The organism is Colwellia sp. MB02u-14 (assembly GCF_014076915.1).
GTDB lineage: Bacteria > Pseudomonadota > Gammaproteobacteria > Enterobacterales > Alteromonadaceae > Colwellia_A.
On sequence record NZ_JACGUX010000072.1, the window covers coordinates 1 to 57,671 of the forward strand.

The following is a 57,671-nucleotide window of genomic DNA, read 5'->3' on the forward strand; positions in this document are numbered from 1 at the left end:
TATTTATAAATTTATTTATTTATTTATTTTAAATAATCCGAATTAATTCGGCGAATCGTTACACAAAAATAACAATTCACAGCATTCTTACCCGAAAAAATTAATTTTTCAAGTTTATTACGAAAAAAACTGTTCCATGCCAATAAAGCATAAGACGCTTTATATATGAGGCATAACCATAATATTCATTATTGGTGTACAGCTTTATTTGCACTAAATTGTAAAATAGCTGTTCAACATTATTAATAACAAGTTACATCAGTAATTCGTCGCAATTATTTAATAAGTAAATAATTCAGCCAGAATAACGGAGAAATAATAGTCTCATTTTAATAGAATATAAGGGAGTAAATAAATAGATCAAGAGATTATTCTAATGAGGTTCATTTAAATTAAAACCAATAATTTCATAGGCTAATATAGAAAAAACCAGTAAAGTCACTAAAAATATATGTAAGTACTTTTGTCGTGACAATAGCTTAAAACTAGCTTGGACCACGTTGTTGATATAAGCATAAAAAGGGTTACTTCTATCAATTAATACAACCGGTATTGAGTGGAGAATGACACTCTAAAAGCACGATGAGTTAAATGATAATATTTATACGATTAAACTGCTTATTAATCATGACTGTTCAATAAACAAGCAACAAATATTCAATAAAAATATATTATTTCTTCACGCATTGACATGTGCATTTCAGAAATCTCCCCATTGTGGTTCACGTTTATCAAAAAAAGCACAAACACATTCCTCTAAAAGCATCGCTGCAACCATGCTGGCCCAGCATGAGCGAAAGCAGTTTCAATTGGTATTTCTAATTGCTGATAAAAGCTTATTTACCCAATTTTATGCAGATGGCTAATTTACTAGCAATTTTTTGTGCCAGCTTTTCTGTTTCTTCCAATAGAAAATCAGTAGGTACTGCACGATTAATTAAACCAAAACGTACCGCGTCTGCTACTAAAAAAAGATCGACTGTTAACGCTAATTCCGTGGCATCTTTGGGTGAATATTTCTTCCAATGCCTACCAAAGATATACTACAAAAAGTACCAAGATTAACGCCTAGGGTATAAAATTTAGCATTTTCACTGCAATCGCTAATTTTCATTACCACCGCCTAAGTAGAATTGTTTTACATCTTCATTATTTAGCAATTGACCTTGCGTGCCATCAAGCACTATTTTTCCTGACTTCATAATGTAGCCATAGTCTGCTGCTTTGATCACGTAATTGGAATTTTGCTCAACCACCAGCATACTAATACCTTGGTCACGATTAATTTTGCCAATAATATCGAACACTTCTTTCACTAAAAGTGGTGACAAGCCCATGGAAGGTTCATCAAAACAGATCATTTTAGGACGCGCTATTAATGCTCGCCCTCTCGCTAACATTTGTTGCTAGCCTCCTGAAAAATAACCTGCTAATCCAGTACGTTCTTTTAAGCGATTAAGATAGTTATAGACCATTTCGATATCTTGATTAATATTTTTGTCATTGCGGGTGTAAGCGCCTAACTTTAGGTTTTCAAATAGCGGTTTAGCTGTTGCTATTTTAGCTGCAGCTTGTGACATAAATACTTCATAAAACTGCATAAAAATTCATAAAAATTCATAAAAACTCATAAAGGCAGGTTCTTAATTATTCCCTGCCTTTATGGGCTAAAATAAATAAAAACGAATGAATATTAGTAACCTAACCAGTCATCACTACGTTCTAAAGTAACCGACATCACTTTTTCAATTTTTGTATCACCGCCGTTATAATTACCTTTATAGATATTTAATTGGTTAACGCCTCGGTGATCTTTATTGGTCTAGTTAGCGGCTAAAAACGCTCTCTAATTGTAATTCCAAAGGATACCGCACAATAATATTCTTATTTATGCTTTTATTTTAAAATAGTCCTATTGCCACTAAATATTGCTACCTTGGTATAATAAAACCTGATTGAACACCTACCGACCATTCGCTATTTATTGACTAAGAATTTGATTTAGCTTAGCATTCGCCGGTCTCTATTTGTAAATTGAAGAATGCAGTAAAAATGAAAAACATTTGGCTTGGCTTTTTAATAGTACTATCGATTGCATTGCAATCGTTTGTTGCTGTGGCTAATTCAGACAATAATCATCAACTTGACGCTCAACATTTGCAAACTAAACATTCTCATGAAGTTGACTATCTCGAATCATTGCAAGAAACGGCTGAAAACCAGCATAACGTCAAAGATTGTCATCACTGTGGGCATTGCCAAGGTTCACATACTCAGTGGTTATTAACCAATAGAACACTCTCTAAAAGCATTAAACTATTAATCCCTAATCAATACTTTTATCTTGTTCATGTAGATAAGAGCTTTACAGAGCAACCTATACGCCCCCCCATCGCTTAATTTAAATGTACTAAATTTTCCGCAACAATTTTTTTTGAACTAAATAATAAATTTAGTTTTGTTGCAACGTTTACTTTTAAATAAAGAGATAATCATGACCAACTCTATTAATAACGTCATAAAGCTCAGCCTGCTGGGCACTGTATTTTATGGCTTGATAACTTTTTCAAACAATGTACTTGCGTTTAATAGCACTAAAGAGGCACATACAGAAGGAGTTAGTTTTAGCATTGAACAGTTAACATTAGCGAATATTAAAGTATCAACCCTAAACCCGAGAATTTTTGCTCGAAGCGTCTATGCACCTGGCGAAGTAAAAGCGAATGGTTACACCAGCTATATTGTATCGCCTCGAACAGAGTCGGTCGTCATAAGTCGTCATGCCATCTTGGGTGAGCATGTTGAAAAAGACCAGCCATTGGTCACTTTATTTAGTGAATCGGTAGCACAAGCGCAAGCAAACTATCGTGTTACCTATAGCGAATGGCAACGTAATAGCAAGTTAGGTAAAGGTACGGTAAGTGAAAGCCTTTTACTGAAAAGTGAAACTGATTACATCGCAGCTTTCGGCCGTTTAACCGCATTTGGGTTAACGAAAACAGCTATTGAAGATATTGCTAAAAATAACTCATCAAATTTGGGTGAATATACCTTAGTGGCAAAGCGTGCTGGCGCCGTATTAAGTGATGATTTTGCACAAGGACAGCGAGTTTCTTCCGGTGAAAAAATTATGATTTTGGCTAACGAAGAAAACTTATGGGTAGAAGCACGTGTTTCGCCAAACAAAAAGCTGAATTTACCCGCAGGAACATCTGCTGAAATAGAGTTTGCTGGCCAAAGTTATGATGCTCGAGTGATCCAAGAAGCTCACACTATCGACCCAAGTACCCGAACCAGAATTGTCAGATTGTCGGTCGAAAATAAAGATGACACTTTGCATTCAGGCATGTTTGTTAATGTTAATTTCCAGTTTGATACGCTAACCCCCGTAATAGCGGTGCCCGAAACCGCATTAATGCGGGGAGCTGATGGCGATTGGACTGTCTTTGTTGAAGACAATCCCGGTGAATTTGAGGCTGTTGAAGTTGAATTAGGTCAACCTTTAGGCAATTACCGTCAAATCATTGGTATTGCCCCCAATACACGAGTGGTTACCCAAGGTGCATTTTTTGTTGCTTCTGAAATAGTAAAAGGCGGATTTGATCCGCATAACCACTAATTAGGGGTATGACCATGTTTAATAAAATAATTGATTGGTCGATAGATAATCGACTACTGGTGATCATCGCGCTCATCACCACGATGGTAGGATCTATTATAGTGATCCCAAACCTAAACCTTGATGCGTTTCCAGAGGTAACCAACGTTCAGGTCGCAGTAAATACCGAGGCTCCAGGCTTAGCCGCAGAAGAAGTGGAGCAGTTAATAACCTACCCTATTGAGGCAGTAATGTATGCACTGCCTGATGTAGAACAAGTAAGATCCATTTCAAAAACAGGTCTTTCTGGCGTTACCGTTGTTTTCAAAGAAGGTACCGATATCTATTTTGCTCGCCAACTCGTCTTTGAACGACTCCAAGCTGCTAAAGCGCTCATACCACAAGGTTTGGGTACTCCTGCAATGGGGCCTAATACTTCAGGCATGGGTCAGGTCTTTCAGTATTTGCTCATTGGAGATAAAGATTCAGGTTACGACTCAATGACCTTAAGAAGTTTAAACGACTGGTTAGTTAAATTATTGGTTATGCCCGTTGACGGTGTTACCGACGTATTATCTTTTGGTGGCAGCGTTAGGCAGTATCAGGTAAATATAGAACCTAGTAAGTTACTTTCTTACCAGTTAACACAAGATGATATTGTCACAGCACTCGATAGAAATAATGCTAATGTTGGGGGTTGGTATATGAACCGAGGGCAAGAGCAGTTAGTTATTCGTGGTACAGGTTGGTTTAATAGTGGTGAAGCCGGTTTAGCTGATATTAAACAAGTTCCAGTTAAAACGGTGTCAGGCACTGTGGTCACTATAGAAGATATTGCTACGGTTTCTTTAGGCAATGAAATTCGTCAAGGCGCTGCCACCATGACGCGAAGAAATAAACAAGGAAATATTGAAAGCTTAGGTGAGGTTGTATCCGGTATTGTATTAAAACGTATTGGCGCAAATACCAAAGCAACGATTGACGGTATTAATGATCACATTCCAATGATCAATCAAGCCCTGCCCAATGGTGTTCGTTTTGAACCTTTCTATGACCAAGCAGATTTAATTACAAAGGCGGTTGATACGGTAGTTGAAGCACTCGCCTTAGCCTTTGTCTTTATTGCGGTGATACTCGCCTTATTTTTAATGAATTTAACTGCAACGTTTTTAGTATTAATGTCAATTCCCATTTCTGTAGGTATCGCGCTTATGGTGATGTCTTGGATGGGATTATCGGCTAATTTAATGTCTCTCGGCGGTATTGCGGTGGCAATAGGTATGTTAGTTGATGGGTCTGTGGTGATGGTTGAAAATATGTTTAAACATTTAAACCGCGCAGATCCCTTACTCAATAAGAATAGTGCAGAACAAGAGGTTCCTCTGCGATTAAAAGAGGCAGGAAAAGAGGTTGCCCGTCCAGTATTTTTTGCTGCTGCTATTATTTTGGTGGTATTTGCCCCCCTCTTTAGCTTTGAAGGTGTTGAAGCTAAGCTTTTTCAGCCTATGGCTATTAGTATTATTTTAGCGGTTATTTCAGCAATTTTGGTGGCGATTTTAGTGGTACCAGCCCTTGCAAGCTTTATGTTTAGAAATGGCATAAAGCAAAGGGAGAGCTTTATTTTAAAACCGATAGACAAAGGGTATCGCCAATGCCTAAAAGTGGCAATGAGACACACTAAAACAGTGGTTGTTACTTCAATACTCTTATTTTTGTGGGCTTTATCAATAGTGCCTCAAATAGGTACCGAGTTTGTACCTGAACTTGAAGAAGGCACCATTAATCTTAGAGTAACACTTGCACCATCTTCAAGTTTAGAAACCGCATTAACCGTTGCGCCTATTCTGGAAAAAAAGCTAATGGAATTTCCTGAGGTAGAATATGCACTAAGTCGTATCGGCCGTGCTGAAATAGGCGGCGATCCCGAGCCGGTCAATAACATCGAAATATATATCGGTTTAAAACCACTATTACAATGGAGCAGTGCTGAAAATCGCTTTGAACTGCAAAATTTAATGGCAGAGAAACTGGCACAATTACCCGGCTTACTGCTTAACTTTTCACAGCCAATAGCAACACGTGTCGACGAACTACTGTCGGGTGTAAAAGCACAATTAGCGATTAAGTTATTTGGCCCTGAATTAGCCACACTTGCTAAAAAAGGGCAAGAAATTGAAGCAGCAATCAAACAGGTTAATGGAGCGAGAGATGTGGCCTTAGAGCAAATTGCTGGTGAAGCCCAATTGGTAATAAAACCCAAAAGACAGCAACTCTCTCGTTTTGGCTTATCTGTTGGCGATGTAATGGATGTCGTTAAAAATGGCATTGGGGGGGTAAGTGCGGGACAAATTATTAATGGTAACGAGCGATATGATATTTACGTGCGACTAGCAGAAAAATATAGAAATAGCCCAGAAGCCATTGCAGATCTTCGTATACAGTCACCTAGTGGAGCTTGGGTGCGCTTGGGAGATATCGCCACTATCGCATTTGAATCAGGCCCTCCACAGGTTCGCAGAGATGATGTTCAACGTCGTGTTGTTATTCAAGCAAATGTACAAGACCGAGATATGGGCAGCGTTGTTGCTGACATTCGTAAAACAATTGCAAACAAAGTGGATTTGCCTGCAGGTTATTCGGTCGTTATTGGTGGTCAGTTTAAGAATCAACAACGAGCACAGCAAAGGCTGTTACTTGTTGTACCTTTATCGCTGGCATTAATTGCTTTATTACTTTATGTTGCTTTTGGCTCAGTTGGTCAAGCGATGCTTATTTTGGTTAATGTCCCCTTAGCTATTATTGGTGGTATTTTCTCACTTTATCTAACTGAGCAATACTTATCTGTACCGAGCTCTGTTGGTTTTATTACTCTATTTGGTGTTGCTGTGCTCAATGGTGTGGTGATGGTCGAAAGTATAAATCAACGTATTAAAGAAGGTCTTACAACGTCAAGTGCGGTCTTTGATGGTGCGGCGTCTCGACTGCGCCCAGTTTTAATGACGGCAATGACTTCTGCATTAGGTTTAATCCCCATAATGATGTCCGATGGGGTTGGCGCAGAAATACAACGCCCACTTGCCAGTGTTATTGTTGGAGGCCTAGTGACAGCGACTTTTTTAACCTTATTTGTTTTGCCTGTTTTATATCGCTTCTTTTCTAAAGCAAAAATAAAACAACTAACAAAAAGTTAATACGCTAAAACAAAGCCTGAATAACCAATGATTCAGGCTTTGTTTATCCTATAAAATTTACGTTTACTTCTCTAAAGTTTTATTCGTCAAAAGTTAATATCATAAAAATTTAGTTCATTATTTTTTGTAAGGTAAATGCACCACGAATATCACCCATCTTAAAGCCTATAGCCTGATCGTTAGGGTATAGCGATTTCACTTTATCAGTAATTTCGTCGCCTAAATTAATTCCATGACAGGTTAGACATGCACCTACAATCGGTATTGGTTTCATATAACGGTAAACTAATTGATCACCCTCTTTTACTGTTTCAGCATATTCCATCGTTTTTAAATTTTCTCCGGCAATTTTACGTTTTTCAAATTGCTGTAAAACTGCCAACTCCCACTCATCTGGTGTGTTCTTTTCGTTTCGAACTCTCATTGAAGTCCGTGCTATGCTCCAACCTGATAAAGACGCATGTTTTGTAGCGATAGGTTCCGCTTCAATATTACAAACCATTAATGCTTTTATGGGTCCTTCTGACTTTATTGCTGTTATTAATACCTGTTTTAAATCAGTACCGAACGCGTTAACTAAAGCACGAGCTTGCTGAATATCTTGATTAGCTACTTTTTCTTGTGCATTCGCAAGTAAAGGTAAAAACGTGAAGATACTCGCAATTAACACATTAATACTTATTGATTTGATAGGTATTTCCATTGTTACAATGTCCTTTAGTGGGTTCATCGAGAGTAAGCACACTCGCTGAGCGAAGTAATCGCTGTGCTATTTGCAATCGTTGCACTTGCCTAACAGTATTATTAGCTTAAACAGGTAAAAAATATATCGCCTTATCTGATATTTAACGAAAAAAATATATCATCGAATTACTTATTCAATATAGTAACCGACCAAAAATACTAGCGGATAGCTTAAAAATAAGTGTGAGAACGTTATATAGAAAATTACAAAAGCATCAATTGAAGAGTAAGGACTTTATGTGAATGAAGGGATTGATCTAATATTTGATTAAAAAACTGCTGATATTATTCTTCTACTCAGGGCATGTCTATTTTGTCGTAAACAGTCCTTCAAAAACAAAAAAAGCCTGAATAACGAATTATTCAGGCTTTTTTTATGCGTATTGCTAAAGCAAAACTTGGTTAAAAAGAGATTATCTTTTTGCCAATTTCTCTTTAATACGTGCTTTACGGCCAGATAGCTCGCGCAAGTAGTAAAGTTTAGCTTGACGTACATCACCGCGGCGTTTGACTTCAATAGAGTCAACAATTGGGCTATGTGTCTGGAATACACGTTCTACACCAACACCGTTCGAGATTTTACGAACAGTGAATGCAGAATTGATGCCACGGCTTTTTATTGCAATAACGACGCCTTCAAATGCTTGAAGACGTGATTTATCACCTTCTGTAACTTTTACTTGTACAACAACAGTGTCGCCTGGTGCGAATGCTGGTAAATCTGTTTTCATCTGCTCTTTTTCGAGCATATCAATAATGTTACTCATAATACCTTCTTCCTAGAGTTCACAGGCATCAACAACGTTATTTGTTATCATCTTTAATAGAAGCTAACATTTTCTGTTGTTCCGCTGTCAGAGCTAGGTTAGTTAATAATTCTGGTCTTCTGGTCCATGTTCTTTCTAGTGACTTAAACATACGCCATTGCTTTATGTGCTCGTGATTACCACTTAATAACACTTTAGGTACCGACATAGCTTCTGTTGAAGTGTCGAGTACTTCTGGCCTTGTGTAATGAGGACAATCTAACAACCCCTCTGAGAAAGAATCTTGCTCAGCAGATTGATTATGTCCTAATACACCCGGCACAAAACGTGCTATAGCATCGATCATATTCATTGCGGGGAGTTCTCCTCCACTCAAAACATAATCACCAACAGACCATTCTTCGTCGATTTCCGACTCAATTAATCGTTCGTCTATGCCTTCATAACGCCCTGCTATAAATAACAGTTTATTATGTTGTGCTAATTCACGTACACCAGCTTGGTCGAGTTTACGTCCCTGCGGCGACAAATATATAACCTTAACTTGTTCTTTATCAGAACTACTATCATCACCTGTTGCAGAATCTGTTGCGATATTCGCAGCAGCTTTTGCGGTTTTAATAGCATCACGTAGCGGTTGCACCATCATTAACATGCCCGGACCACCACCATAAGGACGGTCGTCAACGGTTCTATGCTTATCGTGTGTAAAGTCTCTTGGATTCCACTTATGAAATTCAATTAACCCGTTACGGATCGCTCGGCCTGTCACCCCATACTCTGTAATGGCGTCAAACATCTCAGGGAAAAGGCTTATCACCCCATACCATCGTTTGTTTGTTGAAACGCTATTACTCAAGTTAGAAACCTGGGTCCCAGTCAACACAAATTTGTTTATTTTCAGCACTAATCGATTTTACAACTTGTTCAAAAAGATACGGAATTAAACGCTCTTTTTGACCAAAACCGTCATTACGATTAGCTTTTACAACCAGTACATCGTTAGCGCCAGTTTCTAAAATTTCAGAAACTTGACCAAGGTCGTAACCTTTGTCAGTAACAACAGACATGCCGATTAAATCGCGCCAGTAAAACTCCCCGTCGGGCAATTCTGCTAGTGCGCTTTCGTTAACAAATATTTCTGAACCAACAAGCTTTTGGGCTATATCGCGATCATCAATGCCTGCAACATGAACAACAAGACCGTTATTGTGTTTGCGCCAATCAGATATATCGACTGATTGTATTTTATTCCCTAATTTTAGAGACCAAGGAAAATAGTCTAATATAGCTTCGGTTTCATCAGTGAATGAATGAATTTTCAACCAACCTTTGATACCGTAAACTGCGCCTACTTTACCTAGGATGACTTCTTTATTTATTTCTTCCACAACAACTCCTCAACCTACTAAATTAATTAAGCTGCTACTTGAGCGTCTTTAACTAACTTAGCCACACGATCAGATAAACCAGCACCCTGACCAACCCAATGGTTGATACGGTCTAGGTCTAAGCGTAATTTCTCAGCTTGACCTTCTGCTGTTGGGTTGAAAAAGCCAACTTTCTCGATGAAACGACCATCGCGAGAGTTACGGCTATCTGCAACAACAACCTGATAGAATGGACGCTTTTTGGCGCCGCCACGAGCTAAACGAATGGTTACCATATCGCCCTCTATTATTTAAAGTGTTAAAACGAATTTTCCAGACATTTCCTGACACCCTAGGTGACAGAAAAGCTCGCGTATTTTACGCTTCCTAGGATAAATAGCAAGTATAAAGATCGCCCAGTGCGAATGATAAACCTGAAAGACTAAAGACTAAAAGCAAAAAAGGTAGCGAATGCTACCTTTTGAAATAAAATATTGTTAATCTTAACGGCCGAACATCCCGCCACCTGGTCCACCACCTGCACCGCCTGGGGGCATCATGCCTTTCCATAGGGTATTGCCGCATCATTATTTTTTATAAATGATGTTATCTTAACGGCCGAACATCCCGCCACCTGCACCACCACCGCCTGGAGGCATCATGCCTTTCATGGAACGCATCATTTTTTGCATTCCACCTTTACCCGACATTTTTTTCATCATTTTTTGCATTTGCATAAATTGTTTTAATAAACGATTCACATCTTGAATTTGTGTGCCAGACCCTGCTGCAATTCTCCGCTTTCGAGAACCTTTAATAATATCAGGTCGCGCACGTTCACCTTTTGTCATAGAGCTAATAATCGCTTCCATACGTAAGGTCAATTTATCATCCATCTGATCTTTGATTTTATCAGACATATTGCCCATACCTGGCAATTTGTCCATCATGCTGGTCATGCCACCCATATTTTTCATTTGCACGAGTTGCTCACGAAAGTCTTCTAAGTCAAAGCTTTTACCACTTTTAAACTTTTTAGCGAGTTGTTCAGCTTTTTTCTTATCAACCTTTTGCTCAACTTCTTCAATTAAAGAAAGTACGTCACCCATACCAAGAATGCGAGAAGCAATACGGTCAGGATGGAAAGGTTCTAATGCTTCAATTTTTTCGCCAACACCCATAAATTTAATAGGCTTGCCGGTAATATGACGAATAGAAAGCGCAGCACCGCCTCGGGCGTCACCGTCAGTTTTTGTTAAGATAATACCGGTTAGCGGTAAAGCGTCGCCAAAGGCTTTCGCCGTGTTAGCAGCATCTTGTCCCGTCATCGCATCAACGGTGAATAATGTTTCTATTGGATTTATAGCGGCATGCAGATCTTGAATCTCAGTCATCATGTCTTTATCGACATGTAAACGACCCGCTGTATCAACAATTAATACGTCAAAGAAGTTCTTTTTCGCATGATCAATAGCCGCATTAGCAATATCTATTGGCTTTTGTGAAATATCACTTGGAAAAAAATCAACGCTTATTTCATTGGCCAATGTTTCAAGTTGTTTAATAGCTGCAGGTCGATAAACATCAACACTGACCACTAATACTTTTTTCTTCTCTCGTTCAGTGAGATATTTTGATAACTTTGCAACAGAGGTGGTTTTACCCGCACCTTGTAAACCAGCCATTAATACAATAGCCGGTGGAGCCGCTTTTAAATTAAGTGTCTCATTCACTTCACCCATGGCATGTTCAAGTTCTTTTTGAACAATTTTTACGAAGACTTGCCCAGGGGTTAAGCTTTTAGAGACATCTTGACCAACTGCGCTTTCTTTTACTTTAGCGATAAAGTCACGAATAACAGGTAAAGCGACATCGGCTTCAAGAAGTGCCATACGCACTTCACGTAACGTTTCTTTGATATTGTCTTCAGTTAACCGGCCTCGGCCACTGATATTTTTTAACGTTTTGGTTAAACGATCGGAAAGATTCTCAAACATGTGCGACTCTATATTGTGCTGAATATAAAAATTATTGCATATTATACCCGCCAATAAAATAAGCGAAAGGATTAATAGCAATTCCAATAAGTTTCTTCGCATTCAACACGCATTAAATTTATCAATTGGGTACGGCATTAGATAACAGCCGGTGAAATAAATAAATCATCGTTATTTGATGTAGTGTAATGCACCTTAAAATAAATATGGTAAGCTGTAGTCTTGTTTAACTTTTTACATAAATAACAGTGTGAATGTCTTGGAATATTTATCTACATTACTGACAAACTTTTTAGCCTTAAGTGCTGAAGCGAGTCCTTGGTTATTATTAGGTTTACTCATTGCAGGTTTGATGAAATCTTGGGTACCGACTAAAATTTTAAGTCAACATTTGGGTGAAGGAAAACTCGCCATTATTAAAGCGGCTATTATTGGTGCCCCCCTACCTTTATGCTCATGTGGTGTTATCCCAGTAGCGACTGAATTACGCCGCAGCGGTGCTTCAGCATCAGCAACCTCATCCTTCTTAGTGGCAACTCCCGAAACAGGCGTTGACTCAGTTTCAGTCTCTTACGCTTTATTAGGCCCCGTTTTTGCTATTTATCGACCAATAACGGCAATATTTTCTGCCATTATCACGGGCTTACTCGTTTCAACAATAAAAAAAGAAGATATTACCCTACCTAAAGCGACATCTAAAGATACCCCTAGTTGTTGTCCGAGTAAGAAAGAAGTCGCTGTTGAGCCATTACTAACAACCGAAGATGTTAAGTCTTCGTGTTGTGCGAGTGAAAAAAAAATAGCTACAACTAAAAAATCAGCAAGCTTTCTCAGTAAAACCACCTCAGGTATTCATTACGCCGCAACACAATTGATTGACGACATCATCATCTGGTTATTAGTCGGTCTGATTTTTGCTACCTTAATAAAGACATTCCTACCCGCCTCTTTTTTACTCAGCTATGGCAGTGGTTTAGGCGCAATGTTAGTGATGATTATTATTTCAATTCCAATGTATATTTGTGCGACCGCATCAACACCTGTCGCTGCGGGTTTTATTTTAGCCGGTATATCACCCGGCACTGCATTAGTCTTTATGATGGCAGGCCCAGCAACAAATATTTCAACATTAGGCGTCATTAAAAATGAAATGGGCAGCAGTGTTTTAATAAAATACTTATTAGGCATTTCGTTATGTGCGATAGGCTTTGGTCTGTTACTTGATTGGGGCTTACTGTTTTTCGATATAAACATTACTCAGCAAATGCAACACAGCCATGAATTACTGCCTTTTTGGTTTGGAATAACTTGCGCAGGTTTAATTGCCTTCTTATCGATAAAACCCTTAAGAAAATTAGTTTTATAGTTTTAATATAGGGTGTATTACCCGCATTCTGATAGAATCGTTTGCCGGTATAAATACCTAAATTTTAAGTTCTTGTGTGGGAGCACGTTGTGAGTTTTTCGGATATTTGTTCTTTAATTGCATTTTTTGCTTATGCGGTTGCAACTTCTGCAATGTTATTACGTTTGTTTCACCCTAAAGGACCTAATTTAATTTTTGTGCTATTTTTTGGTTGTTTAGCTATGGTGCTACATACCTTAAGTAATGCACAGTTTTTAGTGGCTCAAGCGGACATTAACTTTGCATTGCCTAATGTTATTTCTTTAGTCAGTTTAATTATTTGTTTATCCATCTCTGCCTTTGCATTACGCTATAAAGTGAATTTATTATTACCGGTTATTTATGGCTTTGCAGGTATTTGGCAATTACTGATGGTATTCATACCTAGCGTAGAACAAGCCCCCTTAATTAATCATCAATTAAGTGTGATAAGCCATGTGACACTTGCGCTGCTTTCTTATTGTACTTTAGTCATTGCGACACTTTACGCGTTTCAAGTCGCTTACATCAATTTTAAATTAAAAACAAAAAATTTATCAGCGGTTAACCACCTACCCCCACTAATGCAGGTTGAAGGTCAGCTTTTTATTATTTTAAGTATTGGCACGTGTTTTTTATTACTCAGTCAGGTTATTGGCTTCTTATTTTTAGATGGTATGATCTCACATGAAAATGTACATAAAACCGTATTGTCTATTTTAGCCCTGCTAGTCTATACAACAACACTCTGGGGACATTATAATAGAGGTTGGCGCGGTCATCGTGTGTTAATATTAATGGTTACTGGCAGTGCTTTATTAACATTGGCATATTTTGGTAGTCGGTTTGTTAAAGAATTTATTTTACTGTAAATTATCATAATAATGGTCATTAAGTACGTTATAACGTACCCAATGATTATCTACAACACAATATAGGGTTCCTTTTTTGGACAACATATCAACGGAAATGCTCTTTGCCATTCTTGGCATTCTAATTATTCTATCAGCCTATTTTTCAGGATCTGAAACTGGCATTATGTCGCTTAATCGCTATCGACTTCGCCATTTAGAAAAACAAAATCATCAGGGTGCTAAACGCGTTAGTAAATTGTTAGAACGTCCAGACCGTTTAATTGGTTTGATACTCATTGGCAACAACCTGGTTAACATTGCAGCCTCTGCGATAGCCACTATTATCGGTTTACGGTTATTTGGTGACATGGGTGTGTTAATTGCAACCATTGCATTAACACTTGTTGTGCTTATCTTTTCTGAAGTCACTCCAAAAACATTAGCCGCGTTATACCCTGAAAAAATAGCGTTTCCGAGCTCAATTGTCTTATCTTTTTTATTAAAGCTGTTGTTCCCCTTTGTTGTTGCTGTAAATTGGATAACTAACGGTTTATTAATGTTGATTGGCGTAAGCTCTGAACAACGTGTACAGCATAGCTTAAGCTCTGAAGAGCTAAGAACGGTAGTGAATGACTCTGGCGCAATGTTGCCAGAACGTGATCAAAATATGTTGGTGGGCATTCTTGATTTAGAAAAGGTAACGGTTGAAGATATTATGATCCCTCGTAATGAATTAGTGGGTATTGATATCAATGAAGACTGGAAAAAAATTCAGAAACAATTAGCCCAATCAAATCACACTCGTGTTTTATTATATCGAGACAACATGGATGATGTCGTTGGCTACATTCACCTTCGTGATGCACTAAAGCTCTTATTCAAAAATCAATTTACTAAGACCACTTTAATCCGAGCAATAAAAGAATTATATTTTATTCCTGAAGGCACAACACTCAATGTACAACTTTTAAAGTTTCAGCATGCTAAAGAACGCTTGGGCTTAGTTGTCGATGAATATGGCGATATTCAAGGTTTAGTCACCCTAGAAGATATTTTAGAGGAAGTCGTTGGTGATTTCACCACAACGATGACACCCACCACAAGCGAGGAAGTTAATGCTCAGCCTGATGGTAGTTACTTAGTTGACGGTAGTGCCACCGTTAGAGACATTAATAAAGAAATGACATGGACTTTCCCCACCAATGGCCCTAAAACATTAAATGGCTTAATTATCGAATATTTAGAAGATATTCCAGAAGCTAATTTGAGTGTTCGTATCGCTGGCTACCCATTAGAAATTGTTGATGTTTCAGATAACATGATAAAAACAGTTAGGATCCTGCCAGAACTTTATATTGATGAAGAGAAAGAAAAGTAACAACGATTGTCTTGTCTCTGATAAAAACAAAGGCCTTAAACCCCCCATTTAAGGCCTTTGTTTATAATTAACTAGTTATACAAGTAATTTTATTTTTATGTGCTTACATCCTCTTTTGTGGATAATACCATCAACAAACAAAGTTATTAACAAAGTTACCCACAACCATTGTTCTATTAATGATTTTTCCACAATTTCTGTGGATAACAAAACACAGCCCAATAAGAGCCAGCCCTCGAATAATGCAATGCCTTTCTTTAAAATTTATGAAGTTTTTTTTACAAGGGTTTTAATTATATAAAACTTGGGTATTTACGAGAATTTTTACTGTAGAAAAGTTATGTGGGCACTCTTTCTGCTAGCGACTATATGGAGGATTAATGATTGATTATTTAATCCTAAAAATTGAAAAGCATAATCTTTTATAAAAGATCATGCTAATTACAACCCCACTCATTATCTGATCATTTCACGGTTAACATAACCAATAACAACGTATAAAGTAGAGCATCTAATTAATGAATTAGCAGTAAACTTATATACTGCGATCTTAAGTAAATCCTATTAACCAAAAAATAATCGCCACAACCAACCGTGATTTAAATCAGCTTCACAGCTTTTCAATTGACTACTGTAACGTCGTGCTCGGTTATCCACTTTTCGTGAAACTTTGACCAACCAGGGCTTCTTTTTATAAGAACGGCGCTTAAACCCCCCCCAACCTTCATGATAATTTAAGTATTGATTATAGGCATCCCATTTAGAGACCTTATTAATTTTTTGTGTCTTAAAAATAAACCACCCCATAAAGTCGATTGCATCATCGAAATCATCACGATCCGCGCCTGAATTATCTGTTTCTCTAATGTAATCACCCCAAGTCATTGTTTTTGCTTGTGAATAACCATAGGCAGTGCTTACCCGACCCCATGGAATAAAACCCAACAGATAATCTCTAGGGGGTAAAGCTCCCGCTCTGAATGAACTTTCTTGATACATCATGCTCATAGGTACATGAATAGGTACCCCCCAACGCTCTCGTACTTCCTTGGCTGCAAAATACCAATCACGATGTTCACGAAAAATATCACAAATATTTTCAGGATTTTTGGGCGGTGAAGTTGCACAACTTGCTAGGAGTACAATGCTCAACAATGAAATAAAAAAAGGCTTAATAAACGACATAACATCAATACGTTATTGAATTAGATATTGTTATCATGCCAGAAACATAGCTTTATACCAACTAGATAATTTTTAGAAAGAGGTGATGATAAAATTTTTTGTAATTTATATGAAATTTATTGAACTATAACAAGTATTCCTGTTCTTACTGATTAAGTGTTTTATGTTTCCCTTAGTTTTTATGTTTTTATTGCGCATTCTTTTTTAAGTAATGCGTTTTTTTTTGCTTAAATTCCACCAAAGAAAAAGTAAAAAGACACCTAAATAAATTGAACTAAACCATCAACAATCACTCTTACTTTATGAGAGTTATGTTTCCCTTAGTGTTTATGTTTTTATTGCGCATTCCTTTTTAGGTAATGCGTTTTTTTTTGCTTAAATTCAACCAAAGAAAAAGTAAAAAGACACCTAAATAAATTGAACTAAACCATCAACAATCACTCCTACTTTATGAGAGTTATATTTCCTTTAGTGTTTATGTTTTTATTGCGCATTCTTTTTTAAGTAATGCGTTTTTTTTTGCTTTTTTTTAACAAAGATAAAGAAAAGGGTAATTGTAAAATGCAGCTGTATTTAAAAAGCGAATAAAAACGTCATCCGTTAAGGGGTATAGAAAGTGGCATATTCAAAAGTGCTTTCAGATAAGTTAATAGCGCGTAACCTTCACGCTATTAACGAGTTAATAAACGCAATCTATGCAGAAAAGTAATCGGCTAAAAATGTATCAAAGTCGATTTTATCTGCACTTTCAATGTCGTTTTGTTCTTGATGTGATTTTATCGCCGCTTCAGTAAAGTACTGCTCACTATAAATTTGATAATCTCTATTAAGTAATTCTTGACGGTATTCATGTGCTTGTCCTAAAGCGATTCCCGTTAAGCTCTTATTTTGGTTTACTACACAATCAAGTAATTGAGCAGAAGGCGTTAAATTGGGATCAATCAATTTTTTTTGTTCATTCGCTACAGCCTGACTATATTTTTCACCGCCATACGCACTATCCAACAAGATTGCTACTTTCTGCATTTCTTTGAAAATTTCATTGCCCCACGCTTTAACTGATTTATCACAACCATTATCATTAAGTAGCAAAAGAGGATCTCGACCGCGAACTACAATTTCATCCATATTTTCATCACAACTTTGTTGTTGTTGACAAGTAAATAAAGGACTTTCTGCTAATGCACAATAAGTGATAAAAACATCAAGGAAGTAAACTTGATCAATACTTATCCCCGTATCTGAGAATGGATTAACATCAAGAGCACGTACTTCAATATATTCAACCCCTCTATTTCTCAATGCTTCTGAAGGCTTCTCACCAGATTTAGCCACTTGTTTAGGTCGAATAGGCGCGTAAAGTTCATTTTCAATCTGCAGAATGTTGCTATTTAGCTGCTGATATTTACCATTAACTTTTACACCAAAGGCTGCAAAATTTTCTGAGGGTAAATGAATTGCATTTTGCACACCATCTAAATAACCGTCTAGGTCGTTATAACAAATCTCCAGTGATGATTGTTCACTATTGGTGTAGCCTAAATCACTCATTCTCAATGAGGTCGCATATTCAAGATACATATACCCACTGGCTGACTTTTTAAAAGGTAATGAGGTCGTTTTATTTTTCAAAAATGAACCACAAATGGTCGGCGAGCTACCGTAAAGGTAAGGTATTAACCAACAATATCGTTTGTAGTTACGTAATAATGCAAAGTATCCTTGCGATATAAAGTCATTTATAGGTGCCTTATTTTCTGAAATTTTTTGCATACTTTGCCAAAAACTTTGAGAAAATGAGAAATTAAAATGAATCCCCGAAATAACCTGCATCATACTGCCATAACGATTCTTCAACCCTTGACGATAAGCAGTTTTCATCTGACCCACATTTGACGACCCATAGTTTGCCAGTGGTATAGCGTCGTCGTTGTCAACAAAACACGGCATACTCATTGGCCAAATCAATTCACCATCAATTTTACTTAAGGTATACTTTTGAATATCTTGCAGTTGCGCGATAGTGGTTTCAGGGTTAAAACTTACCGGAGTGATAAATTCTAATAATGTTTCTGAATAGTCTGTTGTAATATTAGGATGTGTTAGTGCAGAGCCTAAGCTCTTATGATGTGGTTTTAACGATAAACGTCCTTCAGGCAAAACACGTAAACCTTCACGTTCTATGCCTCGCCCAATGCCTGTTAAGGAAGATAAATGTTCGTCTTGGCTAAATGCCATTACATAGTCATCAAAAGAAAGTTTCAAAAATAATCCCTAAATACATTAAGCGTAACTGCTAATCACTATTTGAGGGTAATAATTAGCTTTTCAATACTTTACTGTATTAAAAAGGTAATCTAAAGTAGCACCCTCAAAATATTATTTATTTTTCTAAAAACACAAGACCGTAATACTCTGCATTTATTTTCAAAATAAAACTCAAACTCTGTTTAAAGCAGTTTCTAAAAATTTGCGCTTACGGTAAAGTGTTCAACAAAATAATAATAAGAAAATAGTTAAAATCATGCAAGATAGTCCTTTATCATTACTTCCCCCTTTTATCGCCATTGTTATTGCCGTATGGCGAAAAAATTCTTTATTAGCGTTATTTTGTGGTGTGATTTTAGCCACTATAATGTCGTCAAATTGGCAAGTAATAAATGGCTTAACCGATGGTTTTCTAGCGATTGGCGGTGTATTCACCTCAACGAGTAATCTCTATATTGTTAGCTTCAGTTTACTCATTGGTGCTTTAGTTACCTTAATGAATAAGTCTGGTGCAGTAAATGGCTTTATCGAAAAATTGTCATCCTTAAATTTAGTCAAAAACGCGCGTCAAGCAAGTATGTTACCGACCATAATTGGTACTAGTATTTTTACAGACACTAATTTAAGTATGTTTACTGCCGGTATGGCAAGTCAAAAATTATTTGATAAATATAAAATGAGTCGCGCAAAATTGGCGTACCTTATTGACTCAACTTGTGCACCTGTCAGTATTTTATTATTAGTGAATGGCTGGGGCGCTTATGTATTAGGCTTACTTGATGACTATCAACTTGCTGACTCGGTTGGTGTTTTAATTGGTACTGTTAGTTATAACTTTTATGCGATAATCGCTATTGTATTGGCTTTTTACACCGCTTATAGCGGTAAGCTTTATGGGCCAATGAAAAGAGCTGAGTCAAAAGTGACAGCGCAACAACAAGACGCGATCAAAAAAACGGCTCCTGCCTATATAATGTGGCTCCCCCTATTATCATTATTAACGATGACCTTAGTTTTATTATGGATAACAGGTGATGGTGATATTCGTCGCGGCTCAGGCTCATTTTCTGTCTTTTGGTCAATCACCAGCGCTTTCATCTTGTTAGTCGTATTCATTGGCTTTCATAAATTACTTAACTTTAAAGAAATCACCATGAACTCCATAGAGGGCGCTAAACACATATTCCCTGCAGTTGCGATTCTAGTGTTGTCGTTTGCCTTTGGTGATGCAATAAAAGGTTTGGGTACAGGAATTTATGTCAGTGAATTGTTTAATATTGAATTACCGTTATATTTAATGGCTCCGGTTATTTTTATTGCCGCTGCTTTAATGGCTTTTGCAACAGGAACCTCTTGGGGGACTTTCGCGATATTGGTACCTATTGCTGTGCCTATTGCTCAGCAAAGTGGTTTACCTATAGAGTTTTTAGTCGCTGCCGTATTAGGCGGTGGTGTCTTTGGCGACCACGCTTCGCCTATTTCTGATACAACCGTAGTCGCCTCAATCGCCAGCGGGTGTGACCATTTCGAACATGTTAAAACACAATTACCCTATGCATTATTTGGTGGCGTGATAACCATTATTCTTTATATCTTCGTCGGTTTAGGACTTTCATAAGTGCAATTGATAAATATAATTTTTCAACACGATGATTTTATCATCGCAGAAAAGCCGGCAAACGTTAACTTTCATGATGAAGGTAAGCTAGATAATGGTTTTTTTAATCAGATAAAAAAACAGCAAAAGGAGCAAGGTAACATTAACGATTTATATCCAGTTCATCGCCTTGATAAAATGACTTCTGGCCTGATGATATTTGCAAAGAACTTACCTACTGCTCAACAATTTCAGCAACTATTTGAACAACATAATATTGAAAAATACTACCTTGCAATAAGTGATAAAAAACCAAAGAAAAAACAAGGATTAATTCAAGGTGATATGGAAAAAAGTCGCCGTGGTATGTGGAAATTACTGCGTAGCCAAGTAAACCCAGCTATTACACAGTTCTTGTCGTATTCACTCAATGATGGACAACGTTTATATTTATTGAAACCCTATAGTGGCAAGACTCATCAATTACGCGTGGCGTTATCAAGTATCGGCTCACCCATACTCGGCGATCCGCTTTACGCAACCCAAACCTCTGATCAAGAGCAACGTGGCTATTTACATGCATATGCGCTGAAGTTTACTTTAAACGAGCAAACCTATCAGTATATGCTGCCCCCTTCTTTTGGCGAAAAATACTTAACACAACCTTGCCAACAACAATTAGAAAATATCAAAGAACCATGGTCACTTGCTTGGCCAAGTAGAAGTTAGCGGCTGTAGATACTGAACGGTCATAACGAGCAGAGCACCGTTCATCCTGAACATAAAAAGCGAGCTAAGCTCGCTTTTTATTAATCAAATTTTTAAATTCTGTGTGTTTAAAAAAGATTCAAAGAATGAATAAAAACGACACCAATAGCCGTTGGACAAACAAACTTAGTATACCAAGGCCAAATTTTCCAAAAAACACTATGTTTGGCATCTTTATTGCCTTCCTTTAGTTCCATCAAAACATCATTTCTGTGCCAGATCCAACCAACGAATACGCAACATAACATCGCTATAATTGGCTGTCCGTATTGTGTTGCTGTAATAGCAACAAAATCGAGCATTGTTTCAATATTTAAAATAATACCAACGCTCAATACAAAAATACCGAGACCAATTAAGGTTGTTGCTTTTTCTCTAGGGGTATCGTGGCGTTCAACGACATAAGATACCGGACCTTCAAGCATCGAAATAGAGGACGTTAAAGCAGCAATAGACATCAGTAAAAAAAAAGCAAAAGCAACAAACGCGCCCATATTTCCCATACTTTCAAACAAGCTTGGCAATACAGTAAACACTAAATTTGAACCATTAATTAAGCTACCGTCTTCAGCAAAAATAGCTACGCCTTGAGCTTGAGCAACATACATAGCAGGAATAATTAATAAACCGGCTAAAAATGCGATAGAAACATCAATTAAAGTGACTTGCGCGCCAAGCGTGACTAAATTTTCTTTCTTTGAAATATATGAACCGTAGATAATCATAACACTGGTACCTAGCGATAAAGAAAAGAAGGCTTGTCCGAGTGCACTGATCAATAAATCAGCTTCAAATACACGTGAAAAATCGGGGTTCAAATAAGCATTTAGACCTTCTGCAGCACCGTCTAAGGTCACAACATAAATAATTAATAAAATTAATAGGCCAATAAGCATCGGCATTAACCGTTTAGACCATTTTTCAATACCATTTTCAACACCATGGCGAATAATAAAAACCGTTAAAACCATGAATAAAGCGGTAAAACCTAAATTACGCCATAATGATTGTGCAATAACCCATTGAGCCGCATCACTAAGCCCAATAAAGCTCAAAACAGGCTCTACAGCATAAGCCATCATCCAACCGGCTAAAATCCCATAAAAGCTGAGAATAAGTGCTGCACAGACAATGCCACCAAAACCAACAAAAAAGGCGAATTTTTTCTGCCAAAAACTACGCGACATTTTTTCTAGCGAGCTAACAGCATTTGCCTGCCCATATCTGCCTATCAATAATTCAGCCATAAAAGCCGGATAAGCTAAGCAGAAAGCTAGAACTAAATAAACCAAAACAAAAGCAGCACCACCATTACTTGCTGTTTGCGTTGGAAAACCCCAAATATTTCCTAAACCAACAGCCGAGCCTGCCGCTGCCATGATAAAACCAATGCGAGAACTAAACCCACCTCTTGAAACACTCATTAAACATAATCTTTATTATTATTAGAATGCGGTTAATTTACTTAATGTACCAACAAATAAACAGCCTTAATTGCGTAAAAGTAAGCAATTTGTCAGTAAAATCATCTAACCCTTGTAAAGATAAGGTTACTCATTAAGTAAAGTTCAAAATCAATGTATAAAAAAACAGCACTGGTGGCGCTGTTTTTTTATATTCGATTGGATCACCTTATAGATTAAGTTGGCTCAAAGTAAGGGACTTAATTAGTCGCGGAAGTTATTAAACTGAAACGACTGCTCTAAATCACTTTCCCTAATGAGTTGCATCACCGCTTGTAAATCATCACGCTTTTTACCTGTTATGCGCACTTGCTCACCTTGAATGGCCGCTTGCACTTTTAACTTACTGTCTTTAATGAGCTTAATCACTTTTTTCGCGATAGGTTGCTCAATACCTTCTTTAAATGAAAGTTTCTGAGTAAAGGTTCTACCTGAGTGTTCGGTATTAGAAAGGGTTAAAGCTTTAGCGTCAATATTACGTTTTGCCAATTGTCCGCGCACCATGTCGACTAATTGTCTTATTTGAAAGTCGGCTTCAGCTTTCAATACGACATTGGGTTTTTTCCATTCAATACTTGCTTCAACACCGCGAAAATCGAAACGCGTTTCTAATTCTCTAATACAATTTTCAGTTGCATTTCTTACTTCTTCCAAATTAATTTCGGAAACGACATCCATTGATGGCATGATATTGGCCTTTCGCTAATTCAATATATAAGTACTGGTAATCTTAACAAAGCACTACTAGTGGGTAAAGGTCATCGCAACGGCTATTTTCACATGTTATGATGGATTATTACAAATTTATACATCCATAAAAATACGTCTCAATGAAAAGTTACCTTCAACTATTAATTATCTTAATTTCTTTATTGGTTCTGGTGCTGATTTTTTTAATCCCCGGTGATTTTAAAACGAGTGTCATTAATAAAATACAGATAGATACTATTGGCCATATTATTGGTTTTTTTGGACTAACTTTACTTTTAGTCGGTTTACTTAAGCTCCCGCTAATCAATACTGTAATTTGTTTGTTTTTTTATAGCGGGCTTACAGAATTAAGCCAATATTATTTAGGCTTTCGCCGTGGTGAATTTTTTGATTTTATTGCTAACATAGTCGGTGTTTCTCTCTTTGCTATTTTCTATTGGGTATTTACCGTTTATGGTAAGCCTCCGCGATTAAAAAATTAATATGAAGACCGTTATTGTTGGCCAAGGTGCTATAGGTTTACTTTGTTATCATCGGTTTTCTCAGTTTACAGAAAATAAACAGCCCAATAAATTAGTTTCGCTTTGGCCGTCAACAGTACCTTCGTTCGCTGATTATTATTTTAATGAAATGGATGAAGAAGCTAATAAATTTCCCTTAAATATTGCTAATAGCCAAGCATTAACACATGCCCACATTATTATTCTTTGCGTAAAGTCTTACCAGGTCACTACTGCTTTAAAAGCCATCCATCATTTACTGACAGAAAACGCTATTATTGTTTTGGCTCATAACGGTTTAGGTACGTTCGAAGAGATATCCCCTCTACTCAAACCATCACAGTGTTTACTGGCATTTTTGCTAACACAAGGCGCAAAAAAAGTGGCTGATTATCATGTTGAGCATACGGGAATAGGAAACAGCGACTTGGGTATTGTTTGGGGAAAGCTCGACGCAAAAAATAAAAAACAACTGTTAGACTATTTTCAACAAAGCCTTAAACAGGTTAACTGGCAAGAAGACATTCAGCAGGCTCAATGGAAAAAATTAGCCATTAATTGCGTTATTAACCCTATTTCGGCACTAGAAAATATTAATAATGGCGAAATAAATAAACAAGTGTACCAAGAAAAAATTAAAAGCATTATCAGCGAGGTCGTTGAGGTAGCCAATAAAGAAGGCGTCGTGTTAACTGAGCATCTATTGCTAAATTTAGTGAAGAACGTTGCTGAAGGTACGGCAAGAAACACATCATCAATGCGTGCTGATGTACTTAACAAGCGTCGTACCGAAATAGATTATATCAACGGTTACATTGACCGTTTAGCCAAAAAGCACCAACTAACCACAACGGTGAATACACAATTATGGCTAGCGGTTAAAACGCTTGAAAGGCAGTATTTATTGCGGTAAACAAAGTAAAATTAAGGGCGATAAACTTTAACGTTCTTATAGCCTTCACCAATTAAATAAAGTGCTTGTAGCTTGCTCATCACTCCTTGGTCACAATACAACAAATACTCTTTCTCTTGCTCAAGCTCACTAAATTTATTCGATAATTTATAAAAAGGAATATGAACCACTTTTACATTGTCAAGATCTAGTGGATTTTCGTCTTCTTCATCAGGGCTTCTGATATCAATAACAATTGCATCACTAGGAAGATCTTCTACTGTATCAACCGCATGAATTTCTTCTTCACTTTCTTTGCCTATATCACGTATATCATAAACACGCGTTTCTTCAACAACTTTATCTAAAACATCAAAATCAAAATTTTCTTCTTCTGCTTCAATTTTAGATAAAATCGCTTTAATCGTTGGACGCTTTGATATTACACCACAATATTCCGGAATAGTTTTAGCAAAATCTTCCGTACCAATCTTACGTGCTATATCAATAATATCTTGTTTGTCATAAGCCACTAATGGGCGAAGAATTAACGTATCTGTTACTTGGTCTATCACATTTAAATTAGTTAATGTTTGACTAGATACTTGACCTAACGCTTCACCGGTAACTAATGATTGTATTTTCACTTTTTTAGCTATTTTGGATGCTGCTCGCATCATCATACGTTTAAGAATAACGCCCATTTGTCCGTTATCTACTTTTTCTAAAATCTCAGCAACAACTGGTTCAAAATCAACACAAAAGAATTTAACTTTGTGTGAGGCACCGAATTTATTCCACAAATAGTAGCTAACTTGCTTCACACCAACCTCGTGAGCCGTGCCACCTAAATTAAAGAAACAATAGTGAGTACGAGTGCCTTTTTTGATCATTTGAAAGCTTGAAACGCTTGAATCAAATCCCCCTGACATCAATGATAAAACATCTTCCTGTGTTGCTATGGGGAAGCCGCCTAAGCCATTATGACGCTCAGCAACAATAAATAAATATTGTTCTTTAATTTCTAATAATATAGTTACGTCAGGTTTTTTCAGTTTAACCTTCGATGACTCAACATATTTTTTTAAACCACCACCAACATATTGTTCAACTTCTAATGAACTAAAATCATGAGTTCCTTTACGTTTTACCCTAACGCAGAAGGTTTTGTTCTCAATAGTTTTTTGGTGCACTGCTAAGGTTTTTTCAAAAATATTATGAACATCAGTGTATAACGTTTGTTGGACCTCAAGAAAATGAGCAACACCAGGTATACACTTTAAGGTTTCAATTACTGCCAAACGATTTTTAGGACAATTATTTTTAGTATTAACCTCTATATTATCCCAGTTTGCTTGAGTGGTAATTTGTTCATCAACTCGTCGTAAAACATTTTTAATACTGGATTCTAAAATTTTAGTAAAGCGCTTACGAACCGGGCGACTCTTTACAGCAATTTCAGATTGGAGTTTTACGATGAATTTCATGAACAAACGATCCTAAATATAAAGGGATAATAAAGGCCACAATCGACCTGTAAAATAATGGCGCGAATTATACACGAAACAGGAATGAAGGTTAAGTTGAAAAGGAAGACGTTAGATAATAAACGAGGTATTCATTGCCTAACGTCTTGCCAACATTTGAAATTTATGATCTTTATTTATTCTTTAGAGATAGAAATGGGTTCAGTTTCTTTTGCTTTACCTTGATTAATTGAAATCTCAACACGACGATTGCGACGGCGATTAAGCGCGTTAGTATTAGGTACTAACGGTCTTGTGTCAGCATGACCTACTACCAGTAGACGTGACTGTTCAAACCCAGAAACTTTAATCAGTTCATGTGCAATAGCTACCGCTCGTTTACTTGATAAATCCCAGTTGGAAGAAAATAATTCAGAATTAATACCACGATTATCGGTATGGGCAGAAACCATAATTTCACCAGGCACCGTATTAAGTAGTTCGCCAATTTCTCTAATAATAGGACGAAATTGTGGTTGTAAGAAAGCAGAACCTGAAGGGAAGGAACCGTTTTCACGAATGCGAATGATTACTTGCTGACCTAACGACTCTAGCTCTATTGCACCATCTTGAATTTGTTTTTCTAGCTGCTGAGCAATTTTTTTAACGAGCTCATTCACCTGTTCCTGTGAAGATTGTTCAAGTTCATCTTTGGCTTTTTGCATCGCTTGTGCAGACATTTCATCAGCCGTACTTTGCGACTGTCCACCACGTTCTGTACCACGCTGCTCTTGTCGACCTCCGGCAGACGTTTCATCACCTGCTTGGAACTCCAACATCTGTTGTGTCATTTCCATGGTTTGTTGTTGGATCACCTGAATAGGAGTTGGCTCTGGTTTACCTGGACGGAATTCTTGCGCAATAATACTGGTGCCTTTGGGAATATCTTTTACTTCAATTTTATTTTGAACACCAAAGGCGAACTTCATTGAACCCGCGATTTGTTTGAATTTCAAAACATCCATTTCAGAAAAAGATAAAAGTAAAACAAAAAAGCACATTAATAGTGCCATTAAATCAGCAAAAGTACCCATCCAAGCCGGGAGTCCGGGAGGTGGACATTTACATTTTTCAGCCATAAATTACTCCCGTTATTCTTCTTCCGTTGTATTTACAGCACGCTTACCTTCAGCAAGATAGTTTTTAAGCAAACCTTCAATAACACGTGGATTTTGACCATCTTGAATACCTAAAATAGCATCTAGAATGAGTTCTTGATTCATTTTTTCTTCAGCTAACCTAAGCTTTAATTTTGAAGCAATAGGAGTAGCAACAACGTTAGCGAGAAATGCCCCATAAAGCGTTGTTAGTAATGCAACAGCCATGGCCGGACCAATAGATTTTGGGTCATCCATATTTGATAACATCGCCACCAGACCAATTAAGGTTCCAATCATGCCCATTGCAGGTGCAACATCCGCCAGCGCCATCATCATGCCCACACCTGATTCATGTCGCTCTGAGGTGAGATGAATGTCTTTTTGTAAGGTGCCTCTAACTACATCAGCGTCGTGACCATCGACTAACATATCCACACCTTTTTGCATAAAACCATTAGTGATCTCAGCTTCTTCTAATGCCAAGAAACCACCTTTTCGGGCTGCATCGGCCATTTCAACTGATTTTTCAATAAGGTCGTCAGGTTGTTCAATTTTGAACATAAAAGCTTTGACTATAATTTTTCCCATTCCAAAAAATTGACTGAGATTATATTGAGATAACACAATAAATATTGAACCACCAAAAACAATAATAACTGACTGCGCATCAATAAACATACCGATATCACCAGACAACATCATCGCCATAATGAGTAAGCCTATTGCGCCCACAATACCTAATATTGTTGCTATATCCACAAAAATCTCCAAAAAGAAATAAAACGTACCTTCGTATTATTTGATAATACCTTAAGGTATTACGATACGCGAATACTTATATTTTTATATACCCACACAATAGAAGTTTATTATCGTTCATATTGTCAATAACTTAAGTAATTAGTGATGATCTTGTAATGTTTAAAGTTATCAGCAAAATATTTAATAAGACCTTGCCTGAAAAATTAAATATAGGTACAAAATTTATTCAGTAAAAGCGGCAAGTTTATCTCCCCGTTATCGCAAGAGTGCATGAGGCTTAACCAACATAAATATAAGTCTCATAATACATATAAACAGCTTACTAAAATCAAGTTCATGATAACAATTAGGGGGTAAAAGCACTGGAAGTTGATTGATTAATTTATGCGTTTGGTATAGATTTGCGTCTAGATATTCAATCACTGAACTGTTTGTTAATGGCTAAGAAAAAAATAGAAAATTTAAGCTTTGAAGAATCGCTTTCAGAACTCGAAACTATTGTTCAAAATTTAGAACAAGGTGCGTTGAGCTTAGAAGATTCGATGATGCTTTTTGAGCGTGGTTTAAATCTCAGTCAAGCGAGTCAAGACAAGTTAAAAAGTGCTGAACAAAAAATTCAGATATTGCTTACTAAAAATGGTAAAACTCAACTTGAAACTTTTGAGAATGAAGGTGATTCAGACGATACGAGTAACAATTAGTGACCCAATTAAATCAGCTCGATTTTTATCAAACTCGCATTAATCAATATCTTGCTGATAAATTAGCAAAATATGAAATCAATGATAAAAATTTGTTCTTAGCAATGCAATATGGGCTATTAATTGGTGGCAAGCGTATGCGCCCTTATTTAAGCTATATTACTGGCGAAGCACTTGGACTTAAATTGTCTGACGTTGACGGCATTGCCGCCGCATTAGAATGCATTCATGCTTTTTCATTAATACACGATGACTTACCTTCAATGGACGACGACGATTTACGCCGCGGTCAACCGACCTGCCATAAAGCTTTTAACGAAGCTACAGCAATTTTAGCCGGTGATAGTTTACAGACACTTGCCTTCGACATTTTAGTTAATCATGAATTTAGCGCTCAAATTGAACCTAAACGCCTTACGTTAATTCGTCAATTAGTCAATGCTTCAGGCTATCAAGGCATGTGTGGCGGACAAGCGCTTGATATTTCTGCAACCGATAAAATAATAACCTTAGCTGAATTAGAAAAGTTACATTCACTAAAAACAGGCGCATTATTAAAAGCATCTGTGACTATGGTCACCGAAATAAGCCAAGATATTTCAACTGATGAAAAAGACCAATTAGCTATTTATGCTGAGCATGTTGGTTTAGCCTATCAAGTTCGAGATGATATAATTGACATTATTTCCAGTGAAGAAGAACTCGGAAAACCAGCAGGTTCCGACGTTTCTGCCAATAAAAGCACCTACCCTGCACTGTTAGGTTTAGCGGGTGCTCAACAAAAAGCTGACAACTTATATCAACAAGCACTTCAAGCTTTAGCCACTTTACCCTACAATACAAATAACTTAGCTGAATTTGCGACGTTTATAATAAAACGCGTGCATTAATCTTGTAACAAGCAATCTAAAGAATAAACAAAATAAATATGACTATAAATCTTGTCGACTACCCTTTATTGGCCAACATAAATTCTCCTGACGATCTGCGTATGTTAGATAAACCCCAGTTAACTCAGGCCAGTACAGAACTACGTAGTTACTTATTAAGTTCGGTAAGTAAGAGTAGTGGGCACTTTGCTTCAGGCTTAGGCACGATCGAATTAACGGTCGCATTACATTATGTTTATAAAACCCCCTTTGATCACCTGGTATGGGATGTTGGCCATCAAGCTTATCCGCATAAAATTTTAACCGGTCGACGCGACCAACTGCATACTATTCGCCAAAAAGATGGTTTGCACCCTTTCCCGTGGCGTGAAGAGAGTGAGTATGATGTCTTAAGTGTTGGGCATTCAAGTACTTCGATCTCTGCGGCACTCGGTATGGCTGTTGCTGCAGAGAAAGAAGGCAAGCAACGTAAAGTGGTTGCTGTTATTGGTGACGGCGCGATGACGGCAGGCATGGCTTTTGAAGCATTGAATCATGCGGGCGACATTAAAAGCGACATGTTAGTTATTTTAAATGACAATGAAATGTCGATTTCAGAAAATGTTGGCGCATTAAATAATCATTTTGCGAAATTATTATCTGGTAGTATATATACCGGTATTCGTGAAGGTAGTAAGCGCATACTTAAAAACATGCCTCCAATCAAAGAATTAGCCAGTCGTGCTGAAGAACATTTAAAAGGTATGGTCGTACCAAGTACATTTTTTGAAGAGTTGGGCTTTAACTATATTGGCCCTATCGATGGTCATGATGTTAATGGATTAGTTGATACCATCTCCAATATGCGTAATTTAAAAGGGCCTCAAATTCTCCACATTGCCACTAAAAAGGGTAAAGGCTATTACGCCGCTGAGCAAGACCCGATAAAGTACCATGCTGTACCTAAATTTGATCCCACACAAACAAGTTTACCCAAGAGTAAACCAAGCTTACCGACTTATTCAAAAATATTTGGTGATTGGCTTTGTAAAACAGCTGAAAAAAATGAATCGCTTATTGCGATTACCCCTGCTATGGGAGAAGGATCTGGCATGGTGGAATTTAGCCAACGTTTCCCCAAGCAATACTTTGATGTTGCAATTGCCGAACAGCACGCGGTAACTTTTGCTGCTGGTCTGGCTATTGGTGGTAAAAAGCCAGTAGTCGCTATATATTCAAGTTTTTTACAGCGTGGTTACGATCAATTAATTCATGATGTGGCGATTCAGAATTTACCGGTATTATTCGCAATTGACCGTGCGGGTATTGTCGGCGCAGACGGACCAACACATCAGGGTTCATTTGATTTAAGCTTTATACGTTGTGTGCCAAACATGGTTATTATGGCGCCATCAGATGAACGGGAATGTCAGATGATGCTCACGACGGGTTTCAAGCATGATGGTCCAGTGGCCGTTCGTTATCCAAGAGGTTCAGGTAATGGTGCAACATTACCTAGCATAGACGAAACCATTGAAATGGGTAAGGCAAGAAAAATTATACAAGCCGTAACTGATGATACTGAGTCAGCAGTTGCGATTTTAAATTTTGGCAGCACGTTAGATGAAGCCCAAATAGCGGCTCAACAGTTAAATGCAACGCTTGTTGATATGCGTTTTATCAAACCACTCGATTCAGCACTCATCGACGATGTCGTAAAAAACCATACGATTATTGTTACGGTTGAAGATAACGCCATCGCCGGTGGTGCTGGTTCAGGTGTTAATGAATATATACTGAGCCAAGGTATTGCAATTAAAATATTAAATATTGGTTTGCCTGATAGCTTTATTAAACACGGTACCCAGCAAGAAATTCATCAAGAACTTGGACTAGACAGCCAAGGTATTATTGATAAAATTAACGCCTTTCGTAAACTTTAAATATCTAAAATATTCAATAGTGACTAGTAACACCGTTATTAGTCACTGAGTTTTAGTCATCACTCAAACTTCCAACCCTATAATTCTATTTACAAGCCCCACTTAAAGTCATGCTTGCCATGCGTAATATATTCGCGTGTAGGGTATAAAAACTCACCAATAATTTGAGGGTTTTCTGCATAACAAATTGTTTTTAATTTTATATTTTAGCCGTTCAAACTAGAGAATATGTAGTTAAAATTAGTGCTTGACGCCCCCTTTATTACCAATAGCGCTCTTTTATCTTGCATTCGTCAGTATAACCAACTAATTTAATGACAAAGCTACTGATTTATTAATATTATATGAAAATTGCCGTTTGGGTTATTAGCTGTCTTTTCATTGTTATTAACAATAGTTGCTTAGCTGCTAAAACTGAAAAAGACATATTTGACCTTAGTATAAAAGAGCTAATGCAAGTACGTATTAGTTTAGCCACTAAAACTGAAGAAACTGTCTTAACAGTGCCTTCAACCATCACTGTTTTCGAACGTTCAGACATTCAATCATTGGGTGTCAAAAATGCCTATGATGTGATGAATTTTGTACCTGGCTTTCAGATGACGCGAGGTGACTGGGTTGGTGCTGTTCCCAAAGAGCATGCCCGTGGCGTTTATCTAGACAACGGTTATATTCTCGTGATGATCAATGGCGAACGGCTAAATGAAGTCTCTTTTGGTAAAGCCTCTGTCTATACGCCACACATTCCTATCGATATTATTGAACGTATCGAGGTTATTCGCGGACCCGGTTCAGCACTTTATGGCAGTAATGCTTTTTTGGGTGTGTTAAATATTATTACCCAAACATCTGATAAACAACTTACTGTCAGTTTAGGTGAAAAAGGGTATCAGCAGCTTTCTACGAGTTGGCAACATGAAGTCTCTAAAAACTTGCGATTGCATAGCAATGTTTCAGTTGAAAGATCGACGGGGCATCGATACATTTCGCCTTTAAACCGCCAAGTAAAAGACCCTTATAAAAATGCCTATTTAGAAGTCGGTATGCACTATAAAAATAATCAAATAAATTTACGCTACAGTGATAATGAACTCAACGAATTTATGAATCTTGGAGGCTACTCTGTTGATAATATCCACACCAGTGAAAGCTTTTCAATATCAGGTAAAAGTGAAATTTTTCAGAGTGAGACACACCAGTTAGATATTAAAGCGTCTTACAGTCTATTTGAAATAAAGTCGGCCGGTATGGCTTTAGCTAAAGATACTGGTTTTATCCGGAATGATTTTTTAGTGGGTCCTTTTTGGCGCACAGAGTCTACCGATTTAAACCTTGATCACAGCTGGAAAATAAATAAAGTACTTAACCTTAATTCGGGTATTGAGTACAGAAAAGCCAATCAATTTCAGTCAGGAAATGCCGTAACTCATTATGATTATGAACAAGATCTCATAATTATTAACGATGATATCTATCTAGACAAAATTGTGCCTATTGCCATCATGCCTGAAACAAAAGCATTAAATCAATCACATGAAATGCAAGGTATTTACAGCCAACTTAAATGGCAAATAGCAACTGACATTAATTTATTTCTAGGTGCAAGGTACGACAACGTAAAAGGGATTGATGATAAATTATCACCTCGTGCAGCACTGGTTTGGCAAGCCAGTTCAAACCATAGTTTAAAATTACAGTACGGGGAGTCATTTCGTACTCCCGTCAATAACGAGCTCTATTCAAATGACAGTGTTACGACTGGCAACCCTAACTTAACGTCTGAATTTGTAAAAACAACTGAATTAGTTTGGATATACCAAGCGAATAAATTTTCCAGTGAAATCGTCTTTTTCCATAATGATCTACGAGATTTTATCAATAAAGTGCCCTACAATGGTGAAGCACAATTTACCTTTGATAATGCCGTTGATATGAAAATTAGTGGCTTGGAAAACAGTGCAACGTTTGAACTCAGTGAGCAACTCCGATTGTCGCTAAATTACACTCACCTATTTGATGACCCAGTCAATGAGAGTTTTAAACGCTTCGGTAGTGCCAACCTCACTTATAACTTAGGACGATGGAAATTTAACGCTAACGCCATTTGGCGAAATAAGGTTGAGCTTCCCCAAATTAACGAGGTACGTTTTGTGCAAAAACAATACTTGCTGGTTTCAGGAAAAATCAGTTATGACATTGATGAAAAACAAAAAGTTTCATTACTTGCGCAAAATTTATTTAACAAAGACTACGACGTATTCGATCCTAGAGTTTTTAATGGTGAAGTGCCCGGAAAAGGCAGAGAGGTGTCAGTGAGCTATCATTATCAGTTTTAATCTCACTGATAAGCATTAACGCTCATCTACAAAGTTACTTTATAGATGAGCGAAATTCATTAAAACAAAATTATTCCGCGATGTATTCAACAACCTCAAGACCAAAACCTGATAACGAATGATACTTAGTTTGAGAGCTTAATAAGCGCATTTTACTCACACCAAGGTTTGAAAGGATTTGTGATCCAACACCGACATTACGAGAGCCAACATGACGTTTAACTTCATTAACCTCTTCGCCAGCATCTATTTTTGCATATTTTTCCACTTGAGAAATAAGCTCGGCCGTAGATTCATGCTTACCGAGTAAAACCAACACGCCCCCCTCTTTAGCAATTTTTTCTAATGCATTCGCCATTGGCCATTGCGCAACACTTTCCCGCTGACTAAATAATAAATCTCGGAAGGTGTTCTCTAAATGTACACGCACTAAGGTTGGCTCTTCAGCTTTAATTTCGCCTTTAGTTAAAGCAAAGTGTGCCTGGCCATCAATCGTGTCTTTAAATACGGTTAAATCGAATTCACCGAACGCTGTAGGCAGTTTACATTTTGAAATACGTTCAATAGTTGTTTCATTTGCATTTCTATATTCAATTAAGTCGGCAATGGTTCCCATTTTCAAATCATGCTTTTCAGCGATAATCTCTAAATCTGGGCGACGCGCCATGGTGCCATCTTCATTCAATATTTCAACAATAACAGCAGCAGGCTCTAAACCCGCTAAACGTGCTAAATCGGTCCCTGCCTCGGTATGGCCTGCGCGATTTAATACACCACCGTCCTTAGCAATTAAAGGAAAAATATGACCCGGCTGAACAATATTTAAATGGCTAGCGTCTTTGGCAACAGCGGCTAAAACAGTGGTTGCACGATCGCCAGCAGAAATACCGGTAGTTACCCCGTGGGCAGCTTCAATTGACACAGTAAAGTTAGTACTAAACTGAGCATCATTTTTTTCAACCATTAGTGGTAGTTTTAACTGTTGGCACTTTTCAACGGTCATTGGCATACAAATTAAACCACGGCCATGAGTCGCCATAAAATTAATCGCTTCGGGTGTTACTTTCTCCGCGGCCATAATGAAGTCACCTTCATTTTCTCTGTCTTCGTCATCCATCAAAATGACCATTTTACCTTGAGCAATATCGTCAATAATTTCTTGTGGGGTATTTAAATTCATGATCATCTCTTTTATTTAACTTTTTGGTTAACTTAATTCTGAATAATTCTTGAAGAATACCACAGTGCGTCTTGGTATAAATACGCACTGTGATAGATTATTTCATAAAGCCGCTACGTGCTAATAAATCATGCGTCACGCCGCCACTATAATTATCACCGGTGCTAGCGTCTTTTTTTGTTAAGAGCCTTTCGATATAACGCGCAATTAAGTCAACCTCTAGGTTTACTTTAGTGCCAACTTTATAATGAGCAATGATAGTTTGCGCTGTAGTGTGCGGTACAATCGTTAAACGAAATTGATTATCGGTAACGCTATTCACTGTCAAGCTTGTACCATCGATGGTGATAGAGCCCTTTTCAGCAATGTATGGTGCTAAATCGCTTGGCATTTCAAGCCAATATTCAATACTATTGCCATTATGTTCGATCGAGCTAATAGCAACAACAGCATCAACATGGCCAGACACCATATGCCCGCCAAAACGAGTTGTTGGTAACATGGCTTTTTCTAAGTTGACTGATTGCCCTGTTTGATAATCGACAAAACCGGTACGAGTTAATGTTTCATTAGACACATCAACACTGTAAGTTGACGAGTCAAACGCGACGACCGTTAAGCAAATGCCATTAGTGGCTATTGAGTCACCCAGTTTAACATCGCTCATGTCTAATAATCCGCTTGAAATAACAAGTCTTGCGCCTTGCCCGGTAATATTTATAGCCTGAATGGTTCCAACGGCTTCAATGATCCCTGTGAACATAATTACTCTTTACGTGATTTGTAGGTCAATTTAATCTAAACATAATACTAAAATTTCAAGGTAAAAGTTTAGCAATAATACGGATATCTTTGCCGATCATACGTATATCACTTATATTTAGTGCTTTTGCTTGGCTCAAGTTTTCAATACTCTCCATATTTACTAAACTTTTACTGTCAGCCCCCATCAATTTTGGTGCTTGGTATAAAATCAGTTCATCAACTAAATCTTGCTCGATAAACGCGCCAGCTAAACGAGCACCGGATTCAATGAGCACATCATTTAAGTTTAGCTGTGCTAAATATTTCAATAAAGCGCGCAAATCAATGTACTGTTCACTTGTTGATGTTGGTGCAAAAGGTAAATGCACTTGCTTTACGAAGTGAGGCCATTGATGAATGTTTTCAATGGTGTTTCTAATTAATATTATGGGGCTATTTTCATTAAAAAACGCTAAATGAGGTGTTAAGCGATTTTTAGTATCGATAACAATCCGAATAGGCTGTCTAACCATTTCTTTTTTATAACTATTTTTTAATTCACCCAATTCAGACCAACGAACGGTCATTTTAGCATTATCCATTAGAATGCTGTCAGCGCCACTAATAATGGCACAACTTTGTGCGCGTAAACGCTGAACGTCTTGTCGAGCTTGTGGAGAAGTTATCCATTTACTTTCTCCATTTTTCATGGCGGTTTTTCCATCTAGGCTTGCCGCTAATTTGCAACGAACATACGGTAAACCGCTCGTCATTTGTTTTATAAAACCGATATTTAATGCTTCAGCTGCAGCGGTTAGTAAACCATGTTGCGTAGAAATGCCTGCTTGCTCTAGCATTTTCAAGCCATTACCCGCAACTTTAGGGTTTGGGTCAACCATTGCCGCTACAACGTGTTTGACACCCGCGTTGATTAACCCTTCAGCACATGGTGGCGTTCGACCATAGTGGCTACAAGGCTCAAGGGTTACATAAGCGGTTGCGCCTTTTGCCTTCTCACCAGCCATTGTTAAGGCATTAACTTCGGCATGACCTTCACCCGCTTTTTGATGATAACCTTCACCAACAACTTTCCCTTTATTAACCAAGACACAACCCACTCGCGGATTAGGAGAGGTAGTAAAGTGCCCTTCCTTGGCAAGCATGATGGCACGTTGCATAAAGTGATAATCGTCACTAGAAAATTGGCTCATATTATTTTTCATCACCTAAACGGGCAATTTCTTCACTGAACTCACGAATATCTTCAAAAGATCGATAAACCGACGCAAAACGAACGTAAGCGACTTTATCTAAATCTTTTAATTGTTCCATAATGATATTGCCAAGTAGGCCACTCGAGACTTCTCTTTCACCAGTAGCACGCAGCTTTGATTTCACTTTATTAATTGAGAGTTCGACTTGTTCGACACTAACGGGGCGCTTCTCTAAAGCTCTCACTAAGCCATTTCGCATTTTGTCTTCATTGAAAGGTTCACGCGACCCACCATTTTTGATAATACGCGGCATGACTAATTCAGCGGTTTCAAAAGTAGTGTAGCGCTCATGACAAGCGAGACATTCGCGGCGACGGCGAACTTGATGACCATCAGAGACCAAACGAGAATCAATAACTTTGGTGTCTACCGCTCGGCAAAAAGGACAATACATGGGAAGCTCCAATAAAATTATTTATACCTATTCCAATAAGTTTTTCAGTGTAAAAACGTTATTGATTGGGTTTTATCAGCAAATAGCTCTGTTTATACGTTAGAAACAATAATGGCCGCTAATGCGGCCATTTTAATCTAATTAAGCTGTTGTTACATCAACTTATTTATCTTGAGTTTTTATGCTCAACATAAACTTAACTTATGCGTAAACAGGGAAGCGTGCACAAAGTTCTTTAACACTTGCTTGTACTTTACTGATCGTATCTTCATTGTTAATGTCGTCTAAAATATCACAAATCCAACCTGTTAATGCTTTGGTTTCAACGATACCAAAACCACGACGTGTAATCGCAGGAGTACCTAAACGCAAACCAGACGTTACAAACGGAGAACGAGGGTCGTTGGGTACTGAGTTTTTATTAACCGTAATATGTGCACGGCCTAATGCAGCATCAGCATCTTTACCCGTAATATCTTTATCGATTAAATCAAGTAATAACAAGTGATTTTCAGTACCGTTAGAAACAACTTTATAACCACGTTCTTGAAGAACAGCAACCATCGCTTTAGCGTTATCTAAAACATTTTGTTGGTATACTTTAAATTCAGGCTCTAATGCTTCTTTAAATGCTACCGCTTTAGCCGCAATAATGTGCATTAATGGGCCACCTTGGCCACCTGGGAAGACAGCAGAATTCAATTTTTTATAAATAGCTTCGTCGTCACAACCTGAAATAATTAAACCACCACGAGGGCCAGCTAATGTTTTATGCGTTGTTGTTGTAACAACATGAGCATGTGGAACTGGATTTGGGTATAGACCTGCTGCAATTAAACCAGCAACGTGAGCCATATCTACGAAGAAGTAAGCGCCAACGCCATCAGCGATTTTACGCATACGCGCCCAATCAACAACACCAGAGAATGCAGAAAAACCACCAATGATCATTTCTGGTTTATGTTCTTGTGCTAAGCGTTCCATTTCTTCGTAATCGATATCGCCTGTTTCAGGGTGAAGACCATATTGAAAAGCTTCGTAAGATTTACCTGAAAAGCTCACATGTGAACCGTGTGTTAAATGACCACCATGCGCTAAGCTCATGCCCAATACTTTACCACCGGGTGTAACTAAGGCTTGAAATACAGCTGCATTAGCTTGAGAGCCAGCATGTGGTTGTACATTAGCGTAAGTGGCACCAAATAATTCTTTGGCACGGTCAATGGCTAACTGTTCAGCAATATCTACAAATTCGCAGCCGCCGTAATAACGCTTGCCAGGGTAACCTTCCGCATACTTATTGGTTAATTGAGAACCTTGTGCTTCAAGCACACGAGGACTACAGTAATTTTCTGAAGCAATAAGTTCAATGTGCTCTTCTTGACGAACTTTCTCATTGCTCATCGCTTGATAAAGTTCAGGGTCAAAATCAGCAATATTCATATCACGTGTAAACATGGTTTTTCCTCAATAATTCAGCCAAGGCTGTTACAGACAATTGTCTAATGGATAGCAAAATTTATGCGACATATTTTGCCTCAAATCAGCTTAGTTGTACACGAGTAAAGGTACAATTCTTAGCTCATTTATTCATCTAATATGCCGTAAGTGTTTTTGTTATTCTTGATAAAAACTTTTAAAGTCTCGAACAATACTTTTAGTATGACAGAATATAACCAAGAAAAAAAACAATAACAAGGAATTTTAAACAACATAAAACGTAAAAACAAAACATAATCTAACTTTATATGAATTACCCATATTTTATTTTGAAAGAAGTCCCTGTAACTGTTTTAATTCGTTACGCCTTTTTACATGAAAATAATGAGTAATAGCCGATATTAAAAGAACAAATACATTCATTAACACCAAACCTAAAACAGGTGACTGACTTTCTTGCTCACTCATGGTAAAAATATACCAATTGACAAAGGGTAAAAAAACAAAGAATGATAATTTAATTAACTTAATATAGCTAATAGAAGACAGACAGCCAGAAATAGCGTGATCAATCGCTTTATCCGGACTACCACAATTAACTTTCCATGCAGCCAGTCGAATGTTAATCGCGAAGTAAACAAATACAACAGACAAAAAACTACCGATGCCAAAGTAAATTATAGTTGCTTGATCTTCCGACCCCGTAAGCCACATATATAAAGCGGCTAAAACCATACCCACTGTGGCGATAATATCTATGGCTAACAAACGCTTTGCCCAAACAGTTCTTTGCTTTGTTTGCTTAAGTAATTTAGCAATATCAGTTTTAGCCGTCGGTTGGCTTTGCCAGTCTTGCGCCATTTCAGCCCACTGCTCATCGAACATAGCAGGCTCAGGTGGGACACTGTTAGCCTTCTCTGGTAAACTGATCACATCAAGTATTGTCTCTGCTTGAGTTTTTGTCTGCAAAGTTACTTTGCTTTTTTCATTCAAAGGGGATTCTTTATCGTTCATAACGTTTCCAACAATTGTGCTAAAGCCTTTTTTGCACGCTGTAATCGCACGCCGACAAGGTTTGTGGTGATCACTAACACCTCAGAAATTTCCTGATAACTCATCCCTTCAAGAGCGAGGGTTATCACTTGCTGCTGATCCAGTTTAAGTTGCCTGATTGCTTGTGCTAAACGCTGTTGCCTTTGCTGTTTATCTAAGCTTTGATAAGGTGTAGGCTGAATTTGGTCGTGTTCAGCCTCTTGACTTAATTCATCAATATCTTGGTCAGCCTTTATGGATTTAACCGCTTTTGCCACATGAGTCGCTAAAACATTATGAGCAATTCGTGCAACAAATGTTTTCACTGCTGAATCGTTTCTAAAATTAGGCAGTGCCCGCCAAATATTGAGGGCTATCTCTTGAAAAAGCTCATCTTGAATAGCCGGTTTTGCTTCAAAGCCGTTAATGATATGACGGAGTAGCTTTTCATACGCTGTCATCCACTGCGTGAATACTTTTTGATAATCTGAAGTTGGGTTCAAAGAATAACTCAATAAATTACTATACGCCGTTTTAGAACGGTCTTGTTCCTCTATTGTTAATTCTATCGAGTTATTCATCTAAACACCAACGCTGTATATACTCTATTAACTTAGAGACATAACAACTTTTTCAGATTTTAAGATTTGTGCCAATCCTAAAATAACAGCAACAGTTAATATTAAGGTGTTACTACTGGTAATTGCCAACGTCGCCCAATCCACAGGTAGACCTTTAAATAAGTCCTCCATAATAATTGATTGGCCTGAAATAGGAAGCCACTCAAGCCAGACAGGCTTACTATCCATCATAGACATGACAAAAGGAATAAAGCTAGGCACCATTATTAACATGGTTACCGTTGACTGTGCTTCTTTAAATGATTTTGCCTGAAAAGATAAAAACAACTGCAACGCAGATGCTAAAAAGCAAAGTGGTATCAGCAACATTAACAAGGCGATAAAAGTAAACGCATCAATGCTAAATGTTGCCCCTATTTTAGTTAAATCAACAAAATCCATTGCTATGGATGTCAACACTAGCATCACAACTATCGCAAGAATTGATACCGAGCTCGAACAAAATAACTTTGCCAATACAATCTTAAGTGTCGTTACTGGTTGGCAAAGTAACATTTCTAGCACATTTCTTTCTCGCTCCCCGGCACTAGAATCTATAGAAATAGATAAGCCGGACATAAAAGCGGTCAGGATCAAATACAGCCCTAAAAATAATGAGATAATCATCACAGTGCTGCTAGGCAATGCCATATCTTGTTCTTGTAGTACGATAGGTTGTAATAATTTAGGATCAACTCCGCGTACTATTAAGCGTTTATAACCTATGCTTGTAGAGTATGCACTTACGTTAGCTTTAATACGCATCAAGGGTGTCAGTAAAGACTGTTCATTTGAATCAGCACGTAAAATAACATCAATAGGTAAACCTGTAGCCATATCTTTGGCAAAAGTATCGGGAATAACAAGCTCGATACTTTGTAGATCCCATTGACGTTTATTTTCTGCTGGTACATCAGCAAATGACAAGATATTGGTATCTTTAAGTGACTCAATCAATTTAGGGGCATGTTCACTACCTGTAAATTTTACATAAATTGCAGGATTATCAACATTTTTTTCAATGATGATATTAAACGCAACCATTAAGCCTATAGGTAATAAAAAACTCATACTTAACGCAACCATCAGTGCGCGTTTATCACGAAACGCTTCTCTTAATTCTTTAATTAATAACGCTTTAAACTGGATCATGCGGCTACTCCTTCATCTGAACCAATTAATTTAACAAACGCATCTTCTAATAATTTTTCTCCAGCCAAGTCACAAAGTTCTTGCGGAGTACCTTGAGCAGCTAATTTACCATTGGAAACAATAATCACGCGATCACATAACGCGGCAACTTCTTGCATGACGTGTGATGAAAATAAAATACAATGACCTTTTTCTTTAAATTTCGCTAAATGGTTACGTAAAACTCGTGTACTCATTACATCAAGACCACGCGTGGGCTCATCAAGGACAAAGTTTTTCGGTTGGTGCACTAAAGCCTGAGCTAAAGTGACTTTCATTCGCTGTCCTTGAGAAAATCCTACTGTTTTACGGTGGGCTAATTCTTCCATGTCTAAATCTTTAAAAATTTGTGCTATCGCCGCTTTTTTCTTTGCCCCTTGCATACCATGAAGACTCGCAAAGTAGTCCACTTGTTCGTAAGCGGTTAAGCGCTCGTATAAACCAAATTTGTCAGGGAAAACACCCAGTTGCTGCCTAACCGCTAAGGGGTCTTCTAATACATTTAAACCATCAACCAATACCGAGCCTTCATCCGCTTTAAGTAAACCATAAAGGGTTCGTAAACAAGTTGTTTTACCTGCTCCGTTAGGACCTAATATTCCGGTTATCTCACCATCTTTTGCCGTAAACGACAAACCATCAAGCGCTTTTACTGTATTCTTTTTATCAATAAAACTTTTATGTAAGTTTTTAACTTCAATCATAATAATATCCTTATAGGGTGCCGTTTAGATGGGTCATAAACGTTACACTTTTTAGTTCAGCTAAACACGACTCATCTAAATTATTAGGATCAAGTGTTTCTAGAAATTCATTAACGATATCAACCCCACAATCTGTTGAAGCAACAATATGCGCACTGTTTTTTGAAATGATATGATGGTTATTAGGTAACGTTGCTGCAGATTTATCGCCATTACTTGGTGGTGTTACCGGGTCTAAACTACCTGATAAAATAAGGGTTGGAATATTTGCGGTTACGCTTTGGTAGAATTCGTTACTCACCGAGTATTTAGGCCATAACGGGCAAGCTTGCAACCACGCATTATGGCTTTCACTACCTCCGAAGTCGTTCTGCGCATCAGCGGCAAACATTTCAGCGCTAATTTTAGGGAAATCTTCATTACAGACAATGTTTAACGTTAAACCAACATACATGCCCATGCCACCATCTGACATCGCAATTAAACCAACCAGAGGTTGATAATTACCTAAAAAGGCTTGATGAATAACCAATGGCACTAAAGGTCGTGTTTCCATCGAATATAACTGCATAAGTATATTACTAATGAACTTACTACGACTTAACACAAAATCAGTTTTTGAGCCTAAACGTGGATGAGCTATTTCAATCTTAACGGATGCTTGCTCTAACCGGGCAACAACAGCTTTAAATTCATCGGCGAGTGCTGGGTAAGCTTTGTTACAGCTTTCATCTTGCTTACAATTTTCAAGTAATAAATTAAATGAACGGGCTGAGCTTTGACCAAAAGCGCCAATAGGCACTTCAATCGGTCCTACACTATCTAATACCACACTGTTAAGTGCGTCTGGAAACATGCGCATATAGACTAGAGCTGCTCGTGTACCGTAAGAACCACCATAAATATTAATTTTGTTATGATTTAACGCACGACGAACGGCATCAAAATCACGAATGGCATTTTCTGAGTTATATTGACTTAAGTCGCCTTTAAATTGTGCAATACAATCTTTGATCTCTTGTGCTGAAAAATCTTCAGGAATAATTTCATAAACATTGCTTACCGTATTTTCGTCACACTCTAGCGGATGAGATTTTCCTGTACCACGTTGATCAACTAAAATAATGTCGTGCGATTTTCTTATTTCACTAAACGTTGTAAATATATGTGCCGCTAATTCAACCGCTGCTTGTCCTGGTCCGCCTGCCAAGAACATTAAAGGGGTTTTATTTTGACTATTATCAATTGCAGGTAATACCGCAAAGTTAACCGCTATTTGTTCGCCATTTGGTAGACTATAATTTTCGGGTACTTGTAATTTGCCACATTGAACTTGTGACTTAATGCCTTTTAGGTGGCAGTTTTCCAAAGTTAACACTTCATTATTATTGTTTTGTGTCTCTGCATCATCAGCCAAGAGTAGTGAGCTAAAACTCAGTAAGCTTAATGCAAGAAGACTTTGCCATTTTCTATTCATTATTTTATTCCTTTTAAAATATCGAACATATAGTCTCAGCCTTAAGCGTTTTATTACAACTTATTTTAAATAAAACGAAATTAACTTTAGTAACTTGTTTATATAGGTATTTTTTTAAATAAAGAGAGGGTAATGATTCTTTTGAATATGGGTAAAGTTAAATATGAGTTATTCATTGGCACCACGACATTGCCTACATCGATGTAGGTACTTACGATTTGTCTGGAACAAAAATCATGACCGTACATCCTGACCATTCGCCGCTCATTGCCATCCATGGCACCACGACATACCGTACATCCTGTACATAAAAAAACCGAATAACAATAAATGTTATTCGGTTTTTACTTCTAGAGAAAACTGTTTTTAATTATTATGAGAACTGGTTAGAAGTGTTGTTCGCTCCGCCCGCTTTAAGGGCATTCTCACCGGCAAAGTATTCTTTATGGTCATCACCCATGTCTGAACCAGACATGTTTTGATGTTTAACACAGGCGATACCTTGACGAATTTCTTTACGTTGAACACCTTCAACATAACCCAACATACCTTGGTCACCGAAGTATTCTTTAGCAAGGTTATCCGTAGATAACGCAGCCGTATGATAAGTAGGTAATGTAATCAAGTGATGGAAAATACCTGCTTCGCGTGCTGTATCTGATTGGAAGCTACGAATTTTGTCATCTGCTGATGCAGCTAACTCAGTCGTATCGTAATCAACATTCATTAAATCAGCACGAACATAGTTTGATACATCTTCACCAGCAGCAACCATGGTATCGTATGCTTGTTGACGGAAGTTAAGTGTCCAGTTAAATGATGGGCTGTTGTTATAAACAAGCTTAGCATCTGGAATTTCTTTACGCACTTCATTCATCATTGCAGTAATGTCAGCAACGTTTGGTGTTGCTGTTTCTATCCATAGCAAATCTGCGCCAGCTTTAATCGCTTCAATACTGTCAAATACACAACGCTCTTCACCCGTACCTTGACGGAATTGGTATAAACCAGAAGGTAAACGTTTAGGTCGAACTAACTTACCATTACGGTTGAAACACACATCGCCTTCAGCCATATCGCTTACGTCAATTTCTTCAACGTCTAGGAAAGAGTTATAAATATCACCTTGATCGCCTGGCTCTTTAACAACCGCGATTTCTTTAGTCAGGCCAGCACCTTCAGAATCTGTACGTGAAACGATAATACCGTTATCAATACCTAGTTCTAAAAATGCATGACGCAATGCGCGAATTTTTGAATGAAAATCAGCATGAGGAACAGTCACTTTACCATCTTGATGTCCACATTGTTTTTCATCAGCCACTTGGTTTTCTATTTGAAGGGCACAAGCGCCAGCTTCAATCATTTGCTTAGCCATGATGTAAGTCGCTTCAGCATTACCAAAACCGGCATCGATATCGGCAATAATTGGCACAACATGTGTAACGTGATTATCAATTTTGTACTGAATAGCGGCTTTATCGCCATCGCTTGCAGCGTCTAGTTCACGGAAAAGACCACCAAGTTCACGGGCATCTGCTTGACGTAAGAAAGTGTAAAGTTCGGCAACCAAAGAAGCTACTGAGGTTTTTTCATGCATTGATTGGTCAGGAAGAGGACCGAATTCGCTACGCAATGCAGCAACCATCCAACCTGAAAGGTATAAGTAACGACGGTCTGTTTGACCATCAAAATGTTTCTTAATAGAAATCATTTTTTGTTGGCCAATAAAACCATGCCAGCAACCTAACGATTGAGTGTACTTAGAGCTGTCAGCATCGAAAGCAGCCATATCACTGCGCATAATGTCTGCAGTATATTGAGCAATCTCTAAACCAGTTTTAAATCTGTTTTGTGCACGCATACGAGCAACTGACTCTGGGTTTATAGCATCCCAAGAGCTTCCTGCATTGGCTTTAATTGCTTGAACTGCTTCTATCGCACTTTGATAATTAGACATGTTACTCTCCAAGAGTCTGTAATTTTTTTAAATGGTGTTGTTCGCTTTAGCATTTGTGATGAAAGTAAATATGAAAGCAAACATACCGAACAACACAAAGTCTAGAACATACTGAGAGTATTCTTAAAATATATAATATCTATCACTACCATTCACAAGATAAATACATAATCACATAAAAATATATATTCATATTTTTCAATGAGTAAAAAACAAAAAACAAGACTTTAGTCTTAAAAAATTAGATCTAAAATTTTATTTAGTACTGAAAACTTCTTGATTTATTTTTCTGCTCGTGACATATACATTAGTTATATTATTTCTATTGGTCATAAAAACTATGAATATTGCTAAAATTGATTTAAACCTACTTATTTATCTTGATGTTTTACTTAGAGAAAAAAATGTTACCCGCTCAGCAAGCCAGCTTAATATTACCCAGCCAGCTATGAGTAACGGTTTAAAAAGACTCAGAAATTTGTTTAACGATCCGATATTAGTAAGAACATCAGACGGTATGGTGCCCACGGAACGCTCTAGAGCTTTAGCGCCGGTGATCAGAAAAATTTTATTAGAACTTGAAGAGGCACTGCAAGGCGAAGAAGAATTTAATGAAAAGCATAGCCAACGTGTTTTCCGTATTATGGCGAGTGATTATGCTGCTTCAACGTTATTGCCACGTTTATTAAGAAAGATCAATGAAATTGCTCCAAATGTCACCATTGATATTATGACACCAAGTGATGTAACTTTTCATGATGTTGAAGCCGGGAAAATTGACATGGCCATAAATCGTTTTGATGAATTACCACAGTCTTTTCATCAAAAAACAATATGGCGTGATTCATTCTCATGTTTGTTGAGTGCTGAGAGCCCTTATGTTGCCGAATTTAATTTAGACACATACCTTTCATCAAAACATGTTTGGGTATCAAAGACAGGCTTTGGGGTTGGCGTGGGCATGGACCCTAAAGATGTACAAAAATTAGGATGGGTAGATGAAGCGTTGGCCCGTTTAGGTAAGCACCGAGATATAAAGGTCTTTACCCGTAATTATCATGTCGCCATGCAACTCGCCTATGAAGACGGCTTAATTGCTACTCTACCTACAAAAGCAGCAATGCTTCATAAAGATGATCATAAATATACAATTGTCCCCCCCCCTTTTGACATTCCAGATATCGAATTAAAAATGATTTGGAGCCCGTTATTACACCATGATGCTAGCCACATTTGGTTTAGACAATTGGTTATAGAGGCGGCAGAACAAGGGTAATATAAAAAATGATAGGTCATATAATTTACAGTATCTTGTCGGTGGGTATTTGTTTGCTAACAGGGAAAGCAATTGAGATTTTTTTGCCAATTCTGCCTGCAAGTTTATATGGCATGATGATGTTTACCGCTTTACTTCATTATCGACTTCTTAATGCTAAACGAATTCAACCCTGTATTGAATGGGCGCTTGCTAACATGGCAGTGTGCTTTGTTCCCGCAGGGGTAGGAATAATTAATCATTTTGAACTCATCAAGAATCATGGCTTTGCCTTAGTGGCGATCATATTTTTGACTACATTTTTATTGCTCACCTTCGTTGGGCTCAGCTATCAGCGACAACTTAATAAACAAGCGTCAGTAGACGATGAAGGGCTGAGCAAATGATAAGTCCAACATTTATAACGACGCTAAGCGCCGGCTTACTCTATATAGTGCTTACTATTGCAGTTTATCAAGTTTATGCTCGCCTTCAAAAATCATTAAAAAAAGCATGGCTAAATCCAATGCTGTTATCGATTCTAACGCTGATCCCCCTTTTATTATTTTTTAACGTGCCGTTCGAACAATATTATCAAGCCACTTATCCATTAAATAAACTCTTAGAACCTGCTGTTGTTGCTCTGGGATTCCCGCTATATCAGCACCTTCAAACCATTAGAAAACAATGGCGACATATATTAATACTGTTATTGATGGGTGTTTTTATTGCTATTTCTATAAGTTTTATTATGACTTTATGGATAATTAATCAATATGATATTGCCGTCTCGCTTTCTTTAAAGTCAGTGACAACACCTATAGGTATTGCATTAACAGAGCAGCTAAATGGCAATAATTCAATCACCGCATTTGCGATTATTTTAGCTGGATTATTTGGTGCTCTATTAGGCCCACCTTGGCTTTCATTGATCAATGTTACCTCTGCTAAAGCGCAAGGACTAGCAATTGGTGCCGCCAGCCACGCACTTGGCACAGCAACAATCAGTAAGGTGAGTTATGAGCATGCCGCCTACAGCTCTTTAGCATTGATTATTTCAGCGGTAGTTACTGCAATATTTAGCCCTTTAATCATTAATACACTAGCCCATTTTTTACAGTAGCTTGGATTAATCGTATAAAGAGCTCGTGTGTTATTTGTTTAACCGATAAAGTTTATTATGCCGTTAAACTAACATTCACAGAAAAAACAAATAAAACAACTTACATTCATAATATTTATGATAACTATTATAAATAACAATAATTATTGTCACTTAATGAAAAAACAAAACAAAAAACAAAAGACTCTTTGTTTATCAATGAATTACCAAGGTAGACTTATATGTTAAATAAAAAACAGTAAGTTAGCCCACCCACATAATAATTGTCAGCTATTGCATGAAAAAATAATACCTCCTACATTGCACTTAGATAACGTCATTAATTATGTTTTATGCCTATTTTTAAGGGCGATTTAAAAAATTTTACGCCATGACACAACATTCAAATAACAACTTGCGTGAATTATTGCACAAGAGGAAAGTATGATGACCCAATATGTAAAGACCCAAAATATACAAGTAGCTCAATGTTTACATCACTTTATTGAACAAGATGTACTTCCTCATAGTACAATTTCGCCTACTGAATTTTGGCAACGTTTTTCAGTGATTATTGAAGAACTGAGTCCTATTAATAAATCTTTATTAATAAAGCGTGATGATTTACAAGAAAAAATAGATTGTTGGCATCAGAATAACTTTGGCGATAAATTTGATTTTTCTGCCTACAAACGTTTTCTGAACGACATTAATTATCTTGTACCTGAGGTAGCAGATTTCAAAATAACGACACAAAATGTAGATGCTGAATTAGCAACAATGGCGGGGCCCCAATTAGTGGTTCCCATAATGAATGCTAGATTTGCACTTAATGCCGTAAATGCACGTTGGGGCAGTTTATATGATGCACTTTATGGTAGTGACGTTATTGCTGAAGAAAATGGTGCTGAAAATTCGATGGCTTACAACCCTGCTCGTGGCCAAAAAGTCATTGAATTTGCACGACAGTTTTTAGATCAAAGCATTCCACTTACACAAGGAAGTCATGCGCACGCAAACCAATATAGAATATCAGGTGCTCAATTATCAATTCAGCTTGAAAATGGTGCTATAGCGGAACTGAAAAAACCTGATGCTTTTAAAGGCTACCAGGGGGACTCTAAAACCCCCAAAGCACTCTTATTTGAACATAATGGATTACATTTTGAGATTAACTTTGATGAAATAAGTGAAATAGCAAAAAGTGACAATGCCGGTATTTCTGACATCACTCTTGAATCGGCTTTAACCACCATCATGGACTGCGAAGATTCTGTGGCAGCGGTAGATGCAGAAGATAAAGTCATTGCTTATAAAAACTGGTTAGGTTTAATGCAAGGCAACTTAACCACGACACTCACGAAGAATGGCAAAAAAATTCAACGAGAAATGGCGGCTGATAGAAAGTATCATCAAATTGATGGTAAAAGTTTAACACTGAAAGGTCGTAGCTTAATGTTTGTTCGAAATGTTGGCCACCTAATGACAAATAATGCCATATTATTAGCTGACGGCTCTGAAGTGCCTGAAGGCATTGTTGATGCCATGGTTACCTCATTGATTGCTACCACCAATTTAGAGAGCACTTCAGAAAAAGCTCTCTATTGTAATAGTGCAGAAAAATCTATTTATATTGTTAAACCTAAAATGCATGGCCCGGAAGAAGTTGCTTTTGCAAATACTTTATTTGAGCAAGTAGAAAATGCATTAAATTTAGCAAAGAACACCATAAAAATGGGCATTATGGATGAAGAGCGCCGTACCAGTGTTAATTTAAAAGCTTGTATCGCCGAAGCAAAATCTCGTGTGGTCTTCATTAATACAGGCTTTTTAGATCGCACCGGAGATGAAATTCATACTTCAATGGCAGCAGGTATCATGGCCAAAAAAGCAGATATCAAATTAACACCGTGGATAGCTGCTTATGAAGATAACAATGTTGATGTTGGCTTAGCTTGTGGTTTCAGTGGTAAAGCACAAATAGGTAAAGGCATGTGGCCAATTCCAGACCAAATGTTGAATATGCTAGCAACTAAAATAAATCATGTTCAAGCAGGCGCAAATACGGCTTGGGTTCCCTCCCCTACAGCGGCAACCCTACATGCTTTGCATTACCATAGAGAGAATGTATTCGCTCTACAAAAAGAATTATCAGCACGTTTGCCCGCTAGCCTAGATGATATTTTAACAATTCCTCTGGCTAAAAATACTGACTGGAGTGATCAAGAGATATCTGATGAACTAGACAATAACGCACAAGGGATTTTAGGTTATGTCGTTCGATGGATTGATCAAGGTGTGGGTTGTTCAAAAGTACTTGATATTAATAATGTTGGCTTAATGGAGGACAGAGCAACTTTACGTATCTCCAGTCAACATATGGCAAACTGGCTAACCCATAAAGTGTGCAGTGAAGAGCAAGTTTTAGCCAGTTTGAAGAAAATGGCCAAAGTAGTCGATAGTCAAAATGAAAATGATGCTAACTATTTATCCATGGCACATGATTTTGAAAATAGTATCGCTTTTAAAGCCGCTTGTGATTTAGTCTTTTTAGGTACTAAACAGGTTAATGGTTATACAGAGCCTCTATTACATAGCTATCGTCTTAAGGTAAAACAGCATAGTTAATTTATTTGGGCTCTCATTATAAAAAGAAATATTTATCACAATATTTCTTTTTTTATTTTCAGCCCGGTGAAACTTTACACGGTAATTACCTGTCTACTATGACTGCATCTATTTATTGATAATTTATAACAAGTGTATGCGTATTTAGGCTATTAAACCCAATTTTTTAACCATTGAGCTTAAACCCCTAGCAATATGTTTTTTTACAATTTATAGTTAATGTGTACACATTTTAGTTACAATAGTAATGCTCTGTGAATTTATAAGACGAGGATCGCAACATGAAATCACAATTTAAAACGGTAGCCTTGAGTGCCATATTCAGTATCATTGGATTGTGCTGTACACTTTCGACTGCATCAGCAGAATCAAAAACAATTCAAATTAACCAAAAATTTAAGAGTGTCACTTGTATGACAGCTTTTTCTGAATTGGCTAATGAAGGTGGCGAAAAAGTAAAACCATTGTTAAAACCTGACAATGGAATAACAGAATATAGCACATGCAAAACAACAACTAAAAACGAATACTTTGAGCTTGCCATCATCTTTAATGATAAATTGCAGCAGTTTATTTCAGTATTATTTGTAGACGATACTGATAAATCAATTAACCAATTATCTACGCTAGATTAAAACAGAAATAATATCAGGCGGGTATTAACGAACACTAAAAAAGCCTTGACGGCTTTTTTGCGTTTTACTTAAATAGACAATCTATGCTTCAAGCGCTCCTTTTTTATTTTTTATCGGCACCTTAACTTCAAAACTACACCCCTGTGTTGTTTCTAAACATTTAATGGTGCCTTTTAATTTTGCATCGACTAAGTTATAAACAATATTCATGCCCAATCCTGAACCACCTTGACCACGTTTAGTCGTGACAAAAGGATCAAAGATACGGTTGACCACACTACCATGTAAGCCCTTGCCATTATCGCTATAAGTGAGCGTTAAAAAGCGATTATACGCAACAAATTTTATAGATATCTCACCATTTTCGATTCCATCAAAGCCATGTATATGAGAGTTTGTTAAAAAATTAGTGAGAATTTGATTCCATGCGCTTGGGTAGGTTATTAAATTGATTTTTTTGTCTACTTCAATATTAATCGTATAATTTTTACGTTTGAAAAGTGTTTTTACTGTGTTGACAACATCATTCACATGAGTGGATAAATTAATTTTCAATTCAGGGTCTGTATGCTGTTCAACGGCAACTGATTTAAACCCCCTAATTAATTCAACCGCTTTGTTCAAACTCCTTTCAATAATATTTTGGTATTCAATCAATAGATCAAGCGTTTTGGTTAAGTGTGATTTTGTCAGGTTTTCAGTTTCTACTGAGTGGTTTAATTCCAACACTTTTTCTTTCAAAGCTGTAATTGAAGTGACACAAATCCCCAAAGGGGTATTTACTTCGTGCGCAACACCAGCAACAAGCTGCCCTAAAGAAGCCATTTTTTCTGATTGTACTAATTGATCTTTTGCTAAAGTTAAATCGTCTAATGATTGCTGTAACTGATTATTACTCGATGCCAACTTAGACGTGCGATCATAAACCTTTACCTCAAGTTCACCGTTAAGGTTAATTAATGCATTTTCAGCATCTTCAAGTTTTAAAATATCATTCTTCAATGTTGTTCGCATGTGATTAATAGTATCGGCAAGTTCATCAAGTTCGTCTTTAACTTTGGGCCGCGAGTTTAACACTAATGGCGAATCTATTTTTTCAGCAGCGACTTGTTGAGAGTAATAAGTAATATGATAAATATGGCGAGTTATAAGCCAATGAACAATAAAAATAATAAAAAAAGCCACAATAAAAATTTTAATCACTTCAGCGGTAAGTATGAAGCCCGCTTGCTGCCAAAGCCGATGATATATATCGTCATAACTTGCTGTAACAATCAGTACGCCAATATCATTTCCACTGTAAAAAATAGGGTATGCTACCTCTTTGTCAGCCGAAATATCTTCATCGCCAAACTGATAGGTTTTACCAAAGCCAGTCACTATTTTAACATGGCTAATATCAGGTAATTTAACAATACCCTGAATCTGTTGCTGTACGAGAGGTTCGTTAAAATCCCATAAACTTGTAGATATAGACTGAAGATAACTTGTTTCTATATTATCAAATCGTTGATTTAGTGTAGTAAGACTTTCATCATAATTAACATATAATTGAAGGAAAGTTGAGCTAATAGATAGTACAGAACTACAGAGCAATATGTAAACAAGTACCCTGCGGCTTAATTTACTATTAAATGATCCAGATTTATCCATTTATCACACCATCAATTAAAAGTAAGAATATGGGTAAGAGTGCCCATAATATTGAAACAAGATATGCATCATTAAAATATTGATGCTGTTTAATGTCAATAGAAAAACAACATTAACATACTAAAAAACAATTAAAATCAACATATTTAACGTTACAAACTCATATGAACATATTCTGCAAAAAGCTTAGCCGCGATAAGGTCTTCCAACGCATGTACTACTGACTTAAAAATAGTAATATCTTCTCACTTCCTCTCAAAAATATACTGGTGACTACACAGGGAAATAAATCAGCATTAATATGTTCAGGTAGTATCACTTTAGTTTGCAACGAGATAACCAAATGTCCAGTTTCACGTAATGCACTTTCCATATTATCTACAAAAAATTTTTAGCGTAGTAAACATTGATCATCCATTTCACATATATCAGGGCGATAATCTGCAACCATGTCTAAATATAACCTTTTTGTAACCATTCCCCCCCAAATTAATGGTTCTGTACTTAGCGTAGCACAAGAAATAGTATCCTCCTTATTGGCAAACTCTTTTAAATTTTCAATGGCTTCGCAGTGAATATTTAGCTGTTTAATTTGCGGAAAAACAAGCTGAGCTTTCAATAAACTTCGCCCCAGACATACACTGTTTTAATCCGACGAACACTTGCATGTGCTGCTATTAATTGTGGGGCTACTGTAAGCAGTTTAATACCATCAACATCACCTACTTGCCTTGCCTGCATTATCAATAATGTTATTTCTCGGATTTCTTGAGGGTTTTCAATATCAAAATGTATACGGAAAAGTAACATTATATTTTCAGTAAAATATTTTTGCAACGCATTGATTAATTTTGGATAGAGTAAATTACGATTCAACGTTGCCGCTGAAAGAGTTTGCGTAATTTTTTAATAGCTAATTAGCGAGTAAGATGAATTATCATATCACCAAGCCATTATTGCATACAATATATCCTAATTTAACATACACTATACTAGCCTTTTATATTTAGGCATTCGTCTCATTATCGCAATAGTAAACATAACAATAAGTGCAGGAAATGCGGCATACAACATAGTGATCAATATTGATTGACTAAAGAGCATAGCTAAAATAATAAATCCTAAACTAGGTAAAACTAACCAAAAAGTATGTTCACTTGCACAAACATTAAAAAAACGCCCCATAATAAAGATAATAACACTGGTAAGTAGAAAAGCTGAAAAGGCGGTTACTAAACTTGAATAATAATGAAGTATAAAATGAGGGTAATCATAAAAAACTTCAAATATTGGAGCAGAAACACCAAAACTGGTTAACCAAAAAAATGTACCCGCAATTAAACAGCCAAAATTAAATGACCATAACTTTTTATTGATATTCACCATTAACGATCCTTATTTTTATTATTATTTTGAATCTTTATTAATATTATTGATTTTTATTATTCAGCTATCTTATATATCATGTATTGTTTTTAATCAAGATGAATAAAAAACATCCTGGTTGACACTTGATTCACATAAAATATTTATCCAAGTAAAATTCAATAATAAAAGTACGTTATAATAATTTTTTGCTATTCACCTAGGATTACCCCTTGAATAAATTTGCACCCATAGCTTTTGTTTTATTATTATCATGTGGTGCTGCGCTATGGTTCTTAGCCAGTGACTCTTTAAACTTTCATATTAAAAATCAACTTCAAAATATTGGTTCCCAACTAAGCCAGCAAAATGTAAATGTTGAAAATGTCACCATGCGGGGCTATCAAAGTAGCGGTACCATTACCAATTTAGTGTTCAGCCCTTCTCAACCAACAAACTTTAAAGCGTCTACCCAGCCGACAGTTAGTATTGCTTCAATTGATTTAGTGATTGACAGAGATACCTTAAGCGAAGACGTCATCATCATTGACAGTATTACCATTAATGGCTTAAACGCATTGTTTCATATCAACAGAGAGAGTTTAAATGCAGAAACACTGCTATCCACCGTTCAAAAGAATATCCCTCAATTGATTATGGCAACAAGCGTTATTGAGGATGAGCAACAAGGTAAAGTGACACTTCCCTTATTACAAATCACTAAAGTTATTGTTAACGCTGGAGTATTACAGATAGTAAATAATGAAAATGGTCAGACCATAACAAAAATTTTACCCCGCTTTGAATTAGTAACTGCTCATAAAGAAACTGCCAGCCAAGGTCAAACAATTGGTGTTGAGATATTTGAACAATTACTTATCTTTTTAAATAATCAAGCAGGTAAGCTGCAGATAACTAAAACATTGTAAAGCTTGAATTTTCCTAGTAATAAAGCTAATAATAACAGTATTGTTTACTGTTTATTGAAAAAGGTAATAAAATGCGAACGTTATTAATGTCTGTGAATTTCAACTACATCATATTTATCAATACCGCTTTATTACTTTTACCTTTTTCAAGCGATGCTCGAGATATTGAAATCACTCCCTTTATAGGGCAGATGTTCAGTTCCGATTTAGTAACCAGTCAAGGTAGTATTGATTTAGCTGTAAATGATGCTACCAATTATGGTTTAGCTATAGCGTGGCAAGATTCACCTAAGGGCCAAGGGCAAATATTACTCAATACGGTGAGTCATAACTTCATCAGTACGACTGATTTACAAGTACATTCCTTTGATGTTACCTATCTACATTTCAGTGGTGTTGCGCAGTTTAAACAACAAAGCTATGTTTCAACAGTATCATTAGGGATTGGTGGAACATTTTTTGAAACTGATAATAAAGACAAAATATACCCTTCAGTCACGGTTGCTTTGGGTACCCGCTACGAACTTTCCAGTAACTTCGCAATTGTTACTGAACTTCGAGGTTACGCAAGCTATATTGAAGAGGATAATCAACTATTTTGTCAAGGAACCACCTGTCACGCTTTATTAGAAAATAGTATGTGGCTTGAGGGAAGTATATCGGTCGGTTTTGCTGTTAAATTTTAGTGATATATCAAAATACATTAAAACAATAACTTAACCTTACATTATTTGGGGCAGTATGTTTTTTGGTACTGCTTCAAATCAAGTTTGACTTGTGGCGCCAATAAATACAATCCAATGATATTTGCAATAGCCATCGAAAAAAACATCGAATCTGAAATTGCGATAACAGCATTTAAACTTACTGAAGCACCTAGGGCTGTACACATACAAAAAACGACTTTATAAAGCAAGTCTAACACTTTCGATTCCCCCACCAAATATCCCCAAGCAATAGAGCCATAATATGCCCATGAAATCATGGTTGAAATGGCAAACATCAAAACTGCAATACTAAGCACATAAGGAAACCACCAAATAACACTGGCAAAAGCTCTAGAGGTTAACGCAACCCCATCAATACCCTCTGTTGTTTGATAAGCCCCGGTAATAACAATCACCAATGCAGTGATAGTACAGATAACAATTGTATCGATAAAAGGTTCAAGTAACGCCACATAACCTTCTCTAACTGGCTCTTTTGTAGAGGCGGTTGCGTGAGCAATTGAAGCGGCACCAACACCAGCTTCACTTGAAAATGTTGAACGTTTAAAGCCTTGAATCATCACACCAATAATACCGCCAACAACACCTATGGGATTGAATGCGCCATTAACGATAAGGCTAACCGCATGTGGAATTTCTGTATAGTGATAGGCCAAAACAAAAAGAGCCGCTGACAAATAGAGCCCGGCCATTAAGGGCACTACTTTTTCAGTAACTTTAGCAATACTTTTAATACCACCAATAATAACAACACCAATCACAACAGCGAGTAAGCTACCGAAGAGCCAACCTTTGTCTGCCCAAAAGCTCGTTTCATTACCCATAGCAATAACAAATTGCTGAAAGGCTTGGTTGGACTGCAGCATATTACTGCCGCACAGTGATGCCACTACACAACAAACAGCAAAGAAACTCGCTAATACTTTACCAAGCTTTTTAAAGCCTAATTCCGCTAAACCATCTTTAAGATAATACATAGGTCCGCCATGAACCTGTCCTTGCGCATTTATGTGCCGATATTTTACACCTAAAGTACATTCAAGAAATTTTGTAGACATGCCCATAAAACCAGCGACAATCATCCAAAATGTCGCGCCAGGCCCACCAATTGAAACAGCAATAGCGACACCGGCAATATTACCTAAACCTACAGTGCCAGAAAGTGCGGTGGTTAATGCTTGAAAGTGACTTACTTCACCTGGATCATCAGGATTTGAGAAATCACCACGTATAACCTTGCAAGAATGAGAAAATCCACGAATGTTAAGAAAGCCAAAATAGACCGTAAAAATCACAGCAGCGATGATAAGCCACATAACAATGAGCGGGAACTGAGTTCCTGCCACATCAACACTGTAAAAAATGATACGGGTAAATAAATCGGCTATAGGTACAAGTAGCTGATCAATATGTTGATCGATAGTTAGCTCGGATGCAAATGCGTTTGAACTTAACA

At 37.2% G+C, this 57,671-nt stretch carries 53 protein-coding genes (1 of these 53 running past the window's edge); 21 read left to right on the top strand and 32 right to left on the bottom strand.

Annotation, left to right across the window (positions count from 1 at the left end; all coding sequences use genetic code 11):
* Nucleotides 1-836 precede the first annotated feature (836 nt).
* The 3 genes from H4J52_RS20470 to H4J52_RS19995 form a co-directional block, all read right to left on the bottom strand.
* Nucleotides 837-1,040: an enoyl-CoA hydratase-related protein gene (locus tag H4J52_RS20470; protein ID WP_182224609.1), complete on the bottom strand. Its 204-nt coding sequence runs from the start codon at nucleotides 1,038-1,040 to the stop codon at nucleotides 837-839.
* 63 nt (nucleotides 1,041-1,103) lie between these two features.
* Nucleotides 1,104-1,400: a hypothetical protein gene (locus H4J52_RS09585; RefSeq protein ID WP_259367848.1), complete on the bottom strand. Its 297-nt coding sequence runs from the start codon at nucleotides 1,398-1,400 to the stop codon at nucleotides 1,104-1,106.
* A gap of 6 nt (nucleotides 1,401-1,406) precedes the next feature.
* Nucleotides 1,407-1,601 carry a hypothetical protein gene (locus tag H4J52_RS19995; protein WP_259367849.1) on the bottom strand — a complete coding sequence of 65 codons (195 nt, stop codon included), beginning with the start codon at nucleotides 1,599-1,601 and terminating at the stop codon, nucleotides 1,407-1,409.
* A 451-nt stretch (nucleotides 1,602-2,052) separates the two neighbouring features.
* Here H4J52_RS19995 and H4J52_RS09590 point away from each other — a divergent pair, with 451 nt between their 5' ends.
* The 3 genes from H4J52_RS09590 to H4J52_RS09600 all read left to right on the top strand — a co-directional run bounded on the left by H4J52_RS09590 (nucleotide 2,053) and on the right by H4J52_RS09600 (nucleotide 6,789).
* The gene (locus tag H4J52_RS09590; RefSeq protein ID WP_182224574.1) at nucleotides 2,053-2,400 is read left to right on the top strand and encodes a DUF2946 domain-containing protein; all 348 of its coding nucleotides are present in this window, start codon (nucleotides 2,053-2,055) and stop codon (nucleotides 2,398-2,400) included.
* Between the two features lie 94 nt (nucleotides 2,401-2,494).
* The gene (locus H4J52_RS09595) at nucleotides 2,495-3,619 is read left to right on the top strand and encodes an efflux RND transporter periplasmic adaptor subunit (protein WP_182224575.1); all 1,125 of its coding nucleotides are present in this window, start codon (nucleotides 2,495-2,497) and stop codon (nucleotides 3,617-3,619) included.
* 14 nt (nucleotides 3,620-3,633) lie between these two features.
* Entirely contained in the window at nucleotides 3,634-6,789 is a 3,156-nt protein-coding gene (locus H4J52_RS09600; RefSeq protein WP_182224576.1) for an efflux RND transporter permease subunit, read from the top strand.
* 109 nt (nucleotides 6,790-6,898) lie between these two features.
* Here the strand turns inward: H4J52_RS09600 and H4J52_RS09605 are convergent, their stop codons facing one another.
* The 6 genes from H4J52_RS09605 to ffh all read right to left on the bottom strand — a co-directional run bounded on the left by H4J52_RS09605 (nucleotide 6,899) and on the right by ffh (nucleotide 11,667).
* Nucleotides 6,899-7,492, bottom strand: coding sequence for a DUF3365 domain-containing protein (locus H4J52_RS09605; RefSeq protein ID WP_182181765.1), 594 nt, complete (start codon nucleotides 7,490-7,492; stop codon nucleotides 6,899-6,901).
* A 454-nt stretch (nucleotides 7,493-7,946) separates the two neighbouring features.
* On the bottom strand, nucleotides 7,947-8,300 hold the full coding sequence (gene rplS, locus H4J52_RS09615) for a 50S ribosomal protein L19 (protein ID WP_070375882.1): 354 nt from the start codon (nucleotides 8,298-8,300) through the stop codon (nucleotides 7,947-7,949).
* 37 nt (nucleotides 8,301-8,337) lie between these two features.
* The gene (trmD, locus tag H4J52_RS09620; RefSeq protein ID WP_259366505.1) at nucleotides 8,338-9,159 is read right to left on the bottom strand and encodes a tRNA (guanosine(37)-N1)-methyltransferase TrmD; all 822 of its coding nucleotides are present in this window, start codon (nucleotides 9,157-9,159) and stop codon (nucleotides 8,338-8,340) included.
* Nucleotide 9,160: 1 nt separating this feature from the next.
* Nucleotides 9,161-9,691, bottom strand: coding sequence for a ribosome maturation factor RimM (rimM, locus tag H4J52_RS09625; RefSeq protein ID WP_404842677.1), 531 nt, complete (start codon nucleotides 9,689-9,691; stop codon nucleotides 9,161-9,163).
* Between the two features lie 26 nt (nucleotides 9,692-9,717).
* Entirely contained in the window at nucleotides 9,718-9,966 is a 249-nt protein-coding gene (gene rpsP, locus H4J52_RS09630) for a 30S ribosomal protein S16 (RefSeq protein ID WP_070375880.1), read from the bottom strand.
* A gap of 315 nt (nucleotides 9,967-10,281) precedes the next feature.
* The gene (gene ffh / locus H4J52_RS09635; protein ID WP_182181764.1) at nucleotides 10,282-11,667 is read right to left on the bottom strand and encodes a signal recognition particle protein; all 1,386 of its coding nucleotides are present in this window, start codon (nucleotides 11,665-11,667) and stop codon (nucleotides 10,282-10,284) included.
* Between the two features lie 259 nt (nucleotides 11,668-11,926).
* On the opposite strand from ffh, the gene H4J52_RS09640 reads away from it, so the two are divergent.
* The 3 genes from H4J52_RS09640 to H4J52_RS09650 all read left to right on the top strand — a co-directional run bounded on the left by H4J52_RS09640 (nucleotide 11,927) and on the right by H4J52_RS09650 (nucleotide 15,283).
* Nucleotides 11,927-13,033, top strand: coding sequence for an SO_0444 family Cu/Zn efflux transporter (locus H4J52_RS09640; RefSeq protein ID WP_182181763.1), 1,107 nt, complete (start codon nucleotides 11,927-11,929; stop codon nucleotides 13,031-13,033).
* A gap of 89 nt (nucleotides 13,034-13,122) precedes the next feature.
* The gene (locus tag H4J52_RS09645; RefSeq protein ID WP_182181762.1) at nucleotides 13,123-13,923 is read left to right on the top strand and encodes a cytochrome c biogenesis protein CcsA; all 801 of its coding nucleotides are present in this window, start codon (nucleotides 13,123-13,125) and stop codon (nucleotides 13,921-13,923) included.
* Nucleotides 13,924-13,999: 76 nt separating this feature from the next.
* A complete protein-coding gene (locus tag H4J52_RS09650; RefSeq protein ID WP_182181761.1) occupies nucleotides 14,000-15,283 on the top strand; it encodes an HlyC/CorC family transporter in 1,284 nt (427 codons plus the stop codon).
* A gap of 564 nt (nucleotides 15,284-15,847) precedes the next feature.
* Here the strand turns inward: H4J52_RS09650 and H4J52_RS09655 are convergent.
* Together H4J52_RS09655 and gshA are read right to left on the bottom strand one after the other, a co-directional pair.
* Nucleotides 15,848-16,468, bottom strand: coding sequence for a hypothetical protein (locus H4J52_RS09655; RefSeq protein ID WP_182181760.1), 621 nt, complete (start codon nucleotides 16,466-16,468; stop codon nucleotides 15,848-15,850).
* A gap of 693 nt (nucleotides 16,469-17,161) precedes the next feature.
* Complete coding sequence (gene gshA / locus H4J52_RS09660) at nucleotides 17,162-18,733, bottom strand: glutamate--cysteine ligase (RefSeq protein WP_310649591.1); 1,572 nt, start codon at nucleotides 18,731-18,733, stop codon at nucleotides 17,162-17,164.
* A gap of 259 nt (nucleotides 18,734-18,992) precedes the next feature.
* Here gshA and H4J52_RS09665 point away from each other — a divergent pair, with 259 nt between their 5' ends.
* Both H4J52_RS09665 and H4J52_RS09670 read left to right on the top strand, forming a co-directional pair.
* Nucleotides 18,993-20,354 (top strand): Na+/H+ antiporter NhaC family protein, encoded by a 1,362-nt coding sequence (locus H4J52_RS09665; RefSeq protein WP_182181759.1) that lies wholly within the window; start codon nucleotides 18,993-18,995, stop codon nucleotides 20,352-20,354.
* The gene (locus H4J52_RS09670; RefSeq protein ID WP_310649590.1) at nucleotides 20,355-21,062 is read left to right on the top strand and encodes a TIGR01621 family pseudouridine synthase; all 708 of its coding nucleotides are present in this window, start codon (nucleotides 20,355-20,357) and stop codon (nucleotides 21,060-21,062) included.
* Nucleotides 21,063-21,169: 107 nt separating this feature from the next.
* Here H4J52_RS09670 and H4J52_RS09675 read toward each other — a convergent pair whose 3' ends face one another.
* Nucleotides 21,170-22,525, bottom strand: coding sequence for a sodium-dependent transporter (locus H4J52_RS09675; protein ID WP_182181758.1), 1,356 nt, complete (start codon nucleotides 22,523-22,525; stop codon nucleotides 21,170-21,172).
* A gap of 243 nt (nucleotides 22,526-22,768) precedes the next feature.
* Nucleotides 22,769-23,251: a YajQ family cyclic di-GMP-binding protein gene (locus H4J52_RS09680; RefSeq protein WP_182224577.1), complete on the bottom strand. Its 483-nt coding sequence runs from the start codon at nucleotides 23,249-23,251 to the stop codon at nucleotides 22,769-22,771.
* A gap of 143 nt (nucleotides 23,252-23,394) precedes the next feature.
* Here H4J52_RS09680 and H4J52_RS09685 point away from each other — a divergent pair, with 143 nt between their 5' ends.
* Together H4J52_RS09685 and H4J52_RS09690 are read left to right on the top strand one after the other, a co-directional pair.
* Nucleotides 23,395-23,757: a hypothetical protein gene (locus H4J52_RS09685; protein ID WP_182181756.1), complete on the top strand. Its 363-nt coding sequence runs from the start codon at nucleotides 23,395-23,397 to the stop codon at nucleotides 23,755-23,757.
* 1 nt (nucleotide 23,758) lies between these two features.
* Nucleotides 23,759-24,688, top strand: a complete 930-nt coding sequence (locus H4J52_RS09690) for a ketopantoate reductase family protein (protein WP_182181755.1) — start codon at nucleotides 23,759-23,761, stop codon at nucleotides 24,686-24,688.
* Between the two features lie 11 nt (nucleotides 24,689-24,699).
* On the opposite strand, the gene thiI is transcribed toward H4J52_RS09690, so the two are convergent.
* The 3 genes from thiI to pomA form a co-directional block, all read right to left on the bottom strand.
* Nucleotides 24,700-26,154: a tRNA uracil 4-sulfurtransferase ThiI gene (thiI, locus tag H4J52_RS09695; protein WP_182181754.1), complete on the bottom strand. Its 1,455-nt coding sequence runs from the start codon at nucleotides 26,152-26,154 to the stop codon at nucleotides 24,700-24,702.
* 176 nt (nucleotides 26,155-26,330) lie between these two features.
* Nucleotides 26,331-27,272: a flagellar motor protein MotB gene (locus H4J52_RS09700; RefSeq protein WP_182181753.1), complete on the bottom strand. Its 942-nt coding sequence runs from the start codon at nucleotides 27,270-27,272 to the stop codon at nucleotides 26,331-26,333.
* A 12-nt stretch (nucleotides 27,273-27,284) separates the two neighbouring features.
* Complete coding sequence (gene pomA, locus H4J52_RS09705; RefSeq protein ID WP_182181752.1) at nucleotides 27,285-28,052, bottom strand: flagellar motor protein PomA; 768 nt, start codon at nucleotides 28,050-28,052, stop codon at nucleotides 27,285-27,287.
* 440 nt (nucleotides 28,053-28,492) lie between these two features.
* Between pomA and H4J52_RS09710 the strand changes: the two genes are divergently transcribed.
* From H4J52_RS09710 to H4J52_RS09725, 4 genes are all read left to right on the top strand, one after another.
* Nucleotides 28,493-28,756 carry an exodeoxyribonuclease VII small subunit gene (locus H4J52_RS09710; protein ID WP_182182106.1) on the top strand — a complete coding sequence of 88 codons (264 nt, stop codon included), beginning with the start codon at nucleotides 28,493-28,495 and terminating at the stop codon, nucleotides 28,754-28,756.
* A complete protein-coding gene (gene ispA, locus H4J52_RS09715) occupies nucleotides 28,756-29,646 on the top strand; it encodes a (2E,6E)-farnesyl diphosphate synthase (protein ID WP_182181751.1) in 891 nt (296 codons plus the stop codon). Before H4J52_RS09710 ends, ispA begins: the two co-directional genes overlap by 1 nt.
* A 38-nt stretch (nucleotides 29,647-29,684) precedes the next feature.
* The gene (dxs, locus tag H4J52_RS09720; RefSeq protein ID WP_182181750.1) at nucleotides 29,685-31,568 is read left to right on the top strand and encodes a 1-deoxy-D-xylulose-5-phosphate synthase; all 1,884 of its coding nucleotides are present in this window, start codon (nucleotides 29,685-29,687) and stop codon (nucleotides 31,566-31,568) included.
* Between the two features lie 344 nt (nucleotides 31,569-31,912).
* On the top strand, nucleotides 31,913-33,904 hold the full coding sequence (locus tag H4J52_RS09725; protein ID WP_182181749.1) for a TonB-dependent siderophore receptor: 1,992 nt from the start codon (nucleotides 31,913-31,915) through the stop codon (nucleotides 33,902-33,904).
* 70 nt (nucleotides 33,905-33,974) lie between these two features.
* Here the strand turns inward: H4J52_RS09725 and ribBA are convergent, their stop codons facing one another.
* The 11 genes from ribBA to H4J52_RS09780 all read right to left on the bottom strand — a co-directional run bounded on the left by ribBA (nucleotide 33,975) and on the right by H4J52_RS09780 (nucleotide 45,920).
* On the bottom strand, nucleotides 33,975-35,084 hold the full coding sequence (gene ribBA, locus H4J52_RS09730; protein ID WP_182181748.1) for a bifunctional 3,4-dihydroxy-2-butanone-4-phosphate synthase/GTP cyclohydrolase II: 1,110 nt from the start codon (nucleotides 35,082-35,084) through the stop codon (nucleotides 33,975-33,977).
* Nucleotides 35,085-35,181: 97 nt separating this feature from the next.
* Nucleotides 35,182-35,847: a riboflavin synthase gene (locus H4J52_RS09735; protein WP_182181747.1), complete on the bottom strand. Its 666-nt coding sequence runs from the start codon at nucleotides 35,845-35,847 to the stop codon at nucleotides 35,182-35,184.
* Nucleotides 35,848-35,902: 55 nt separating this feature from the next.
* The gene (gene ribD, locus H4J52_RS09740) at nucleotides 35,903-37,039 is read right to left on the bottom strand and encodes a bifunctional diaminohydroxyphosphoribosylaminopyrimidine deaminase/5-amino-6-(5-phosphoribosylamino)uracil reductase RibD (RefSeq protein ID WP_182224578.1); all 1,137 of its coding nucleotides are present in this window, start codon (nucleotides 37,037-37,039) and stop codon (nucleotides 35,903-35,905) included.
* Nucleotide 37,040: 1 nt separating this feature from the next.
* Nucleotides 37,041-37,496 carry a transcriptional regulator NrdR gene (nrdR, locus tag H4J52_RS09745; RefSeq protein WP_182181745.1) on the bottom strand — a complete coding sequence of 152 codons (456 nt, stop codon included), beginning with the start codon at nucleotides 37,494-37,496 and terminating at the stop codon, nucleotides 37,041-37,043.
* A 201-nt stretch (nucleotides 37,497-37,697) separates the two neighbouring features.
* A complete protein-coding gene (glyA, locus tag H4J52_RS09750; protein ID WP_182181744.1) occupies nucleotides 37,698-38,954 on the bottom strand; it encodes a serine hydroxymethyltransferase in 1,257 nt (418 codons plus the stop codon).
* 306 nt (nucleotides 38,955-39,260) lie between these two features.
* Entirely contained in the window at nucleotides 39,261-39,950 is a 690-nt protein-coding gene (locus tag H4J52_RS09755; RefSeq protein WP_182181743.1) for a hypothetical protein, read from the bottom strand.
* The gene (locus tag H4J52_RS09760) at nucleotides 39,947-40,549 is read right to left on the bottom strand and encodes an RNA polymerase sigma factor (RefSeq protein ID WP_182224579.1); all 603 of its coding nucleotides are present in this window, start codon (nucleotides 40,547-40,549) and stop codon (nucleotides 39,947-39,949) included. Before H4J52_RS09760 ends, H4J52_RS09755 begins: the two co-directional genes overlap by 4 nt.
* A 27-nt stretch (nucleotides 40,550-40,576) precedes the next feature.
* Nucleotides 40,577-41,740, bottom strand: a complete 1,164-nt coding sequence (locus H4J52_RS09765; RefSeq protein WP_182224580.1) for an ABC transporter permease — start codon at nucleotides 41,738-41,740, stop codon at nucleotides 40,577-40,579.
* The gene (locus H4J52_RS09770; RefSeq protein ID WP_182181740.1) at nucleotides 41,737-42,483 is read right to left on the bottom strand and encodes an ATP-binding cassette domain-containing protein; all 747 of its coding nucleotides are present in this window, start codon (nucleotides 42,481-42,483) and stop codon (nucleotides 41,737-41,739) included. The genes H4J52_RS09765 and H4J52_RS09770 overlap by 4 nt, the downstream gene beginning before the upstream one ends.
* A 10-nt stretch (nucleotides 42,484-42,493) precedes the next feature.
* Complete coding sequence (locus H4J52_RS09775) at nucleotides 42,494-43,960, bottom strand: alpha/beta fold hydrolase (RefSeq protein ID WP_182181739.1); 1,467 nt, start codon at nucleotides 43,958-43,960, stop codon at nucleotides 42,494-42,496.
* A gap of 373 nt (nucleotides 43,961-44,333) precedes the next feature.
* Nucleotides 44,334-45,920, bottom strand: a complete 1,587-nt coding sequence (locus tag H4J52_RS09780) for an isocitrate lyase (RefSeq protein ID WP_182181738.1) — start codon at nucleotides 45,918-45,920, stop codon at nucleotides 44,334-44,336.
* A 340-nt stretch (nucleotides 45,921-46,260) separates the two neighbouring features.
* Here H4J52_RS09780 and H4J52_RS09785 point away from each other — a divergent pair, with 340 nt between their 5' ends.
* The 5 genes from H4J52_RS09785 to H4J52_RS09805 all read left to right on the top strand — a co-directional run bounded on the left by H4J52_RS09785 (nucleotide 46,261) and on the right by H4J52_RS09805 (nucleotide 51,540).
* Entirely contained in the window at nucleotides 46,261-47,196 is a 936-nt protein-coding gene (locus H4J52_RS09785; RefSeq protein WP_182181737.1) for a LysR family transcriptional regulator, read from the top strand.
* Nucleotides 47,197-47,204: 8 nt separating this feature from the next.
* Nucleotides 47,205-47,582 carry a CidA/LrgA family protein gene (locus H4J52_RS09790; RefSeq protein ID WP_182181736.1) on the top strand — a complete coding sequence of 126 codons (378 nt, stop codon included), beginning with the start codon at nucleotides 47,205-47,207 and terminating at the stop codon, nucleotides 47,580-47,582.
* On the top strand, nucleotides 47,579-48,298 hold the full coding sequence (locus H4J52_RS09795) for an LrgB family protein (RefSeq protein ID WP_182181735.1): 720 nt from the start codon (nucleotides 47,579-47,581) through the stop codon (nucleotides 48,296-48,298). The genes H4J52_RS09790 and H4J52_RS09795 overlap by 4 nt, the downstream gene beginning before the upstream one ends.
* A 426-nt stretch (nucleotides 48,299-48,724) precedes the next feature.
* The gene (locus H4J52_RS09800) at nucleotides 48,725-50,905 is read left to right on the top strand and encodes a malate synthase G (RefSeq protein WP_182223404.1); all 2,181 of its coding nucleotides are present in this window, start codon (nucleotides 48,725-48,727) and stop codon (nucleotides 50,903-50,905) included.
* 281 nt (nucleotides 50,906-51,186) lie between these two features.
* On the top strand, nucleotides 51,187-51,540 hold the full coding sequence (locus H4J52_RS09805) for a hypothetical protein (RefSeq protein WP_182181734.1): 354 nt from the start codon (nucleotides 51,187-51,189) through the stop codon (nucleotides 51,538-51,540).
* An 81-nt stretch (nucleotides 51,541-51,621) separates the two neighbouring features.
* Here H4J52_RS09805 and H4J52_RS09810 read toward each other — a convergent pair whose 3' ends face one another.
* The 4 genes from H4J52_RS09810 to H4J52_RS09825 all read right to left on the bottom strand — a co-directional run bounded on the left by H4J52_RS09810 (nucleotide 51,622) and on the right by H4J52_RS09825 (nucleotide 54,579).
* Nucleotides 51,622-53,193, bottom strand: coding sequence for an ATP-binding protein (locus H4J52_RS09810; protein WP_182181733.1), 1,572 nt, complete (start codon nucleotides 53,191-53,193; stop codon nucleotides 51,622-51,624).
* Nucleotides 53,194-53,584: 391 nt separating this feature from the next.
* A complete protein-coding gene (locus tag H4J52_RS09815) occupies nucleotides 53,585-53,812 on the bottom strand; it encodes a hypothetical protein (RefSeq protein ID WP_182181732.1) in 228 nt (75 codons plus the stop codon).
* Entirely contained in the window at nucleotides 53,809-54,069 is a 261-nt protein-coding gene (locus tag H4J52_RS09820) for a hypothetical protein (protein ID WP_182181731.1), read from the bottom strand. The genes H4J52_RS09815 and H4J52_RS09820 overlap by 4 nt, the downstream gene beginning before the upstream one ends.
* Before the next feature lie 111 nt (nucleotides 54,070-54,180).
* On the bottom strand, nucleotides 54,181-54,579 hold the full coding sequence (locus tag H4J52_RS09825; RefSeq protein ID WP_182181730.1) for a hypothetical protein: 399 nt from the start codon (nucleotides 54,577-54,579) through the stop codon (nucleotides 54,181-54,183).
* Nucleotides 54,580-54,791: 212 nt separating this feature from the next.
* On the opposite strand from H4J52_RS09825, the gene H4J52_RS09830 reads away from it, so the two are divergent.
* Both H4J52_RS09830 and H4J52_RS09835 read left to right on the top strand, forming a co-directional pair.
* Nucleotides 54,792-55,487 carry a hypothetical protein gene (locus H4J52_RS09830; RefSeq protein WP_182181729.1) on the top strand — a complete coding sequence of 232 codons (696 nt, stop codon included), beginning with the start codon at nucleotides 54,792-54,794 and terminating at the stop codon, nucleotides 55,485-55,487.
* A 71-nt stretch (nucleotides 55,488-55,558) separates the two neighbouring features.
* Nucleotides 55,559-56,173, top strand: coding sequence for a hypothetical protein (locus H4J52_RS09835; protein WP_182181728.1), 615 nt, complete (start codon nucleotides 55,559-55,561; stop codon nucleotides 56,171-56,173).
* 41 nt (nucleotides 56,174-56,214) lie between these two features.
* On the opposite strand, the gene H4J52_RS09840 is transcribed toward H4J52_RS09835, so the two are convergent.
* Nucleotides 56,215-57,671, bottom strand: partial view of a sodium:alanine symporter family protein gene (locus H4J52_RS09840; protein WP_220460119.1) — the 3' portion only. 34 nt of this gene lie beyond the right edge of the window; only the last 1,457 of its 1,491 coding nucleotides appear in the window; the start codon falls outside the window, past its right edge; its stop codon occupies nucleotides 56,215-56,217.

Bases quoted from the DNA above. Each gene is read 5' to 3' on its own strand.
- H4J52_RS09585 (WP_259367848.1), bottom strand. From the start codon at position 1,400: ATGTTAGCGAGAGGGCGAGCATTAATAGCGCGTCCTAAAATGATCTGT.
- H4J52_RS19995 (WP_259367849.1), bottom strand. From the start codon at position 1,601: ATGCAGTTTTATGAAGTATTTATGTCACAAGCTGCAGCTAAAATAGCA.
- H4J52_RS09590 (WP_182224574.1), top strand. From the start codon at position 2,053: ATGAAAAACATTTGGCTTGGCTTTTTAATAGTACTATCGATTGCATTG.
- H4J52_RS09595 (WP_182224575.1), top strand. From the start codon at position 2,495: ATGACCAACTCTATTAATAACGTCATAAAGCTCAGCCTGCTGGGCACT.
- H4J52_RS09600 (WP_182224576.1), top strand. From the start codon at position 3,634: ATGTTTAATAAAATAATTGATTGGTCGATAGATAATCGACTACTGGTG.
- H4J52_RS09605 (WP_182181765.1), bottom strand. From the start codon at position 7,492: ATGGAAATACCTATCAAATCAATAAGTATTAATGTGTTAATTGCGAGT.
- rplS (WP_070375882.1), bottom strand. From the start codon at position 8,300: ATGAGTAACATTATTGATATGCTCGAAAAAGAGCAGATGAAAACAGAT.
- rpsP (WP_070375880.1), bottom strand. From the start codon at position 9,966: ATGGTAACCATTCGTTTAGCTCGTGGCGGCGCCAAAAAGCGTCCATTC.
- ffh (WP_182181764.1), bottom strand. From the start codon at position 11,667: ATGTTTGAGAATCTTTCCGATCGTTTAACCAAAACGTTAAAAAATATC.
- H4J52_RS09655 (WP_182181760.1), bottom strand. From the start codon at position 16,468: ATGTCGTTTATTAAGCCTTTTTTTATTTCATTGTTGAGCATTGTACTC.
- H4J52_RS09665 (WP_182181759.1), top strand. From the start codon at position 18,993: ATGCAAGATAGTCCTTTATCATTACTTCCCCCTTTTATCGCCATTGTT.
- H4J52_RS09675 (WP_182181758.1), bottom strand. From the start codon at position 22,525: ATGAGTGTTTCAAGAGGTGGGTTTAGTTCTCGCATTGGTTTTATCATG.
- H4J52_RS09680 (WP_182224577.1), bottom strand. From the start codon at position 23,251: ATGCCATCAATGGATGTCGTTTCCGAAATTAATTTGGAAGAAGTAAGA.
- H4J52_RS09685 (WP_182181756.1), top strand. From the start codon at position 23,395: ATGAAAAGTTACCTTCAACTATTAATTATCTTAATTTCTTTATTGGTT.
- H4J52_RS09690 (WP_182181755.1), top strand. From the start codon at position 23,759: ATGAAGACCGTTATTGTTGGCCAAGGTGCTATAGGTTTACTTTGTTAT.
- thiI (WP_182181754.1), bottom strand. From the start codon at position 26,154: ATGAAATTCATCGTAAAACTCCAATCTGAAATTGCTGTAAAGAGTCGC.
- H4J52_RS09700 (WP_182181753.1), bottom strand. From the start codon at position 27,272: ATGGCTGAAAAATGTAAATGTCCACCTCCCGGACTCCCGGCTTGGATG.
- H4J52_RS09710 (WP_182182106.1), top strand. From the start codon at position 28,493: ATGGCTAAGAAAAAAATAGAAAATTTAAGCTTTGAAGAATCGCTTTCA.
- dxs (WP_182181750.1), top strand. From the start codon at position 29,685: ATGACTATAAATCTTGTCGACTACCCTTTATTGGCCAACATAAATTCT.
- H4J52_RS09725 (WP_182181749.1), top strand. From the start codon at position 31,913: ATGAAAATTGCCGTTTGGGTTATTAGCTGTCTTTTCATTGTTATTAAC.
- ribBA (WP_182181748.1), bottom strand. From the start codon at position 35,084: ATGAATTTAAATACCCCACAAGAAATTATTGACGATATTGCTCAAGGT.
- H4J52_RS09735 (WP_182181747.1), bottom strand. From the start codon at position 35,847: ATGTTCACAGGGATCATTGAAGCCGTTGGAACCATTCAGGCTATAAAT.
- ribD (WP_182224578.1), bottom strand. From the start codon at position 37,039: ATGAGCCAATTTTCTAGTGACGATTATCACTTTATGCAACGTGCCATC.
- nrdR (WP_182181745.1), bottom strand. From the start codon at position 37,496: ATGTATTGTCCTTTTTGCCGAGCGGTAGACACCAAAGTTATTGATTCT.
- glyA (WP_182181744.1), bottom strand. From the start codon at position 38,954: ATGTTTACACGTGATATGAATATTGCTGATTTTGACCCTGAACTTTAT.
- H4J52_RS09755 (WP_182181743.1), bottom strand. From the start codon at position 39,950: ATGAACGATAAAGAATCCCCTTTGAATGAAAAAAGCAAAGTAACTTTG.
- H4J52_RS09760 (WP_182224579.1), bottom strand. From the start codon at position 40,549: ATGAATAACTCGATAGAATTAACAATAGAGGAACAAGACCGTTCTAAA.
- H4J52_RS09765 (WP_182224580.1), bottom strand. From the start codon at position 41,740: ATGATCCAGTTTAAAGCGTTATTAATTAAAGAATTAAGAGAAGCGTTT.
- H4J52_RS09770 (WP_182181740.1), bottom strand. From the start codon at position 42,483: ATGATTGAAGTTAAAAACTTACATAAAAGTTTTATTGATAAAAAGAAT.
- H4J52_RS09775 (WP_182181739.1), bottom strand. From the start codon at position 43,960: ATGAATAGAAAATGGCAAAGTCTTCTTGCATTAAGCTTACTGAGTTTT.
- H4J52_RS09780 (WP_182181738.1), bottom strand. From the start codon at position 45,920: ATGTCTAATTATCAAAGTGCGATAGAAGCAGTTCAAGCAATTAAAGCC.
- H4J52_RS09785 (WP_182181737.1), top strand. From the start codon at position 46,261: ATGAATATTGCTAAAATTGATTTAAACCTACTTATTTATCTTGATGTT.
- H4J52_RS09790 (WP_182181736.1), top strand. From the start codon at position 47,205: ATGATAGGTCATATAATTTACAGTATCTTGTCGGTGGGTATTTGTTTG.
- H4J52_RS09795 (WP_182181735.1), top strand. From the start codon at position 47,579: ATGATAAGTCCAACATTTATAACGACGCTAAGCGCCGGCTTACTCTAT.
- H4J52_RS09800 (WP_182223404.1), top strand. From the start codon at position 48,725: ATGACCCAATATGTAAAGACCCAAAATATACAAGTAGCTCAATGTTTA.
- H4J52_RS09805 (WP_182181734.1), top strand. From the start codon at position 51,187: ATGAAATCACAATTTAAAACGGTAGCCTTGAGTGCCATATTCAGTATC.
- H4J52_RS09810 (WP_182181733.1), bottom strand. From the start codon at position 53,193: ATGGATAAATCTGGATCATTTAATAGTAAATTAAGCCGCAGGGTACTT.
- H4J52_RS09825 (WP_182181730.1), bottom strand. From the start codon at position 54,579: ATGGTGAATATCAATAAAAAGTTATGGTCATTTAATTTTGGCTGTTTA.
- H4J52_RS09835 (WP_182181728.1), top strand. From the start codon at position 55,559: ATGCGAACGTTATTAATGTCTGTGAATTTCAACTACATCATATTTATC.